General features: G+C 70.6%; 49 protein-coding genes and 6 pseudogenes (1 of these 55 cut by a window edge). 34 read left to right on the top strand and 21 right to left on the bottom strand.

Going from position 1 to position 57272, the window contains the following annotated elements:
- Positions 1-87 carry the 3' end of a TetR/AcrR family transcriptional regulator gene (locus ABEA81_RS20160; RefSeq protein WP_345606763.1) on the top strand. The gene continues 594 nt to the left of window position 1, outside the view, so 87 of the gene's 681 nt are visible here — the last part of the coding sequence; the start codon falls outside the window, past its left edge; the stop codon is at positions 85-87.
- Between the two features lie 487 nt (positions 88-574).
- On the opposite strand, the gene ABEA81_RS20155 is transcribed toward ABEA81_RS20160, so the two are convergent.
- The 3 genes from ABEA81_RS20155 to ABEA81_RS20145 all read right to left on the bottom strand — a co-directional run bounded on the left by ABEA81_RS20155 (position 575) and on the right by ABEA81_RS20145 (position 2487).
- Positions 575-1063: an MFS transporter gene (locus ABEA81_RS20155; RefSeq protein WP_345606762.1), complete on the bottom strand. Its 489-nt coding sequence runs from the start codon at positions 1061-1063 to the stop codon at positions 575-577.
- Between the two features lie 150 nt (positions 1064-1213).
- Positions 1214-1945: a nitroreductase gene (locus tag ABEA81_RS20150; protein WP_345606761.1), complete on the bottom strand. Its 732-nt coding sequence runs from the start codon at positions 1943-1945 to the stop codon at positions 1214-1216.
- A gap of 26 nt (positions 1946-1971) precedes the next feature.
- On the bottom strand, positions 1972-2487 hold the full coding sequence (locus ABEA81_RS20145; protein WP_345606760.1) for a 4-hydroxylaminobenzoate lyase: 516 nt from the start codon (positions 2485-2487) through the stop codon (positions 1972-1974).
- 188 nt (positions 2488-2675) lie between these two features.
- Here ABEA81_RS20145 and ABEA81_RS42710 point away from each other — a divergent pair.
- Positions 2676-3119: pseudogene (locus ABEA81_RS42710) on the top strand (transketolase C-terminal domain-containing protein); the annotation flags it as partial.
- Positions 3120-3296: 177 nt separating this feature from the next.
- On the opposite strand, the gene ABEA81_RS20140 reads toward ABEA81_RS42710, so the two are convergent.
- On the bottom strand, positions 3297-5453 hold the full coding sequence (locus ABEA81_RS20140) for an FAD-binding and (Fe-S)-binding domain-containing protein (RefSeq protein ID WP_345606759.1): 2157 nt from the start codon (positions 5451-5453) through the stop codon (positions 3297-3299).
- 92 nt (positions 5454-5545) lie between these two features.
- On the opposite strand from ABEA81_RS20140, the gene ABEA81_RS20135 reads away from it, so the two are divergent.
- Positions 5546-5809, top strand: a complete 264-nt coding sequence (locus tag ABEA81_RS20135) for a hypothetical protein (RefSeq protein ID WP_345606758.1) — start codon at positions 5546-5548, stop codon at positions 5807-5809.
- Between the two features lie 402 nt (positions 5810-6211).
- Here ABEA81_RS20135 and ABEA81_RS20130 read toward each other — a convergent pair whose 3' ends face one another.
- Both ABEA81_RS20130 and ABEA81_RS20125 read right to left on the bottom strand, forming a co-directional pair.
- A complete protein-coding gene (locus ABEA81_RS20130; protein ID WP_345606757.1) occupies positions 6212-7081 on the bottom strand; it encodes a hypothetical protein in 870 nt (289 codons plus the stop codon).
- Positions 7082-7513: 432 nt separating this feature from the next.
- A pseudogene (locus ABEA81_RS20125) lies at positions 7514-7585 on the bottom strand (hypothetical protein); the annotation flags it as partial.
- Between the two features lie 1222 nt (positions 7586-8807).
- On the opposite strand from ABEA81_RS20125, the gene ABEA81_RS20120 reads away from it, so the two are divergent.
- From ABEA81_RS20120 to ABEA81_RS20105, 4 genes are all read left to right on the top strand, one after another.
- Positions 8808-10199, top strand: a complete 1392-nt coding sequence (locus ABEA81_RS20120) for a right-handed parallel beta-helix repeat-containing protein (RefSeq protein WP_345606756.1) — start codon at positions 8808-8810, stop codon at positions 10197-10199.
- Positions 10200-10543: 344 nt separating this feature from the next.
- Positions 10544-11230 carry a response regulator transcription factor gene (locus tag ABEA81_RS20115; protein WP_345606754.1) on the top strand — a complete coding sequence of 229 codons (687 nt, stop codon included), beginning with the start codon at positions 10544-10546 and terminating at the stop codon, positions 11228-11230.
- Between the two features lie 4 nt (positions 11231-11234).
- Positions 11235-12620 (top strand): sensor histidine kinase, encoded by a 1386-nt coding sequence (locus tag ABEA81_RS20110; RefSeq protein WP_345606753.1) that lies wholly within the window; start codon positions 11235-11237, stop codon positions 12618-12620.
- Between the two features lie 225 nt (positions 12621-12845).
- Entirely contained in the window at positions 12846-13088 is a 243-nt protein-coding gene (locus ABEA81_RS20105; protein ID WP_345606752.1) for a DsbA family protein, read from the top strand.
- Positions 13089-13097: 9 nt separating this feature from the next.
- On the opposite strand, the gene ABEA81_RS20100 is transcribed toward ABEA81_RS20105, so the two are convergent.
- Both ABEA81_RS20100 and ABEA81_RS20095 read right to left on the bottom strand, forming a co-directional pair.
- Positions 13098-13523, bottom strand: a complete 426-nt coding sequence (locus ABEA81_RS20100) for a nitroreductase family deazaflavin-dependent oxidoreductase (protein WP_345606751.1) — start codon at positions 13521-13523, stop codon at positions 13098-13100.
- 71 nt (positions 13524-13594) lie between these two features.
- Positions 13595-14434 carry a chloride channel protein gene (locus ABEA81_RS20095; protein WP_345606750.1) on the bottom strand — a complete coding sequence of 280 codons (840 nt, stop codon included), beginning with the start codon at positions 14432-14434 and terminating at the stop codon, positions 13595-13597.
- Positions 14435-14514: 80 nt separating this feature from the next.
- On the opposite strand from ABEA81_RS20095, the gene ABEA81_RS20090 reads away from it, so the two are divergent.
- The 6 genes and pseudogenes from ABEA81_RS20090 to ABEA81_RS20070 all read left to right on the top strand — a co-directional run bounded on the left by ABEA81_RS20090 (position 14515) and on the right by ABEA81_RS20070 (position 20748).
- On the top strand, positions 14515-14688 hold the full coding sequence (locus ABEA81_RS20090) for a hypothetical protein (protein ID WP_345606749.1): 174 nt from the start codon (positions 14515-14517) through the stop codon (positions 14686-14688).
- A gap of 669 nt (positions 14689-15357) precedes the next feature.
- Complete coding sequence (locus ABEA81_RS20085) at positions 15358-16851, top strand: molybdopterin-dependent oxidoreductase (protein WP_345606748.1); 1494 nt, start codon at positions 15358-15360, stop codon at positions 16849-16851.
- A 391-nt stretch (positions 16852-17242) separates the two neighbouring features.
- On the top strand, positions 17243-18772 hold the full coding sequence (locus ABEA81_RS20080) for a GDSL-type esterase/lipase family protein (RefSeq protein WP_345606747.1): 1530 nt from the start codon (positions 17243-17245) through the stop codon (positions 18770-18772).
- Positions 18729-19169 (top strand): annotated as a pseudogene (locus ABEA81_RS42705) (PPC domain-containing DNA-binding protein); the annotation flags it as partial. The gene ABEA81_RS20080 and the pseudogene ABEA81_RS42705, both read left to right, overlap by 44 nt.
- A gap of 28 nt (positions 19170-19197) precedes the next feature.
- A pseudogene (locus tag ABEA81_RS42700) lies at positions 19198-19350 on the top strand (hypothetical protein); the annotation flags it as partial.
- A gap of 156 nt (positions 19351-19506) precedes the next feature.
- Positions 19507-20748, top strand: coding sequence for a cation:proton antiporter (locus ABEA81_RS20070; protein ID WP_345606746.1), 1242 nt, complete (start codon positions 19507-19509; stop codon positions 20746-20748).
- A gap of 3 nt (positions 20749-20751) precedes the next feature.
- Here ABEA81_RS20070 and ABEA81_RS20065 read toward each other — a convergent pair whose 3' ends face one another.
- Both ABEA81_RS20065 and ABEA81_RS20060 read right to left on the bottom strand, forming a co-directional pair.
- A complete protein-coding gene (locus tag ABEA81_RS20065; RefSeq protein WP_345606745.1) occupies positions 20752-21813 on the bottom strand; it encodes a glucose 1-dehydrogenase in 1062 nt (353 codons plus the stop codon).
- Complete coding sequence (locus ABEA81_RS20060; protein ID WP_345606744.1) at positions 21813-23636, bottom strand: glycoside hydrolase family 15 protein; 1824 nt, start codon at positions 23634-23636, stop codon at positions 21813-21815. The genes ABEA81_RS20065 and ABEA81_RS20060 overlap by 1 nt, the downstream gene beginning before the upstream one ends.
- Before the next feature lie 138 nt (positions 23637-23774).
- Here ABEA81_RS20060 and ABEA81_RS20055 point away from each other — a divergent pair, with 138 nt between their 5' ends.
- Positions 23775-24560: a calcium:cation antiporter gene (locus tag ABEA81_RS20055; RefSeq protein ID WP_345606743.1), complete on the top strand. Its 786-nt coding sequence runs from the start codon at positions 23775-23777 to the stop codon at positions 24558-24560.
- Here ABEA81_RS20055 and ABEA81_RS20050 read toward each other — a convergent pair.
- Positions 24470-25675 carry a MarP family serine protease gene (locus ABEA81_RS20050; protein WP_345606741.1) on the bottom strand — a complete coding sequence of 402 codons (1206 nt, stop codon included), beginning with the start codon at positions 25673-25675 and terminating at the stop codon, positions 24470-24472. The two genes, ABEA81_RS20055 and ABEA81_RS20050, sit on opposite strands and share 91 nt — an antisense overlap.
- 158 nt (positions 25676-25833) lie before the next feature.
- Here ABEA81_RS20050 and ABEA81_RS20045 point away from each other — a divergent pair, with 158 nt between their 5' ends.
- Positions 25834-26166 (top strand): LapA family protein, encoded by a 333-nt coding sequence (locus tag ABEA81_RS20045; protein WP_345606739.1) that lies wholly within the window; start codon positions 25834-25836, stop codon positions 26164-26166.
- 901 nt (positions 26167-27067) lie between these two features.
- Here the strand turns inward: ABEA81_RS20045 and ABEA81_RS20040 are convergent.
- The 5 genes from ABEA81_RS20040 to ABEA81_RS20020 form a co-directional block, all read right to left on the bottom strand.
- On the bottom strand, positions 27068-27607 hold the full coding sequence (locus tag ABEA81_RS20040; protein WP_345606737.1) for a DUF421 domain-containing protein: 540 nt from the start codon (positions 27605-27607) through the stop codon (positions 27068-27070).
- A gap of 469 nt (positions 27608-28076) precedes the next feature.
- Positions 28077-28367 carry a hypothetical protein gene (locus ABEA81_RS20035; RefSeq protein WP_345606736.1) on the bottom strand — a complete coding sequence of 97 codons (291 nt, stop codon included), beginning with the start codon at positions 28365-28367 and terminating at the stop codon, positions 28077-28079.
- Between the two features lie 1080 nt (positions 28368-29447).
- On the bottom strand, positions 29448-29945 hold the full coding sequence (locus ABEA81_RS20030; RefSeq protein WP_345606735.1) for an MFS transporter: 498 nt from the start codon (positions 29943-29945) through the stop codon (positions 29448-29450).
- A 14-nt stretch (positions 29946-29959) separates the two neighbouring features.
- A complete protein-coding gene (locus ABEA81_RS20025) occupies positions 29960-30130 on the bottom strand; it encodes a hypothetical protein (RefSeq protein WP_345606734.1) in 171 nt (56 codons plus the stop codon).
- A gap of 133 nt (positions 30131-30263) precedes the next feature.
- Entirely contained in the window at positions 30264-30875 is a 612-nt protein-coding gene (locus ABEA81_RS20020) for a cupin domain-containing protein (protein ID WP_345606733.1), read from the bottom strand.
- A gap of 301 nt (positions 30876-31176) precedes the next feature.
- Between ABEA81_RS20020 and ABEA81_RS20015 the strand changes: the two are divergent.
- Positions 31177-31776: pseudogene (locus ABEA81_RS20015) on the top strand (transposase); the annotation flags it as partial.
- Positions 31777-32075: 299 nt separating this feature from the next.
- Here ABEA81_RS20015 and ABEA81_RS20010 read toward each other — a convergent pair.
- Together ABEA81_RS20010 and ABEA81_RS20005 are read right to left on the bottom strand one after the other, a co-directional pair.
- Entirely contained in the window at positions 32076-32927 is an 852-nt protein-coding gene (locus ABEA81_RS20010; protein ID WP_345606732.1) for a DMT family transporter, read from the bottom strand.
- 765 nt (positions 32928-33692) lie between these two features.
- A complete protein-coding gene (locus tag ABEA81_RS20005) occupies positions 33693-34718 on the bottom strand; it encodes a VIT1/CCC1 transporter family protein (RefSeq protein ID WP_345606731.1) in 1026 nt (341 codons plus the stop codon).
- A gap of 230 nt (positions 34719-34948) precedes the next feature.
- Between ABEA81_RS20005 and ABEA81_RS20000 the strand changes: the two genes are divergently transcribed.
- The 9 genes from ABEA81_RS20000 (at position 34949) to ABEA81_RS19960 (ending at position 44429) form a co-directional block, all read left to right on the top strand.
- Entirely contained in the window at positions 34949-35194 is a 246-nt protein-coding gene (locus ABEA81_RS20000; RefSeq protein WP_345606730.1) for a hypothetical protein, read from the top strand.
- Positions 35195-35536: 342 nt separating this feature from the next.
- Positions 35537-36778, top strand: a complete 1242-nt coding sequence (locus ABEA81_RS19995) for an amino acid permease (protein WP_345606729.1) — start codon at positions 35537-35539, stop codon at positions 36776-36778.
- 1 nt (position 36779) lies between these two features.
- The gene (locus tag ABEA81_RS19990) at positions 36780-37712 is read left to right on the top strand and encodes an acetamidase/formamidase family protein (protein WP_345606728.1); all 933 of its coding nucleotides are present in this window, start codon (positions 36780-36782) and stop codon (positions 37710-37712) included.
- A complete protein-coding gene (locus ABEA81_RS19985; protein ID WP_345606727.1) occupies positions 37709-38674 on the top strand; it encodes a LysR family transcriptional regulator in 966 nt (321 codons plus the stop codon). Before ABEA81_RS19990 ends, ABEA81_RS19985 begins: the two co-directional genes overlap by 4 nt.
- Positions 38675-38797: 123 nt before the next feature.
- Positions 38798-39967 carry a Glu/Leu/Phe/Val family dehydrogenase gene (locus ABEA81_RS19980; protein WP_345606726.1) on the top strand — a complete coding sequence of 390 codons (1170 nt, stop codon included), beginning with the start codon at positions 38798-38800 and terminating at the stop codon, positions 39965-39967.
- Between the two features lie 167 nt (positions 39968-40134).
- On the top strand, positions 40135-41721 hold the full coding sequence (locus ABEA81_RS19975) for an amidohydrolase (protein WP_345606725.1): 1587 nt from the start codon (positions 40135-40137) through the stop codon (positions 41719-41721).
- 39 nt (positions 41722-41760) lie between these two features.
- Complete coding sequence (locus ABEA81_RS19970; RefSeq protein WP_345606724.1) at positions 41761-42720, top strand: ABC transporter substrate-binding protein; 960 nt, start codon at positions 41761-41763, stop codon at positions 42718-42720.
- A gap of 6 nt (positions 42721-42726) precedes the next feature.
- Entirely contained in the window at positions 42727-43665 is a 939-nt protein-coding gene (locus ABEA81_RS19965; protein ID WP_345606723.1) for an amino acid ABC transporter permease, read from the top strand.
- 35 nt (positions 43666-43700) lie between these two features.
- A complete protein-coding gene (locus tag ABEA81_RS19960) occupies positions 43701-44429 on the top strand; it encodes an amino acid ABC transporter ATP-binding protein (RefSeq protein ID WP_345606832.1) in 729 nt (242 codons plus the stop codon).
- An 85-nt stretch (positions 44430-44514) separates the two neighbouring features.
- Here ABEA81_RS19960 and ABEA81_RS19955 read toward each other — a convergent pair.
- Positions 44515-44697 (bottom strand): annotated as a pseudogene (locus tag ABEA81_RS19955) (D-glutamate cyclase family protein); the annotation flags it as partial.
- A 262-nt stretch (positions 44698-44959) separates the two neighbouring features.
- On the opposite strand from ABEA81_RS19955, the gene ABEA81_RS19950 reads away from it, so the two are divergent.
- On the top strand, positions 44960-45187 hold the full coding sequence (locus tag ABEA81_RS19950) for a hypothetical protein (protein ID WP_345606722.1): 228 nt from the start codon (positions 44960-44962) through the stop codon (positions 45185-45187).
- 181 nt (positions 45188-45368) lie between these two features.
- Here the strand turns inward: ABEA81_RS19950 and ABEA81_RS19945 are convergent, their stop codons facing one another.
- Positions 45369-46100 carry an HAD family hydrolase gene (locus tag ABEA81_RS19945; RefSeq protein WP_345606721.1) on the bottom strand — a complete coding sequence of 244 codons (732 nt, stop codon included), beginning with the start codon at positions 46098-46100 and terminating at the stop codon, positions 45369-45371.
- A gap of 303 nt (positions 46101-46403) precedes the next feature.
- On the opposite strand from ABEA81_RS19945, the gene ABEA81_RS42695 reads away from it, so the two are divergent.
- The 4 genes from ABEA81_RS42695 to ABEA81_RS19930 all read left to right on the top strand — a co-directional run bounded on the left by ABEA81_RS42695 (position 46404) and on the right by ABEA81_RS19930 (position 51623).
- Positions 46404-47024: a trypsin-like peptidase domain-containing protein gene (locus ABEA81_RS42695; RefSeq protein ID WP_425570616.1), complete on the top strand. Its 621-nt coding sequence runs from the start codon at positions 46404-46406 to the stop codon at positions 47022-47024.
- A 693-nt stretch (positions 47025-47717) separates the two neighbouring features.
- Positions 47718-48743, top strand: a complete 1026-nt coding sequence (locus tag ABEA81_RS19940) for a methyltransferase (protein ID WP_345606720.1) — start codon at positions 47718-47720, stop codon at positions 48741-48743.
- Positions 48740-50350, top strand: coding sequence for an AMP-binding protein (locus ABEA81_RS19935; RefSeq protein WP_345606719.1), 1611 nt, complete (start codon positions 48740-48742; stop codon positions 50348-50350). Before ABEA81_RS19940 ends, ABEA81_RS19935 begins: the two co-directional genes overlap by 4 nt.
- 73 nt (positions 50351-50423) lie before the next feature.
- Positions 50424-51623: a cytochrome P450 gene (locus ABEA81_RS19930; protein WP_345606717.1), complete on the top strand. Its 1200-nt coding sequence runs from the start codon at positions 50424-50426 to the stop codon at positions 51621-51623.
- Here ABEA81_RS19930 and ABEA81_RS19925 read toward each other — a convergent pair.
- Positions 51596-52585 (bottom strand): AraC-like ligand-binding domain-containing protein, encoded by a 990-nt coding sequence (locus ABEA81_RS19925; RefSeq protein ID WP_345606716.1) that lies wholly within the window; start codon positions 52583-52585, stop codon positions 51596-51598. The two genes, ABEA81_RS19930 and ABEA81_RS19925, sit on opposite strands and share 28 nt — an antisense overlap.
- Before the next feature lie 544 nt (positions 52586-53129).
- Between ABEA81_RS19925 and ABEA81_RS19920 the strand changes: the two genes are divergently transcribed.
- From ABEA81_RS19920 to ABEA81_RS19905, 4 genes are all read left to right on the top strand, one after another.
- Complete coding sequence (locus ABEA81_RS19920; protein ID WP_345606715.1) at positions 53130-53642, top strand: helix-turn-helix transcriptional regulator; 513 nt, start codon at positions 53130-53132, stop codon at positions 53640-53642.
- Between the two features lie 196 nt (positions 53643-53838).
- Positions 53839-54327, top strand: coding sequence for a winged helix-turn-helix transcriptional regulator (locus tag ABEA81_RS19915; RefSeq protein ID WP_345606714.1), 489 nt, complete (start codon positions 53839-53841; stop codon positions 54325-54327).
- Positions 54328-54530: 203 nt separating this feature from the next.
- Positions 54531-55412, top strand: coding sequence for an isocitrate lyase/PEP mutase family protein (locus ABEA81_RS19910; protein WP_345606713.1), 882 nt, complete (start codon positions 54531-54533; stop codon positions 55410-55412).
- A 55-nt stretch (positions 55413-55467) separates the two neighbouring features.
- Positions 55468-56832: an amidohydrolase family protein gene (locus ABEA81_RS19905; protein WP_345606712.1), complete on the top strand. Its 1365-nt coding sequence runs from the start codon at positions 55468-55470 to the stop codon at positions 56830-56832.
- Positions 56833-57272: the final 440 nt, after the last annotated feature.

Below are 57272 nucleotides of genomic sequence, written 5' to 3'. Positions count from 1 at the left end.
GTCGTGGCCGTGCTGTGGCCGGCGATCTCGAAGCGGGCGACCCGCCGCTCGCGGCGCACCACCAGCCCAGCCCGGCGCACCGACTGACCCTCACGCGCCGACCGTGCCATCTGCTCGACGACCCGCCCGGAGACCTGCTCACCTCGGGGAAGCCCGCCTGGTCGGGTAGAGCACGTCGTGGGCGTCACGACCGACCCGAGCATCGTCGCCGCCCTTCGCCTTAGGGAGGGCCCGGGCAGATCATGCTCGGTCCTCGGCGAGCGCCGCGCGCGGCGATCTACCCGGAGCCGTGTCGTCGCGACGCGTCGTGCCGCCGACCCGGACCGCGCGTGAGGTCCTCGCCAGGCCGAGGACCGCGGCTGCCGCGACGACGAGCACCAGCTCGGTCGGTGCAGCGCCGGACCTCCGCGGTCGCCCGGGGCCGGGCCCGGGTTCGGCCGGGAGAAGGCGCGTCCCCGGAGGGTGGCGAGAGCGCGTGGACCACCGGGCCCGGCGGCGGCGAGCAGGTAGTTCGGCGAGTCGGGCAGGAAGCGCACCAGGACGACCACGAGGAGCAGCGGCAGGACACCGCCGATCACGAACATCGCCCCGCCAGCCCCAGGCCGGGATCACCACGCCGGAGACCAGGCTGGCGGCGACGAAGCCGAACGCCAACCAGCAGAAGATGCACATGACGAAGGTCGAACGGCGCCTGGTGGGGGCGAACTCGCTCGCGAGCCCAACAGCGCTGGGGATGACGGCACCCAGTCCCACACCGGGCCGTTGACACGATGACGAGCATCCGGTGCCCGATGCGGCCGGCCAGCGGCGACAGCACGAGATAGCCGATCATGAGCCCCACGATCGACGCCGAGAAGATCGGGCCGAGCGTCGCGACGGGTAGCGACCACTCCTTCGCGACGGCGGGCGCGACGAAGCTGATCGCCTGGGTGTCGAGACCGTCGAGGAACATGACCGAACCGGTCAGGGTCAGGACCAGGACGTGGAACCTGCCCACCCGCTGGCGGTCGATGAGGTGGTCAAGCCGTACCGGCGGGCCTGAAGCAGGGGTCTGGGAGGACACGGCGATACCGCCTTTCGCGAGAGAGGTGCCGCCACCGGCAGGCGTGGCAGGACATAGCGGAGCGGCACGGACGCGAGGTGTCCGGTTCTTCCCCTCTCCGGCCCCAGCTGTGACGATGCGTGGCAGGACCGGCGTGCCGCCGTCGCTGGGTCAGCGACGATCGTCGCCGTGCCAGGTTGTGAAGCTGGGGACGGGTTCGCGCGGGGTCCGGAGCCCGTTCAGGCGATGGTGGTTGTCGGCGTGACCGAGTGCGAGCCCGCAGACGACGATCTGGTCGTCCGGTAGGTCCAGGTGCCGCCGCAGAACCGGGTAGAAGTCGATGAACGAGGCTTGCGCGCACGTATCGAGGCCGGCCTGCCGTGCGAGGAGCATGAGCGCCTGCAGGAACAGCCCGGCATCGACGAGCCCGCTGGCGAGCGGGTGCCGGCTGACGGTGAGGATCATCCCCACCGGAGCACCGAAGAAGTCGTAGTTGCGACGGTGGTGCGCGAGGCGCCTCTCGGCATCGAACGCCTCGATGCCGAGGGTCTCGCGGTAGAGGACGCCACCGAAAGCAGCCCGGCGGCCTCCGTACGGCTGCGGCCACGAGTCCGATGCGGGCTGGTACGGGTACTCGCACTCGGCAACCCGGCCGCCCGCGTCCAGCGCCTCCCACAAGGCCACCGTGAGGCGCCGCTTCGGCTCCCCCGTCACCACGTGCACGTGCCACGGCTGGCAGTTGGAGTTGGAGGCCGAGCGGGAGGCGAGCGCCAGCAGTCGCTCGACCTCGTTCCGGGGAACGGGTGTGGGCAGGAACGCCCGCACGCTGCGCCGCGTGAGGAGGGCCTCCTCGACGGTCACGGCCGACGCCGGGGCGTTCGACGCAGCCCTCTGCTCCGTCATGGTGTCCGCCAGCACGTCGCCTCCGGTCACAGCGAGTCCGGGGGCGTGATGTCGTAGGAGATGCGGCCCGCGGGCAGGTAGAACAATGCGATCACCGCTCCGCCCTTGACCTCTGGGTAGTGGTGGCTGCTCGGGTCCGGCGCGGTCCACCCGGCCCGCTGCCACCCGCGCGGTCCGCCGAGAACGGCGCCCGGGTCGAGCGGGACGACCATGTTGATCTCCCCATACGGGTGCTGGTGGTACTGGCCCTGGTACACCGGCACGCTGTTCATGTACACAGCGGTGACGCTGAACCAGTTGAGACGCTCGCTGGGCTCGGCGATTCGGCTGCGCCGGTAGCGCGGCCCGTCGACCTCGATGTTCGCCGCCCAGCCGTCGGCGACGCCCTCGGTGATGATCCGCGCGAGCTCGTCCCACAGCTCCGTGCCGGGACCGTGCGTCTCGTTCAGCCACATCTCGAGCTCCTCGCCCGCGGTGCGGTTCTTGATCAGTTCGAGGAACGGGACGCTGCGATCCAGTAGGTCTTCCGGCCTGGCACCCATGTCTGGCCTCCTTCGTCCGAGGTGCAACGAGGAGACAGCCTCGTCGCACGGAGGACGGTAGAAGGCACTTCCATTACAGTCAAGTTCTGTAACGAAACTGGGCCGGCCGCCGCCCCCTGCGCGCGCTGACCGGCAGCACCGTGCTGCACCCCTCGGACGCCAACCAGGCGGCCGCGTTGGTCTTCGAGATGGCCGACCGGCCCGGCATCTCGTACCTGCGCACGCTGCGGGGCAAGACACCGCTGCGCACCCCACCGGACGAGCAGGTGCGGATCGGCGGAGGTCGGCTCGCGCGGGCCCCCGGCGAGGCCGACGTGACGCTGGTGGCCTGCGGGATCACCGTCGCGGAGGCCGTCGCCGCTGCCGACGCCCTGGAGGCCGACGGGGTGCGGGCGCGGGTGCTGGACTGCTACTCGGTCAAACCGATCGACTCCGACGCACTCACCGATGCGGCGCACGACACGGCCGCGATCGTGACCGTGGAGGACCACTCGCCCGGAAGGCGGGCTCGGCGAGGCGGAGCTCGCCGCGCTGGCCGACACCCGCTCCGCCCACCGGTCCGCATCCTCGCCGTACGGGAGATGCCGGTCTCCGGCTCGCCGGCCGAGCTGATGCACGCCGCCGGGATCGACACCGAAGCCATCAACGACGCGGCGCGCCAGGTCCTCACGCAGGCCCGCGGCGCGGCTGGCCGGCCGCTCGGTCTCCCACGGCGTCATCGGCCACCAGCACCAGCCGGTGCTCGTGATTCCGCGTCCGCGCACCGCGATCTCGCCGGGATGCACTCGCCGCGGTCGGGTGGCCCGCCGCTACCGGCGATCCTCGCGGGCGGCCATGGCGAGGACCTCGGCCAGGTGCATCGCGTGCCGGCTGGTGCCGTGGCGGATCTGGCTGCGGCAGCTGAACCCGTCGGCGACCACCAGCGTGTCCGGCGCGGCGGAGCGCACGGCGGGCAGGATGACGCGCTCCCCCGCGGCGACCGACACGTCGTACTGCTCGCCCGCCTCGTAGCCGAAGCTGCCGGCCATGCCGCAGCACCCGGAGTCGGGCAGCTGCAGGTCGAGGCCCATCACGCGCATCAGCTCGCGGTCGGCGGTGGTGCCGATCGTGGCCGTCTGGTGGCAATGCATCTGCACCAGTGCCCTGCGGTGCAGGGCCGGTGGCGTGTAGCCGTCGGTCCGGTCGAGCAGCTCGGCCAGGGTGACGCTCTGCTTCGCAAGGCGCCGGGCGTCGGCGTCGGCCGGGAACAGGTTGGTCAGCTCGTCGCGGAACACGGCCAGGCAGCTCGGTTCGAGACCGACCACCGGCATGCCGCACGCGATCGGCTCGTGCAGCTCGCGCAGGATCCGCCGCAACCAGCGCTTGGCCGTCGGCAGCATCCCGAAGTCGTAGAGCGGCCGCCCGCAGCACAACACCCTCGCCGGGATCCGCACCACGTAGCCCGCGGACTCGAGCACCTCGACGGCGGCGACCCCGACCTCCGGCGTGAAGTGGTCGGTGAACGTATCGGGCCACAGCAGCACCTCGGGCCCCGTCGGCCGGGGCGTGTGCTCCGCGAACCACGACCGGAACGTCCGCACGGCGAACGGTGGCGCCTCGCGGCGGCGGTCGATACCCGCCGTCCTGCGCATCACCCGACCGACGCCCGGCGCGGCGAGGGCAGCGTTGACCAGCCGCGGTGCCCGGCTCGCCAGCCGGGCCCAGACGGGGATCAACCCCATCGCGTACGCCGCCGCGGGCCGCAGCCTGCGCGCGTAGTAGTGGGAGAGGAACTCGGCCTTGTAGGTGGCCATGTCCACGCCGACCGGGCAGTCGCCCTTGCAGCCCTTGCAGGCCAGGCACAGGTCGAGCGCGTTCTTGACGTGCTCGTCGCGCCACCCGGAACGGCGCCCGTCCCCGGATAGGTGCCCGCCCATCATCTCCAGCAGGAGCCGCGCCCGGCCGCGGGTGCTGTGCTCCTCCTCGTGCGTGACCATATAGCTGGGGCACATCGTCCCGCCGGACTCGTGGCGGCAACGGCCGATCCCGAAGCAGCGGTTCACCGCGTCGGCGAAGCCGAGCTGGTCGTCGGGGAACCGGAAGTGGGTGCGTACCTCCCGCGGCTGGTAGCCGGTGCCCAGCCCGAGGTTCGCCGTCGGCGGGTACGGCTGGACGATCTTGCCGGGGTTCATCCGGCCCTCGGGGTCGAAGATGGCCTTGAACTCGCCGAACACCCCCACCAGTTCCGGTCCGAACATCTTCACCAGCTGGTCGGCCCGCAGCTGCCCGTCGCCGTGCTCCCCGGAGAGTGAGCCCCCGAAGCGCACCACGAGGTCGCCCGCCTCGCCGAGGAACCGCCGGAAGTTGTCGACCTCCGGCGCGGAGTCCAGGTGCAGGTCCAGCCGGTTGTGCACGCAGCCCTGCCCGTAGTGCCCGAACAGCACCGTGTGGTAGCCGTGCCGCTCGACGAGCCGGCAGTACTCCCGCAGGTAGTCCCCGAGCTGCTCGGGTGCCACCGCCGCGTCCTCCCAGCCCGCCAGCCCCGCGTGGTGGCCGGGGATACGGGTGAACTTGATCGTGCTGCGCCGCACCTCCCAGACCTGCTGCTGGCCCATGGCGTCGGCAAAGACCTTCGGCGTCCCCGGCGTGCCGTCCACCCGGCCCTTCGCGTGCTCGACCCGGGCCTCGACCTCGTCGCGGGTGTCGGCGCCGTACTCGACCAGCAGCCAGGCCCTGCCCGGGGGCAGTTCGTCCATGCCGGGGATGTGGGTCCGGTGCGCCTCCAGGTTGTCCAGGACACCCGCGTCGAAGGACTCCAGGGCGATAGCGCCGGTGCCGTCGAAGTCGGGGACGTGGTCGGCCGCGGTGAACGGGTCGGGGTAGCCGACCACCAGCAGCGAGCGGTGCTCCGGGTCGGGCAGCAGCCGGACCGTCGCCTGCAGGACGAGCACGCAGGTGGACTCGCTGCCAACCAGAGCCCGCGCCACGTCGAAGCCCTTCTCGGGCAGCAGGTCGGGGAGAGGTTGTAGCCCGAGACCCGCCGCGGGATCTCGGGGAACCGGTCGCGGATCAGGCCGGCGTGGATGTCGCGCAGCCGGCGCAGGCGGCGGTAGATCTCCGCTCGACGGCCCCCTCCGGCGACGATCCGCTCGTAGGTCGCGTCGTCGGTGGGGCCGACGGTCATCCGCGTGTCACCCCCGACGAGTCGCCGATGGCCGACACGTTCAAGCCCATCCACGCCAAGAAGATGCTCACCGCGTTCGAGCGGGGCGAACCCGCCCGGCAACCGATCGCCAGGAACTTGCTGACCCCCTGGCCGGCGCTCCCGGGCACGCACCGTTGATCGTCACCCTGAGCCGCGTGAGCTTCCTCAACTCGCACCGGGTGACACCGATGGCGAAGGCGCCTCTGCTGCGTCCGCCGCGGGCCGCCGGGGCGGGTTGCGCCCCGTGGCGCGGTGGTCGCTTTAGGCCGCGCGGCGGCCACGGCCAGTAGAAGATCCACCGCACGGTCCACCGACCTGGCCGAGGTAGTCGGTGCCCAGCCAGGAGCGTGCCGAGCCTCATCCAGCGCCCCTGACCGAGCCAGGTGCCCGGACGACGAGATCAGGGCACCGGTTCCCTGCCTAGAGGTGGGCCCACCGGTTCGCCACACTCACTTCTTCGAGCGGCAGCGACCGCGACCAGCAGCATCCGGGATCGACCAGCAGGATCAGTTACCTTGGTCGACACTGCGCGTCGAGCCGCTACAAGGAGCGCCGCGCCTCAGAGGCGCGCTCGATAACGTCAGATAGGGCGCGCTCCAACCGCCCATCGTCGCGACTGTCGCGATAACGCACCACCGAGAAGCCGAGGTCAGCGGTCCTTCTTTCAGATTCAGAAGCATCCTGGAATGCCTGCAGCGCATTATGCACAATGAGACCAGCATCACCAAGGTTGATCATATCCTGCGTAGCGGCCTCAAGGGTATCCGGGCGCAGAACGAGCTTGCTGATGTTTTTGATTGCGACGGGAATGATAAGGTCTTCCCCCGCAATGCGTCGAACCCTGAGAAGTCGGTCTGCACGGGAAACGGATGGTTCGCCGCCCAAAGCCACATCGACTTCCGATTTGAAGAAGTCAGCTTGCACCTCGTAGCCATAAATCGCCCCCCGCTTACGCAACTCAGAGAGCGCTCGCTTCAAACTGCGCTCCACTTCGAAGGGGTAGAGCAGATCGCGCAGATCACGGAAATCTTCCTGGGCACGAACATTCGGATCCAGGCTTTCCGCTGCAACGACAAGCTCGGCCGCAACCTCCGGCTTCTCCTCTTCAATCTTGCCCCTGGCCGATTCGACGAGCTCCTTTGCTGTCGCCGCCCTGAGTCGCCTGCGCGCCAGCTCGACCTTGTCCTTACTCGCGCTGATAATCGGTGTCCCCTGCACAGCCATGAGCAGGAATACGGCACCGAGCAGGAGGATAGTCGTTGTCCCCGCCTGGTTGTCAGACAGGAAAACCCCTGCGCCGCCGGCACCGACACCTGCAAGGCCGAGAAGCGTCGCTGCAATGCGTTCCCAATGGCTCAAACCAACATCAAACTCGTCGTCCCGGCGTGCTTCCTCGGACTCCTCAGCCACCGGCCAAACTTACCGGTCACGCCGACGATGACGCTCACAACGTCGAGCCAGGGCCAGGGCTTCGACCCCCGCGTCCAAGACTAGATCGACCTCGGCGTCCCCGCGCTCGCCGACCAGTCTGTTACGGAGCGCCGTAGCAGGGGTGGCTGATCGGGATCCCGACCGTCCGCCTCCACGAGAGCGAGCGCGACGGTGGCGGCCTGCGGCGCAAGGGAACCGGCCAGCATCAGGCGGCCCTGACGTCGGCCCGCGGTCGCGGCAGCTCGGCGATCCGCGACAGCAACACCTCGCCCTGGCCGTGGATGTTGCCAGCGGTGACCACGGAGCCCGTGCCGTCCCGGCCAATCGCGACCGCGTCGAGGAACGCGTTTCGCCGGTGCCGCGCATGACGCTGACGATCACCATCATGCCGAGCAGCAGGAAGATGACGTTCCAGTCGATCCCCGTGTCCTCGGAGAAGAACGCCGAATGCGCGTCGCTGATCCCGAGAGCTAGCACGAGCATGGCGGCGCCCAGCGCAGCGGCGGAGCCGGTGACCCACTTCTCGGTCGCGATGAGGACGTAGGCCCACAGGAAGATTGCGCAAGCTGCGACAGCGTGGAAGTCGGGCAGCTCGAGCCTCTCGTCCGGACCGTCGCACACCAACACAGTGCCGACCGGACTTCCCGGCTCACCCCGGAGAACCCTACGTGTCGCCGGCGCATCGTCGTCGACCGGCCGGTGGGCGCAGAGGACCCCGCCCGACGGCGACGGCGGCCGCGGGGCGTCCCCGCCCGACCTCGCGGCCTGCCCCCTCAGAACATGCCGTTGGGCACGAGCCCAGTCTCCGGGATGGGTTGCACCAAGTCCGGCACTCCCCTGTCATGTTGGGGTCATGCGCGCTGCGCACCGCCCCCTTGCTGACAGCCCGGTGATGGTCGGCGTGTACGACCCGGCCACCGGCGCGGCCGGCACTGACGGTCGCGTTCACCGATGCACAGCGCCACGCCGGCCAGGTCGTGGTGTTGCGCGCCGGGCACCGTGACCGGTTCGGTACCCACGGGCAGCACTCCGATGCGCTCACCCGTGGATCGCGCACTTCCCGGACGTACCGGGTGGAGCTCACCGTCGTGCGCGAGGCGTCGGTCCCCGCACTCCTGGCGCCGGACGTCAGTGCCTCGGGTCGTCGTCCTCGCCAATCGAGCGCGCTGGGCCTCCGCCGCGTCGTCTTCGGCTCGATCAGCGGCGCCGTACTGCGCCGCTCTCCCGCCTCACCCGCCTGATCGCATAGTCCGATCCCCGGTTCACCATGCTCCCCCGGCGCTCCCGCGTGAGCATGAGGCCCATCTGAAATCAACCGACGCCGACGCCGACGTGCCGGCAAGTCCCGTGACGAGGCACCCGAACCTCCGGTGGACGGCCGGCGCCCTGTTCCGATCGACTCTCCACGACGGGTTCCCGCGAACGCCGACGCTCCCGGAATGAGCGGCCAGCCGCGCGGTTCGGGAGCTTCTCGCAGTTTGTCAGATGATCGTCAGGTTCGCCCACGCACGCTGCTCGCCGGCCCGAACTCCCCGCGATCACGACACCCGGGCCGATCCGAATCGGGGATCGCTGCTGGTCAGACGGCACGACGGCGAGAACATCGGGGTTCGGTCCGCCACGTGGGAAGGCACACGCATCCGCACCTCGCCGCTCAGTACCGTGCCACCTGGAATGCGGCACGGACCGAGGGAGCTCACCGGGCGTGAACACGACGACAGCGATTTTCATCGACTCGGGAACACTCGGTAGGGCCTCCGGTGAAATTCCCCGGACGAGCAGGTCCCGACACCTGCTGGTGTTCCTCGTGAGCGTGTTGGCGCTCCTGATCGGCGCCTGCGCGACACCGCCGGATCCGCTGCCACGCCGCGACGTGCCCGCCGACGCTCCGGTCGACCCGGCCAAGCCCTGTTCTCGTGAAGTGACGAGCACATCACCGAGCGCCCCCGCGGACTCATCAGCGATCGATGTCCAGTTCGACCGAGCCTCGAACACGATAACGCTGACGCGCGGCGAGAACGTCTCGATACCCATGCTGAGCGACGCGGTGAACGACTCCCTCGTACGCGAGGTCGAGCCGGGAACCTGGCTTCTCAACGCCAATATCAGCGTACTCGGCGGGGCGTCACTGCACATCAGCTCGCCGGACGTGCGCTGGCTCAGGATGGCGAGCGGCGGCGGCCGGTTCACGGCGATCACGGCGATCGGCGGCGGCATCGACGTCGAGGGATCGTGCATCACATCCTGGAACGAGGACGCCGACCAGGTCGACGACGACTACAAGGACGGCCGGAGCTACCTGCTCGCCCGCGACGGCGCCACGATGACGATCGACGACTCCGAGCTCCGCTACCTCGGCTCCGGTGACGTCGAGTCCTACGGATTGTCGTGGCGAACCGCGGGAACCACCGGACACATCGCCCACAGCGTCGTCTCCCACCTCTACTACGGCCTCTACTCCTATGAGATCGACGGCCTCCAGGTGACCGACAACGAGTTCCACGACAACGTCCTCTACGGGGTGGACCCGCATACCCACTCACGCAATCTCCTGATCGAGCGCAACGTGGTGCACCACAACGGCAAGCACGGAATCATCCTGGCCGAGGACTGCGCGGATAGCGTCATCCGGAACAACATCGTCTACGCCAACAAACACCACGGAATCGTGATGTACCTCCACTCCGACCACAACCTCATCGAGGGCAACGAGTCGTTCCGCAATGCCGCCCAAGGCGTCAACATCAACGAGTCCAGCGACAACACAATCCGCAACAACAAGGTCTACGACAACACCGATTCCGGTATCAGCATCACCCAGACCGCCCGAGACAACTCGGTGGAGGGAAACGAGGTGCGCGGCAACAAGAAGGACGGCATCCGGCTGGTCAGCGAATCCGCCCACACCACCGTCCGCCACAACACCATCGGCCGAAACGGTCGGTACGGGATCTACATCGACACCGTCAGCGGATTCGACCTCGCAAAGAACGTCATCTTCGGCAACCGCATCGGCATCACCGCACGGGGAGAGAAAGCCGACGAGGACGACAACCAGGTGTTCGACAACACACAGGGAGCCACGATGAGCCAGTGACCGCTCACGAGTCCGTCTCCGGGAGCGCGACGACGAAACGAGCTCCCCCCGCCCGGTCGGTACTCGATCCAGACCGAGCCGCCGTGGTGGCGAACGTGCTGCGCGAGCAGTGAGAGCCCGAGGCCGCTCCCCCGGTCCTGCCCCCGCTGTCCTGCCTGGGCGCCACGCGCGAGCGTTCGAACACCCGCCCCGCGTTCCGCTGCTCGGAGGACGGCCGCCCGAGACCACCTGACGGTCGTCTTGCGGATGTGCGGAACCGGGCCGGTGAGGTGGGCGAGAAGCCGGACGAGCGGCCAGGATCCTCTCCAGGCGCTGATCGCCGCGAGGAGATGGAGGAGGTCGGGATGGACGCTCGGTTGCTGTTGGTCGAGGACGACGAGCGGATCCGGCTGGCTCTCGGGCTCGCCCTCGCCGATGAGGGGTGTCAGGTGATCGAAGCGGCCTCCGGGGAGGAGGCGCTGCGACTGATGGCCACAACCGATGTCGACGTGGTGCTGCTCGACCTCATGCTGCCGGGCGTGGACGGGCTGGAGGTCTGCCGGATCCTGCGTTCCCAGGGCGACGTCCCGATCATCATCGTGACCGCGCGAACCGACACCGCCGACGTGATCAGCGGTTTGGAAGCCGGTGCGGACGACTACGTCTCCAAACCGTTGATCGCCAGCGAGCTCGCCGCGCGGATCCGGGCGCTGCTGCGCCGTCACCAGCAGGCCGACGGGCGCGGCCACCGCGTCCTGCAGATCGGGGAGGTGGAGATCCGCCCCGACGAGGACGTCGTGTGCCGTGCCGGCGTCGCGGTGCACCTCACTCGCACCGAGTTCCGGTTGCTGGTCGAGCTCGCCAGGGCAGCGGGGCACGTGGTCAGCAGGGAGGAGTTGCTGAAGAGGGTGTGGGGGTACGACTACTTCGGTGACACCCGGTTGCTCGACGTCCACATCCGGCGGCTGCGTCGCAAGATCGAGCGCGATCCGGACGACCCGGAGTGCGTGGTGACGGTGCGAGGGCGGGGGTACAAGGCCGGCGTCTGGTGAGCGGATGAGTTCGGGGGCAAGGATGCGGGTGCGGCGGCTCACGCTGCGGTGGCGGGTGGCCGCCGCGTTCGGGTTCGGCGCACTCCTGCTCACCGCGACCCTGGCTGCGGTCACCTGGAACCTCGCGGCCGGCTATATGCTGCGCCAGCGGGAGGAGGGCGCCACCCGGCAGGCCGAGGTGAACGTGCGCCTCGTGGACCGTGAGCTGCGGTCGGGCGGCGAGGGCCTGGAAGACCTGCTCACCGGTCTGGCTACGAGCAACGAATCGAGCGTGCTGATTCGGCGACCCCAGGGATGGGTGACCAGCGGTCGTGCGGTGTCCCCGGCAGAGTTCCCGAAGCCGCTCCTGGCCCTCGCCGAAGACGGGGTGCCGGCACGGCAGCGCCTGATGGCTGCCGGCGGCCCGGTCATTGCCATCGCACTCCCGGTGTCCACGCAGGACGGGGTGTACGTCGAGCTCTTCCCGCTCTCGGAGCTGGACCGAAACTTCCGGTTCCTCAGCGGCGTCCTGGTGACCGGCGTGGTGACGAGCGGCGTCCTCGGCGTCATGGTCGGCTCCTGGGCGAGCCGGCGCGCGCTGCGTCCGTTGAAGGAGCTGACCGACGCCGCGTCCCGCGTGGCCGGTGGCCAGCTGCAGGCCCGCCTCCCCGACCAGGACGACCCCGAGCTGGCTCAGCTCGCCGCCGTCTTCAACAGCACCGCAGACGCGCTCGAGGCCCGGGTCCGCCGCGACGCCCGCTTCGCCAGCGACGTGAGCCACGAACTGCGCTCCCCCCTGACCACGATGGCCAACGCCGGCGCCGTGCTGCAACGCCGCCGTGGGGAGCTGTCCGGCACGGCCGACCGGGCCCTCGAGCTGCTGCTGTCCGAGGTGGAGCGGTTACAGCGGACTGTTGTGGACCTGCTGGAGATCTCGCGCGACGACCAGCAGCCCGACGCGGGCAACGACGAGACCGTGGACCTCGGCGGGTTGCTGCGCAACGTCGTCGAACCGCGCCCCGGGACCAAGCCGGTGATCGAGGTCGACGTCCCGGCCCCGATGGTGCAGGGCGACCGGCGGCGACTCGACCGGATCGTCGCCAACCTACTGGACAACGCCGACAAGTACGGCGGCGGCGCGGTGCGGGTCGCCGTGCGCCGGTGCGACGGATGGGCCCGCCTCGTGGTTGAAGATGCCGGTCCCGGGGTTCCCGAGGAGCTGAAGGAGCTGGTGTTCGAGAGGTTCTCCCGCGGCGCCCACGCGGGTCGTCGTGGCCACGGCGTGGGCAGCGGGCTCGGGCTGGCGCTCGTCGCGCAGCACGTCCAGCGCATGGGTGGCCGCGTGTGGGTCGAGGACCGGCAGGGCGGAGGGGCCCGTTTCGTCGTCGAGATCCCGGAGGTGCCGCTATGAACCGTGTCGGACGCGCCGCCGCCTCGGTAGCGATCGTCCTGGCCACGTCCGCGTGCGGGGTGGCCGTCCAATCCGCGCCCGTCCCTCTGACCGAACCGTCGACTCCGGCCAGCCAGCAGGACGAGCCCCCCGCCTCACCGAACGCGCCAAATCGGGCAGGGCACCCTGCGCCACCCGCATGCCCGCCGACCCCCGGACCGCCGTGACCACCAAACCAGATAGGTGATGATGGCCGACCTGACCAACGGGAACGGCCTGCCTGAGGAGCAGCTGACCGCGCTCGGCACGCAGGCGGGCGCCGGTGACGGTCTCGCCGAGTGCGTGTCGTCGGACCGGTACACCGTGGCGGCACTCACTGACGAGGCCTCCCGGGCGGGGGTCAACGCGTCGCCGACCGTCCTTGTGAACGGCCAGGAGGTCGAGCACAGCGTCGAGGCACTGCGCGCGGCGGTCGTGGCCGCACCCTGAACGAACGCGTCAGGTCGGGGTGTCGAGCTGCAGTTCGACCATCGGCAGTGCGGTGTTCGTGTCATCGATGGGGTGTCCCAGTGTTTCCTCGACGACGGGTTTGAACCGCTGCCACGCTCGGGGATGTCTGCGCCGGTAGGCGGCGAGGGCCTGGTCGGCCTCCTCCTGGCCGAGCACTCGCGCGGTTGCGGGAGTCGGTCCGCGTCCCGCGGTGTGCACGTGGACGCGAGGGTTCGCCCGCACGTTGCGGAACCACTGGGCGCGGTCGCCGAATCCGGACGGAACGATGTACGTGTTCGGAGCGGGGCGGCCGAAGACCTCCAGGACGACCTGACGGGGCCGGCCGGTCTTGCGGCCGATGTGTTCGAGCATCAGCATCCGGGAGCCGAACAGGAACCCGAGGTGGGCGCGGTAGATCCAGATCGGTGCACGCATGAGGTGGTGAGAGCGGAGTAGCCGCGCGCCGCCTGCGGCGATCACGCGAGACAGGACCCGGGACACGGACATCATGGCCTCCTCGTGGTGGGTGGATCGAATCTGCACCGCGACATCGCCGCGTCGGACGGACCGCGCCGCGCACCGTAGGCGGCCAGTACGTCGCGGGGGTCAAGCCAGCCGACCGGTGCTCCGCCGGGCTCGCTCACCACCGGCAAGCCGCTCGCCTCGTGGTCGGCAAGAGCTGCCAGCGCGTGGTGCAGGGAGAGGTCGGGACGCAGCTCGGGCAACTTCCGGGCGAGGTCGCGGGCGAGACGCGGAGCATCTACGTCGCCGTTCTCGCCCGGTTCGAGCTCCTGCGCCAGTACGGCACCGAGGTAGGCCCGTCGTCGGTCACCGGTGCGGCACCGTAGTGCGACCGCCCGAGCCGGCTCGTCGAGTTCTGCGCCCGCGCCGATCGGTTCCGGGGCCGGCTGCATCGCGTCGCACACGCGCAACCGGTCGAGCGTGGCGTCGGTGCGGGCGTCGACGTCGATGCCGCGGCGCAGCAGCTTGAGGGTGTAGATGTTGTCGCGCGAGAGCAGGTGACTCAACCCGGTGGAGAGCGCGACGGCGGCCATCAGCGGCAGGATGATCGCATACTCGCCGGTCAGCTCGAAGACGATCAGCAGCGCCGCGATCGGCGCGTGGCTCGCTCCGGCGAACACCGCCGCCATCCCGACCAGCCCGAACGCTCCGGGGGACAGGTCCAGGCCGGGAAACGCGGCCTGCGCGACCACGCCGAACGCGGTGCCGAGCATGCCGCCGATGAACAGCGAGGGGGCGAACACCCCGCCCGAGCCGCCGATGCCGATCGTCAGGCTCGTCGCGAGCAGTTTGCCGTCCAGCAGGACGAGCAGGAACCCAAGCACATAGCCCCCGGCGACTCGGGCTGTGGGATCGGCTCCCCGTGTGGCGTCGCCGGGTCGCCGACGCGCCCGAGGCGAGGGCCGTGACGAGCTCCGAGGGCGTGGGCGAACGCGGCCCGGCGCTGCTGACGGCCGGACTGGCCGCCGGGGCAGATCCCGTGATGGGGCTGACCCCGCATTCCACCGTGGCAGTGCGCCTCACGCTCGGGGTGATGGCTGCCGGCATGGCCGCCATGCTGGCCCTGATGTCCGTGTAGAGATGCCGGTGACTGGCGCGAGGCGGACGACGCCGACCTGGGTGTTCGTCGCGGCCGCACTGACCGCGGGCGTTCTCGTGGCGCTCACCCTGCTCGCCGGCGCACAGCCCTACCGAGCGGTGGGCAGCGCCGATCCCGGGGCCTGGATCCGGGTCGGCACCCCGCTGCTGCGGTTCATCACGGATCTGGCGGCCGTCGTGTGCATCGGCTCCCTGGCCATTCGCCGCCAACCCGTTCGTCCGGGACAGGCGCTGCTCAGACGAGGGTTCGACGTATTCGATGTACGGTCGCTCTCACCCGCCGGATGTCGACTCCCCGGGCGGCCGCGGTCTGCAGCTCGACGATGGCGCGCTCGGTCGCGGGAGGCAGCGCCCCGAGCGATTCCCGATCCCGTTGGTGCGCCGCAAGCTCCTCCTCGGACGCCCCCGGCCCTCGCCCGCCGAGCACGCCGGCCCGTAACCGCGCGACCTGCCGCTGAACGGCCTCGGCGCTCACCCGCCGCGCCGACCCGAGATCCGCCATGGTGCAGCAGTACCCACATCGGCGACCGGGCCCTGCAGGGGCGAGGCTGATCGTCGGTGGTTTGCAAGGTGTCGGCGGTGTCGGTGGCGCCAGCCCGGCTACCCCGGTCGGGACCCGTAACCCTGCACCAACCGACCGGAGCCGTCCATGCCGCAGCACTACCCCCCGTTGGTGATCATCACCCACCTGCTGAACATCCTGTTCATGGTGCTGTTGGGCCGGTCCGGCCTCGAGGTGCTCGCGGCGCACCCGAAGCTGTACTGGAGCGACCATTGCCCGCCCGGCCGCCAGTGGCTGCGGCTGTCTCGCAAGGAGTTCGGCTCAGACTCGAGGAGGCCGTGGACCTCACAGGACGAAGAGGAGTCGTGGAACCCGGTGCTCGCGCTGCCCGGTCGCAAGAACCTGGGGCTGGGCCGGCACTGGCACTTCCTGACGCTGCAGTTCTGGATCGCCACAGGAGTCGTCTACATCGCGTTCGCCGTGGCGAGCGGCTACTGGCGCTACCTCGTGCCCACCTCATGGTCGGTGTTCCCCCAGGCGGTGCGGGACGTCGGGACGTACCTGACGTTCCGGTTTCCCGCGCAGCTGCCCGGGGAGCCGTTCAACGCGGCGCAGAAGCTCGCCTACTTCGCGGTGGTGTTCCTGCTGGCCCCGCTTCAGATCGCCACCGGCGCCGCCATGTCGCCCGCCGTGATCGGGCGCTTCCCGTGGTACGCGAAGCTGTTCGGCGGCAAGCAGGGCGCCCGCAGCCTGCACTTCCTCGGGCTGGTCGCCTTCGCGGCCTTCACCGTCCTGCACACCGCGATGGTGATCCTCCATGGGCTGCCGGAGGGCCTGGCGAAGATCCTGCTCGGCAGCGCGGAGGCCGACCACGCGCTCGCCGTCGGGATCGGCCTGCTCGCCCTGGCGTTGATCATCATCGTGCAGGTACTGGCCACCGTCGCATCGCTGCGCTCCCCGCGCACCGCCGAGCGACTGACCGGCGCGATCGCCGGACCGATGCAGCGCGGGCTCTCCCGGCTGCTGCCGTCCTGCCAGCGCTACCGGCGCAGTGACATCTCGCCCTATCACCGCGTCAACGGCTACCCGCCGACGGGCGAGGAGTACGAGCGCGCCGCCCGGCGAGGATCCGCGGGCTATCGGCTGGTCGTCGGCGGGCTGGTCGAGCAGCCTGCCGCATTCTCGCTCGACGAACTGCGTGCGCTCGGTACGCAGCACCAGATCGTGAACCACAACTGCATCCAGGGGTGGAACGCAATCGCCGCGTGGGCGGGGGTGCCCGTCGCCCGCCTGCTCGACGTGGTGCGTCCCCTCCCGCAGGCCCGGTACGCGGTGTTCTACGCGATGGACGACAAGGGCCTCACCGACGGGCGGGAGGGGCGATACGGCTACTACTACGAGGCGGTCGCGCTGCACCTGCTCCGGCACGATCAGTCGCTGCTCGCGATGGACATGAATGGCGGCCCGCTGCCCGTCGAGCACGGCGCGCCACTGCGGCTGCGCGTGGAGAACCAGCTCGGCTTCAAGATGGTCAAGTGGGTGCGAGGGATCGAGCTGGTCGAGCGCGTGGACCACATCGGACGCGGACGCGGCGGGTTCCGCGAGGACCAGCAGTACTACGCGAACCCCGTCGGGATCTGACAAGGTTTTCACCATCCCGATCCGCACCCGCAGACGTGAACGGGCCTGAGCGCGACGGCGCGCACAGTGCGACAGCTCCCCCTGACATGCTCACGCCTCCCGAGCCTGAGAGCGAGCCGTTGTCGCGCGAGGCGGGCCCGTGGCGGTGGCGATGAGCGGCGGGGCTGGGGACGGCACGTCCTCGCAGGCCACCCCAGCGGGGATCCCGGCGGAATGCTGCACCCGGTGGCACTCGGCCCGGGCACGGGTCGGCAGTGCGGGACACCGGCCTCGAGCGCCACCGGGTCCAGCACTGAAGCCCGGCTTCGTGATCATGTACGGGGTCGGCGCATGCGTCCGATCGAACGGCGGGCTCGGTAGCAAGCCCGACACGACCGGGTATCACCCGATCATGCACCGGTCGTCGCGCCCCGAACGCCATTCCCTCGTCCGGGAGCTGCGGTCCCTCCCCACGATCCTGCTCCTGCTGGGCCTGCTTCTCGGCGGCATCCCGCTGGTCGTGTTCCTCACCCCGGACCAGCACGTCACGATCCTGGGCCAGCGCGTCGCCGTCGGCGCCCGCGACCCGGAGCCGACCCTGTCCGGGCCCGCGCAGCTGGTCCAGATCGGCAACACAGCGTTCGACCTGCGGGACGTGCAGGTCATCGGCCCGTTACGGCCCCGCATCTCGATCGGGCCCATCGCCCCCGAAGCGGTCCCCGACCGCGCCCTCGCGCCCTCCGCTCTCCCCGCGATCGAGGCGACTGCCCGCGACACCCTGGTCCAGGCCTTCGTCCGGTGGTACTCGTGGGGCGGCGTCGGCCTCGTCCTCGTCGCACTCGCCGGCAGCGGACTGGTCGGCTGCCTGCGCATCCTGATGGCCCTGCGCGGTGCGAGCCGCGCCGCCGCCGGCGACAGCGTTCCCGAGCTCGCCGTCCGTCCGTCGGGAGCGATCGCACGCATGACGCTGCTTGCGGTCATCGTGTCCGGGCTGGCATGGGCCGCATGCGGCGCCGCCGCCTACCGCGGCACGGTAGAAGGGCTGCGGAAGGTCGATTCGCTGTCGGACCTGGTCGGGGCGTCCACCGTGACACCGTCCCCGGTCGGTCCGGTGATCACCGGTCACTCGGGCGCGGTGATCGGCGACTCGCGGGTCGCGCGTCTTGGCGGCCCGCCGCTCCCCGAACCGGCTCCAGACGACGCCACCTGCCGACGCAGCACCGACTCGGCGGCGGCCGAGCTCGCGCTGCTGCGCACCACCCCCGTGCTCAACCTCGCCTGCGCGGGTGCCGGCATCCAGAACGGACTTCGCGGGGCGCAGCAGGTCGACGACGACAAGGTGCCGTCGCAAATCGGACGGCTCAAGCAGGTCGTGGGGCTCGACTGGGTGGTCGTGGCGATCGGGCCGAACGACCTCGCGTGGTCGGACCTGCTCATGTACTGCTACGGCCTATCCACCTGTGACGACCGGTTGGCGGGCGGCGAGTTCCAGGGCCGCCTCGCGGCGTTCGACCGCGACTACGCCGGCCTGCTCGCCGACCTCGCCACGCTGCCGGGCAGTCCGGACGTCGTCGTCATGACCTCGTACGACGTCTTCCCGCCCGACCCCGACCCGTCCTGCCCGGACCTGCACGGTCCGCCCCACGCCGCGGGGCTGGACCAGCACAAGGTCGACCTGCTGCGCCAGCGCAACGCCGCTCTCAACGACGTGCTCGCCACCGGCGCCGCCGCGTACGGGTTCACCGTGGCCCGCCCCGCGGTCACGCCCTTGTGCTCGAGCAGCGGTGACGGGATGGGGCCGGACTTGCAGGGCCTGCGAGACCAGCATCCGTTCCACCCCACCGCGACCGGGTCGCTGCGCCTCGCCGCCGGGGTCGCCCAGGCACTGGCGAGGGTCGATGGCAAGGCCGAGGCCCGACCGGGCCCGCACGAGCCAGGCTAGTGGTTCCGACCGGACCGATCGGCCGATCGCCGGATCGTCAGGTCGCCGGCCGTCATCGGGGCCGACACCGCGGGTACGCCAACCGCACCGGCGATCCAACTGCCGGGCAGACGAGAGGAGCACCATGAGAAGCACACTGCTGCACGAGGCCGACGGACTGCGCACCTTCGCCGTCGTCCTCGACAAGGACGACGAGGCGGTCACCGAGCTGGTCGCGTTCGCCCGCGAGAATCACGTCACGGGCGCCGGACTCACCGCGATCGGCGCGTGCCGGGAGGCGACGCTCGCCTACTTCGCTCCGCAGGCCAAGCAGTACCACGACATCCCGGTCACAACGCAGGCGGAGGTGCTCTCGCTCGCCGGGGACGTCGCGACGAAGGACGGCGAACCGGCGCTGCACGCGCACGCACGCGGTCCTCGGCCACCACGACGGGTCCACCGTCGGGGGTCACGTCAAGCGGACCGTCGTGTGGCCGACGCTGGAGGTCATCGTCACCGAGACACCCGTACACCTGCGCAAGCGCATCGACGACGAGACCGGCCTCGCACTCGTCGCACTTGACGCGTCCACCGCCTGACGAGGGGGACCGACGCCCCGACGGTTCCGACGGGAGGCGGCCTCACAGCGGTTACCAATAGGGCGATCCGACTTCGGGTGTGACACGGTTCCCCACCACGGGGACGGGGAGCCGAAGGGTTGGCGGAGTTGTGCGTGCTCTTGGAGGGGGCGGCGGGTGATCCTGGTCCTGACGTTCGGTGTGGTTCTCCTCGTGACGGTCGCCGTGTCGGGGCTGGCGGCGCGGTCGGTGTTGTCCACCGCGCTCGTGTTCCTCGTGGCCGGCTCGCTGGTGGGCCCCGGCGGGCTCGGGTTGATCGACGTCACGCCGCAGGGCCCGGCCGTCCAGGCGCTCGCCGACCTTGCACTGTTCACCGTGCTGTTCGTCGACGGCGGGCGGCTGCCATTGCGGCAGCTGCGCACGGGGTGGCGGCTGTCGGGCCGGGCGCTCGGGCTCGGGATGCCCCTCACCCTGGTGCTTGTCGCGCTGGCCACGCACTACCTCGTCGGGCTGGACTGGACCACCTCGCTGCTCGTCGGGGCGATCCTCTCCCCCACCGACCCGGTGTTCGCTTCGACGATCGTCAGCCGCAGCGAGGTGCCTCTGCGGCTGCGCAAGCTGCTCAACATCGAGTCTGGCCTCAACGACGGCCTCGCGCTGCCGTTCGTGCTGGTCTTCCTCGCGATCGCCACCGGCGCCGACGCGGGGATCGGCACCGTCGCGCTCGAGCTCGTGCTCGGGCTGGTCCTCGGCGTGGTCCTGCCGCTCGTGATCACCGCGATGTTCCGGCTGCCGGTGCTCGGCGCCGAGCCCCGGCTGCAGCCGCTGGGCCCGCTCGCGCTCGCGATCATCCTGTACGGCCTGTGCCACCTGACCCACGCGAACCCCTACCTGGCTGCCTTCGCCGCCGGGATCACCCTCGCCACTGTCGCGCCGCGTGCCACGCACGCGTTCGAGGGGTTCGGCGAGCTCATCTCCGAGCTCACGAAGTTCGGCGCCGTGCTCGTGTTCGGCGCCCTGCTCACCCCGACGTTCTTCCTCGACCTCACGGCGGGCGAATGGGTGGTCGCGCTGCTGGCGCTGCTGGTCGTGCGTCCCGCCTCAGTGCTCGTCTCGCTCTGGGGAGCCGACCTCCATCGGCGCGAGCGCTACGCGGCGGCCTGGTTCGGCCCCAAGGGCTTCGCCTCGGTCGTGTACGGCCTGCTCGTCGTCCAGTCCGGCATCGCCACCGCGCAGACCGTGTTCGAGCTCGTCGCCCTCAACATCGCGGTCTCGATCGTGGCACACAGCATGTCGGACGTCCCGGTCGCGAAGGCGTTCGACGTCGAGGACTTCGCCGGGCTCCCCGCCGACGCCGACGAACGCGAACCGGGCCAGCGGGCAGGCGCGGAACAGGACCGTCCCGAGCGATCCGGTTGAGGGTCAGGGCGCGTTCCCGTCAAGCGTGATGACGACCTTGACGTCCTCGAAGCCGGCGGTGAAGGCGTCGGCGAACGACCCGAGCGGCACCCGGCGGGTGATGAGGCGGGCCAGCCAGGCGAGGTCGGCCTTGGCGAGGGCGTGGGCTGCGGCGGCGTAGTGGTCGAGGTTGGCGTTGACGGAGCCGATGACGACGTCGTTCTCCAGCACGATCTCGCGGTTGAGGTCGCCTGCGTCCACCGCGAGGCGGTGCCCGGCGGACGAGACGCCGGTGAGGCACACGATGCCGTACGGCGGGGTGTTCGCGATCGCGCCGGAGACCACGGGTCCAGCACCGGTGGCCTCGATGACGATGTCCGGACACAGCGCCGAGGCCACCTCGTCGATGCTCTTCGAGTGGTAGGTGGCGCCGAGGTCGCGCACCAGGTCCGGCTTGGGCCCGTCGGTCACCCGGTCGAGCACGTGCACGTCGAGTCCGCGCTGGACACCGAGGAGGGCGGCGAGCAGGCCGATCGGACCGGCCCCGGTCACGAGCGCAGTCCTCGGCCGGAACCACGCGCGCGCGCCGACCTTCTCCACCTCGTCCCACGCCTTGGCGACTACGCTCGTCGGTTCCATGAGCACCCCGACGCCGGCCAGCCGCGGATCCAGCTTCACCGCGTAGTCGGCCTCGACCACCCATGTCTCGCTCGCGTAGCCGTCGCGTTCCTTGATGCCGCGCTCGGTGTAGCGACCGTTGCGGCACATGTCGAACCGCCCATGGGCACATGCGCCACACGGCTCCGGATCAGGCCGGCGGACCACGCCGACCACCAGGTCACCGCCGGTGAACCCGCTCCCGGCCGGGGCCTGGCGGACCCCGCCGAGCGATTCGTGCCCGATGATCAGTCGATCTCGGCCGGGAGGGGCCCAGCCGTAGAGGCCGGCGGCGATCTCCTTGTCGGTGCCGCACACGCCGACGGCGAGGCCATCGACGAGCAGGTCCCCCGCGCCGGGCCGGGCGTCGGGCTCGTCGGTGACGGCCAGCGAGTCCTTCTGCAGCGGGGTCACGCTGAGGGCGCGCATCAGTGGTCAGCTCCTGGGGCATTGCGATCGGGCGCGCCGTGGGGGTGGCGGGCGGGGCGGCTCCCGGACAGGTGGCGGGCGGTGTTGACCAGCCCGACGTGGCTGAACGCCTGCGGGGTGTTGCCCAGCTGCCGGCCCGTTGTGGGGTCGTACTCCTCGCTGAGCAGGCCGAGGTCGTTGCGCAGCTCCAGGAGGCGTTCGAACGTCTCGCACGCCTCCCGCTCCCGCCCGATGCTGTACAGCGCGTCCGCGAGCCAGAACGTGCACAGGACGAACGCGGCCTCGTCGCCGGGCAGCCCGTCGATGTTCCCGTCCTCCTGCGGGTCGTAGCGCAGCAGGAACCCGTCGTGGCACAGCTCGCGTGCCACGGCGTCGACCGTGCCGACCACGCGGGGGTCGTGCCAGGGCAGGAACCCAACCCGCGGGATGAGCAGGAGCGCGGCGTCCAGCCCTTTCGACCCGTAGAACTGGGTGAACGTGTTCCGGTCAGGGTCGAACCCGCGCTCGCACACGTCGGCGTGGACTCGGTCGCGCATGGCGCGCCAGCGATCCGCGGGACCGTCCAGGCCGAAACGCTCGACGGCCTGCACCGCACGGTCGAACCCGGCCCACGCCATGACCTTCGAGTGAACGAACTGCCGGCGGTCGCCGCGGACCTCCCACAGCCCGTTGTCCGGGTCGTCCCAACGCCCCTCCAGGAAGTCCAGCAGCGCGCGCTGCCGGTCCCACCCCGGTTCCTCCGCCTCGATCCCGGCCATGCGGCCCAGGTGCAGCCCGTCGAGGACCTCACCCCACACGTCGAGCTGGAACTGGTCGGAGGCGGCGTTGCCCACCCGGACGGGCGTCGAGCCCTCGTAGCCGCCGAGCCAACCCAGCGTGTGCTCCGGCAGCCGCCGGGTGCCGTCGATGCCATACATGATTTGCAGGTCGGCCGGGTCCCCTGCCGTGGCTCGCAGCAGCCACTCCCGCCACGCTTTCGCCTCTGCGACGAAGCCGGTGCCCAGCAACGCCTGCAGCGTGAAGGTGGCATCCCGCAGCCAGGAGAACCGGTAGTCCCAGTTGCGTGGGCCGCCCAGTTGCTCCGGGAGCGACGTGGTGGCCGCAGCGACGATTCCCCCGGTGCGCGTGCACGTCAGCGCCTTGAGCACCACGAGCGAGCGGCGCACCGCCTCCTGCCAGCCCCCCTCGTACCGGAAGCGACGCATCCACGCGGCCCAGAACTCCCCCGTGTCGTCGAGCGCCCGTTCGGCGTCCACCCGCGCGGGTCGCGGCTCGTAGGAGAGCCGGTGGGTCAGCACGAACGGCACCCGTTCACCGGCGGACACGGCGAAGTCGGCGTACGTGGTGTAGTCCTCGCCGCGCAGCGGCACCGGTGTGTGCAGCCAGGCCGCATCCGGGCCCGCGACGGCGGCGAGCTCGCCCTGACGGTGCCGGACCCACGGCACGATCCGGCCGTAGTCGAACCGCAGCCGCAGCGCCGACCGCATCGGCACCCGCCCGCTCACGCCCTCCACTACCCGCACGACGTCGGCGGCCTCCCCGCGGGGTGGCATCGCGTCGATCACCCGCACGCACCCGTCCGGCGTGTCCCACTCCGTCTCGAGTACGAGCGAGTCGCCGCGGTACCGGCGCCGGGAGCAGAGACCCACCGCCGCCGGCGCGATGCGCCAGAACCCGTTGCGCTCGTCACCGAGCAGTGCTGCGAAACACGCGGGGGAGTCGAAGCGCGGCAGGCACAGCCAGTCGATCGACCCGTCCCGCCCTACCAGCGCCGCCGTGTGCAGATCGCCCAGGAGCCCGTAGTCCTCGATCCGCAAACCCACGCCGCGCCTCCCCTAACCCCGTCCCGAGCCTCCTCGGCCTACCCCGGCACGAGGGCGGCACTCATACGCCCGCCTTGCGATCACGGCAGCTCGCTTGCGACGACGTTTTTCCCGATGGCTCACGGGTAGCGCGCGGTCATGCAGCGCGAGCAGACCGCAGCTCCGCTGGCCGATGCGTCGCGGCCCGATCCGCAGCGGACCGCAGGAGGACCACACTTCACCCGCTCCGACTTCTGCCTCGTGGCCGTGTGCGGCGCCGCGGTGGTCGTCACCTTCTTCGTCCGGCTGCTCGACATCACCGAGATCGGATCGTTCGTGCTGAGCGCCGTGAGCCTCGCGCTGCTGGCTCGCCTCGTCGGACGCGGGGTGGAGGCGCTCGGCGACACCGTCGGGCCGGCGGTGACCGGCGTCGTGCAGAGCGCCCTGGGCAACCTCCCCGAGCTGTTCGTCGCCCTCTTCGCCTTGAACGCCGGGCTCGTCGCGGTCGTGCAGTCGGCTGTCGTCGGTTCGATCCTGGCCAACGTTCTGCTGGTGCTGGGAATCGCATTCGTCGTCGGGGGCCTTCGGCACGGCACACTCGAGTTCTCGCGTGGAACCGCCCAAACAATCGCCCTGATGCTCATCCTGTCGTGTCGGCGATGCTCATTCCGGCACTCACCGCGGAACTCCACACCCCGGCTCAGGGCCATGAGGGCGCCCTGTCGACAGTGGTGGCCGTCGTCCTTCTCGTGCGGTTCGCCCTGTCGCTCGTCACCCCTGCACCGCGCGAGCCCTGGTCAGGCCCCGAAAGGGAGAAACGACCTGCCGAGTGGGTCGAGTGCCGCAGGCCGTCCTCAGAAGCGACATTCGCCGACCCCGACCTCCTGGTTCCGCCGGATGGCGTCCTCGACGGCGGGGCGGACCTCGTCGACGGCGAGAGCGTAGGCGGTGCCGCCGCTCGGGTCGGCTGCGAAGACCACACCGCCCACGAGCCCATCGCTGGTGACGAACGGCCCGCCGGAGTCCCCGCGCTCGACCGATCCGGAGAGCGCAATGATCTCCCGGTGCACCCGGCCGGTGCCGTAGATGTCGCGACCGATCGCGTCGAGGTCGGCCTTCACCGACGCCGGCTGCACCACCATCTCGGTATGCCCGCCCGGAAATCCGAGGGTCGCCCCCTCGGTGCCGCGGACGACGGGCGTGCCCGCCCACCCGATCGGGGGCGCCCCGACATCCGGCACGGCGAGGACAGCGAGGTCGAGGGCGGGGTTGACGTGTATCGGGACCGCGTCGTGTTCACCGGCGGAGTCCCGCACCGTCAGATGGTCGAAGCCCGCCACGACATGCGCGTTGGTGACGACGAAGCCCGCCTGCGGGACGAAGCCGGATCCGAAGCCGAGGACGCCACCGCAGCCAGACGCGCGGACCTGCACCGTGCTGGGCTGCCCGGCAGCCGCCGCTGCCCGGACCGCCTCGTCCGCGGTCGCGGGAACGCTCGGAGCCACGATCCCACCCCCGCCGGGCTGCGCGAACACCGGCGGGAAACCCTGGTCGTCCAGGTACGCGGAAATGCGGCCGAAGACGTCGGGAGGTGGTGGGAGCACGGCGTCGAGCGCCCGGACCACTTCGGAGCCGCGTACCTGCCGTGCGAGCGCGGGGATCGGTCCCTGCGCCAGCACGGTCGCCAGCAGCCACACCGCGAACACGAGGCCCGCAGCGCCGGCCGCGACCCCCGCCACCCGATCGATCCGGCCGATCCCGGCCGACAGCGCGGCCCGGCGCAGCCGAAGCCCGACTCCCAGCCCGACTCCCTGGCCGATCAGGGCCGCGAACAGGAGCAGGCCGACCGTGACGAGCGCGGTGGTAGGGCCCGGCTCTGAGACGAACAACCCGACCAGCCGCGGTGCACCCCACACGCCGATGATCAGGCCGAGCGCGAGACCACCGAAGGCGCAGATCTGCGCCACCGCCCCACGGCGCCAGCCACGGGCCGCCACGAACACGAGCAGGAGCAGGAGCACCGCATCGAGCACGTTCGGGGCGAGATCCCCACCCTCCATATGACCACCTGGCCTCTCCACCCCGCTCTCACCACGGTGCCCCGCGTGTCCGCGCACCCACCACGGATCGCAGACCGTCGGGAATTCGCAAGGCGACCGGCGTCGCGGAAAACCCGAGCCGGGTACCCCGGGCAGAGCGGTTCAGACAGGAGCAGACGATGGACGACAAATGGATGCCCACCGATGGCGAGAACGACGTGACCCGGGTCGCGGCCGCACCCCGGAGCAGGGTCAGCGGATTGTGGGTCGGGGTGATCCTCTCGGCCGTCGTGCTGGTGTTCCTGCTGGTCTTCATCCTGCAGAACGGCAACCCGGTGCTGATCACCTTCCTCGGCTGGACGCAGACGCTCCCGACGGGGGTCGCGCTGCTCTTCGCCGCGATCGCGGGGGTGCTGCTGGTGGCGATCCCCGGCAGCATCCGCATCCTCCAACTGCGTCGCGCGGCGGCGACGGAGGGGTTTGTCACCGAGAGGCCCTCGCATCGCGGCTGACGAGCCGGTGAACAGAACCGCGCTCGCACACCCCCACGTACGGCGCGTCTGCGCCCCACGTACGGCGAGCCACAGGAACGGCAGGTTCGTGGTGAAGATCTCGCGGTCGCTGCCGCTGACCGTCATCGTGATCTCGAGCCCCCGAACGAACCGGCCGTCAGCGGAATCGGCCACCGCGATCTCCACGTGTCCGTTCGCGTCCTCGGGCGCCTCGCGCCAGACGAGCCGCCCGTTCTCGCGGGTGTACATCCCCTCGGCGTCCTCCTGGACGAGGCAGACGAGGAGGTCGCCCGCGTGCTTCAACACTCCGCCGAATTCCTCCTGCATGGCCTCCAGTGCCTTGCGATAGGCCTCACCCTCTGCCCGGGCGACATCGAGCTGCTTCGGCTCGGCCTCGTTGCTGCCCAGCATCGGGGCGTGTGCTGCGGCGTGCTCATGTCGTTCGTCCTCCGCCTCCGTGTCCGGCAGTCGGTTCTTCCCGACTGCCCGGGGGGAACCGGGACTAACGGTCGGCGAGGTTACGGGGAGATGACGATGCCGTCGGACGCGCGGCGTGCTGTATGCCAGGGACTGCGGAGGATCCGCGACCCTCGGCGAGGCGCTCGGACCGTTCCTCGCTCTCCTTCGCCGGCATCCGTCACCACAAGTGACGATGACCTGACGATGCATCGGGCCGCTGCGTCGGCCGCGGAGTCACGAGCACACGTTCAAGCATGGATGCGAGCAGCGACAGCCGTGCGACGAACTCCAGCCACGGCGACAGGAGAGGCACCGAGCAGGGCTCGTCGTCCCCACACCCACCGCCTCATGGCGCGGGTCACCGTGACTGCCGTCGTCCGGACACGCCGACGGGTGCTGGGTCTGGTGTTCCTGTTCGTGGTGCTGAGCGCCGGCACGCGCGTCACGGGCGGATGTGTTCGGGATCCAGCAACTCGCGTCCACGCACATCGCTGAGCAGCTCCGGCGCGATCTTCTCGCCTCGGCGCAGTACGCTGATCGCGCCGGTCCGTTCGAGGATCACGGCGGCGACGTCGCTGTAGCGATGGATGCCCGCGAGCCGCAGGTTCTGCCTCAGCTCGTCTTCGACGATCTTGGCCGTGCGGAGGTTGTCGTCCAGCACCGCCCCGTTGGCCATGAGCAGCACGGGCAGGTTGCTCAGTAGCTGGTCCAGGCGGCGGTTGCGGCGGAGGATTCTGAATATGCCCTGCAGAGCGAACAGGGCCGTCATCCCGATCAGCCCGGCAGCGAGGGTAGGGGTGTACCCGAGAAGGGCACGGCCCATGACCGCGCCGAGGGCGATCGCTGCTGCGAAGTCGAAACTCGACATCGCCGCAAGCGCCCGCTGCCCGACGATGCGCAGGAGCAGCAGGAACGCCAGGTATATGCCGATCGTCGAGACGACGACGCCGGCCGCGTCGGGCCAGCCGATTCCGAGCCGCATCGTGTTCCCTCCGCCGCTTGTATCCACTAGCACATCGACTTTCGGCGCGCATCCGTCCCGTACCCCCGGCCGTCCAGGTACTCGGTCCGCGGCGGCAGGTCGAGGACCGGGTCGGCGAGCTCGGATCACGGTCGGGGAAGACGTGGTGCGGTCGATCGGCATCCGCCGGTGATCCGATCCGCGCGCACGCGGTTCCCGCGGCGAGCTGATCCACCACCGGTGACCCGGTTCGGACGCGCCTCGCCGGCGCCGGGGACGCGCAGCCGAGATTCAGCAGCGTGCTACGACGGCCACGTTCAGACGGTGGTCAGGCAAGCTGCAGCGCGAAAACGACGGCCAGAAACTGGATCACCCGACCTTCCGCCCGGAGAATCTTGCCGTGGCTTGATTGCACGTAAGCCGATGTACCGGTGGCAGGCCCAGTTCTGGGAGGCGGCCGGGAGTCGTAGGTCGCCAGGCCGGTGCCGGCTCATCGCCGCCGGCCGGGGTCGGCGGTCAGCACGATGGTGGGGCCGGTGTGGTCGATGTCGGCCCAGCGGATGTAGCGCTGGCGGCGGCGCCGGGCGGTGAACAGCGCCGCCAGCAGCCGCGGTGCGTGCACCGTGCGGCCGTAGCCGAGCCGGTCCCCGTCGACGGGAACACCGACGACGAGGCCGTCGATGCGGTACGCCGTCCCAGCCGGTGCGTCGGCTCGAGTGGGGTCGGGGACGAGGACCACGTCGCGGACCCGGCCGACGGAGCGCCCGGCCGGGTCGACCACTCAGCAAGACGCACATGCCCCGAGGGACAGACCCTGCGCGGCGGCACCCCACCTTCCCGGCTACATGATCGCCGATGAGATGGACGTACCACCGATCGGGGCTCTAACCAGGACCCAAAGAGGGGGCCCAACCAGAACCGGGCGCCAGCATGCAGCAGCACCTCGAGCCTTGTGAGGTTGTCGACGAGCTCCCCGGTTCGCTGCGAGGTGTGGCGCCGCAGGAGTTCTCCAGGGTTCGACGCAGCGGCGCTGCTGCGGATCCGCCGACAGGAGATGGTTGCGTGACGAGTCGATGACCACAGCCGCGTTGCGGCACTGGCCGTCCCGGGCTCGTGCCCTCACCCCGCGACAGCAGCGGATCCGCGCACGTGGCACACGGCGACCGCCTCCACCACGGCATCAACCGCGTGCGGCACCCGGCCCCCCGCCTATCCAGCTCCCCTTCGGCCACCCCCGCGCCGCGGGCAGAGCGACGGATCGCCAGGAAATGGCATGGTGGAGCCGCGCTGCGCGAAGCTGACGATCTCCCTACGGGTGCGTTCACCGCGTTTCTGGCCTCCGACCCCGGGTAGAACGGGCCAGACCACTCCGGACCCGACTCGCGGGAGTGCAATGACACCCTCGGCCAGATGCGGGTAGTGCAGCTCGAACGCAGGCACTCCGACCGGATCCGCGGCAGTTCGTAACGAGATCTCGGCGATCAGGACCGACGCGCCGAACGCCGTGGCGGCCAGGTGCGCAGCAACCGACGCTGCGTCAAGCGACATTGCGGCAAGCGACATTGCGGCAAGCGACATTGCGGCAAGCGACATTGCGTCAAGCGACACCTGTCGGCGGGACGCGCGCGAGGTGCCGATCCACCGATGGACGGGCACCCCGCACGGAGTGCGCAACCACTGCCGCCCGACCGATTGGAGGATCGAGCAATGCCGACCCAACCCCCGCATCGGTGCCGCCCTCCTCGGCGGGCGCTGCGCGGCACGGTCTACACGTGCTGGTGCCAGCGCCGTTGGGTGGCATTCGACAGCGTCACGATCCGAAACGGCAACGTCCGTGCCTTGAGCCCCGACTGGAGGGCAGTCACCGAAGCGCCCGAAGGAACTGGTCGAAGACCACCGTCATGAGGGAGCTCGCAGTCTGCTTCATCCTCCTGCTGATCACGGTCGCGTTAGCGGCCCCGGTGGCGGGGTTGCGATGCTCGACGCCGAGCGGTGCCGTGTACGAGTTCGCAGCGCAGCGAGGCCCAGCATCCACCGCCAGTCGCCGGGCACACCGGCGAACAGGAAGTTCACCACGAGGCCAGCAAGATCCCGGTGGTGATCGCGAGCTGGTTGAACGAACGGGCGGCGCGACCTCGGAGATGTACATCGGTGCGACGAGCGACGCCGTTCCCACCGAGAGGCCGAGCAGGAACCGGAACCCGACGAGCATCGGCACGTTGACGGAGAACGCGCACCCGAGGGCGCCGAGGACGTAGATGCAGCCGGAGAACACCTTTGTCCACTTGCGGCTGATGCGATCGTCGAGGTATCCCGACAGCACGGCTCCCGTGATGGCCCCGAGGAGGAGGGTCGACACGATGGCCTCCTGCTCTAAAGCACTCGCGTCCAGGTCTTCCCGGATGAACAGCAGGGCCCGGAGATCACGCCCGTGTCGTAGCCGAACAGAAGGCCGCCGATCGCGGCGATGACGGAGATCCGCACCAGCAGGCCGTTGCCGAGCTGGCGAACCTCGCTGATGAATCCGCCCATTCCTCCGCCCACCGCTCAGCTCCCCCGGTGGGGAAGGAACCCTGGGGAAATAGAGAATCCGCTGCTTGCCGTGGTGCGGTACGACGCAGCTCAGCGCTTCTCGGGTCGGCTTGGCGCGATGCTGTGCTCCACATCTGCTCCATCGCTACGAGTCAATGCCATCGCCGCAAGTCGGGCTCCTCGAGCTGCTCCGCCCCGGCCGTCGACGTCGAGCAGGAAATGGGCGGTTCGGTAGTGGCTGATGTCGGGTGGCGCCAGCCGCCGTGCTCGAATGCGGAGCCGGCGTCGGCGTCGATCTCGTCGGCGCGTGATGGTCAGGCCGGGATTGAGTCGAAGCGGCCTTTGAGGCGGCGCGCAACTCCTGGGTGGGCGTCCCGGCCGCGAGACCGCCGCCGAGCTCGGCGAAGAAACCTTCCAGACCGGCGGGCGTGACGAGGATCAGCGCGCGGGCGTCGGCGCTCGCGGTGAAGCCGTGGCGAGTACCGCGCGGGACGTACACCCAGCTACCGGGCGCCACCTCGACCTCGTCCGTGCCGATGGTGAAGGTGAACAGGCCCTCGAGCACCTGGATGCACTCCTCGCGCTCGCGGTGGATGTGCGGAGGTGGGCAGGCGACGTTGCCGCGGAAGTCGATCAGCTCGAAGGCGCCACCGGTCTGCGCGCCGCTCAGCGCCACCCGTCCGATCAGGGGGAGCTCCCGGCCCTCGTCCGGACCCACCACGAGGGCTTGCGTGGGCCGCATCTGCTGCTCGGTCATCGGAGTCCTTTCGCCTGGATAGTGGCACTCGACCGCACTCCCAGACCCGTTACGCTGTGTCGTCCAGCCCCGGTGATTCACCACGCCAATAGTTGATCTTGCGGGCGTGTCCGAGGGCCGAGTTTCGAGGTGTGGGCTCGACCGAGCGTCCGGCCTGCTGTTGTGCCGGGTGCTCCGCAGTTGGTCGGGACTGGTGCCAGGTTCAGCCAGTGGGAACCGGCAGGGCGTGCAACCGCGTGAAAGCGCGGGCGAGATCGAGCGTCCACGGCCAGGACGGCTGAATCCGGACCCAGGTCCGGCGCTTTGGCTGTTCACCCAGCTGCGGCGGATCGCGCTGGACGCCTACAACCGCATCGTCGGGCTACTGCTGGAAGACGTCGCGGTAGACGGCCGCATCACCACGGGCCCCGGCGGCGGGGAGGTTGGCGGCCCGTCGCCGGTCGACCGGCGCAACAAGGCATGAAACGCTCACTGCTGGTCGAGGGCTACGGCATCCCACTGACCCGGGTGCTGACCGGGCCCCACCGCCACGACTCGCCGCTGCCGGCACCGAGCCTGGACAAGCTCGACACCCTCGGGCCGCTGCCTGCCCGCATCCCCGTGCACCTGGACTCCGGCTACGACTCGGGCAAGACTCGCGACACCCTCGCGCAGCGCGGGCTGCACGGGCAGATCGCGCGCACCGGCACGAAGGCACCGACCCAGGCCACCAGCCGCTGGCACGTGGAGCGCACCCACGCCTGGCACAACGGCTTCAACCGGCGGCAACGCTGCTACGAACACCGCCACACCGTGATCGAGGCATTCCTCGACCTCGCCGACACGATCATCACCGGGGGGTGGCTTGATCTGCCGAGCCTGGACCACCCACCGCTGGGACACCAGACGGACCAGCACACCGCCCGTGACCTACCCGCCTATCCGCGCGACCTCTAAGTTGATCTACTGGAGCCTGGGCTGGCACGAGATCGAAGGGACGTGCCAGCTCCAGGACCATCTCCGGCGCCGCAGGGCATGGTGGGGCCCTGCAGCCGGTCGGGGAGACCGAGGAGAACCTGAGCCCTGGCCTCGCTGCAGGACGGCGATCCGCCTACGCACGTACGCGCTGCCAGCATCGGCGCCTCCCGAGAATGCGGCACCGCCACCGACTGCGGCGGTGACCCGCGTCGACTTACGAGCGAGGCGCCGGGCCTCACGCGGTCAGGGCTCCTCCAGTTCGGCGGCAGGCGCTCGGGCCAGGAGGATCACGCCGAACACGGTCAGCGCGAGGCCACAGGCGGCGGCCACGAGGTGACCGGGACCAGGGGAGAACGTCTCGGCGAACACGCTGAGACTCAGCACGACCGCGCCGAGCAGTGTCACCGAGTTCGTCGAGGCCATCGCCGGTGCCAGCGCTCCGGTGCGCAGGGCGAACTGCCCCATCGTGAAGCCGACCACTCCGAAGCCGGCAAGGACGTACAGCTCCCAACCAGTCACGACCTCGCCCAGCCCGCCGCCGAGGTGACCGATGAGGGACTTCGACACGGCCGAGACCAAGGCGAAGGCCAGACCCGCTGCGGCCCCGAAGAGCATCGCCTGCACCGCTGGCGAACGACCGAAAGCCACGCAAAACAGGATCACCACCAGGCCGGCGCCGGTCAGCCCGGCGGTCCACCAGACGGTAGCGGCCGCGGAGCTGATGCCGATCTGCGGTGCCCCGAGGAGCACGAACAGCATGATCCCGAGAGTGGTGGCGCAGGCGCCCGCCCACACGGACCGGGTGAGTCGTTGGTCGGTCAGCCAGACCCCAAAGGGCAGCGATATGACGAGGCTGAGGGTCGTCAGCGCCTGGACGCCGGCCAACGGCCCGCTGCCCAGGGCGAGGAACTGCCAGATCTCGCCGAGCCCGCCCACAGCGATGCCCAGGAGCCACACCCGCCGGCGGAGCAACCCCGCCAGGAACTGCACGCCGCCGCCTGCCGAGCCCCTTGGATCGTCAAGGGTTCCCCTCTGCTGCAGCACCGTGCCGAGACCGAGCAGGGTCGCAGCCATGAGGGACAGCAGAACCCACATGCGGCCAGCCAAGCGGAGCCGCCAGGCAGCGGTCTACCCACGGTCGGATGATTACCTTCAGCCGCCCCTCAACCGATCGGGGTGTATTCAGCGGCTTGATCACCAGCCCGCTGGCCGTCTACCGCCCGGAACGCCGCGCTGCGGAAACTGGGCGTTGTGGCTGGCCCGCCGGTGCCTCCGGATGTATTTCTGCCAGAAACGATGGCTGAACCTACCTCGATGGAGAATCAGGATCGGGCGCTGCGGGCCACCGGCCGGCGCGGTGACGCTCTGCAACGGATCCGCCCGCTGCCCACATTCATCGACGGCGCCCCAACCGTCACCGCAGTCGTCCTCTGCAGAAGGCCGGTGAGTCTTGACATCCGTCCCTGCAAGACTCATTCCGACCCGCTCACAGCCTCATACCGAGCAGCCAGACAGACATAGGCCGCCACGAACGCTCCTCCCTCGATTCGACTCACCCGTCGGCTGGTGATACGCCACAGGCGGGGCGTCCGGCCCCTGCTCGTGAACGTGTGGCCCCGCGGTCGGCGGCCCGGGATGCTCGATCTTTCGGGCGCCAACTCGCCGACTTGGAACCACGTCACCGCCGCCGGGCGGCGGGGTGCACGTCCAGGTGGACGTCGACGAGAGACGCCCGGCAGCCGGGCGAAGGAACTCGTGGAGAGTGGCGGCCCAAAGCTGATCGTGGCGTGTGCGGGGGAGATGGTCGATACCGACCGCGGCGGCGTCTTCGTCGACACCGCCGATGGGATCACTTCCGGGTCAGCTGATGGCCGCGTCGAACGCCGCTCCCAGCAGGAAGGTCGCCATCGCGGCGGCGGCGCCGATCGCGAGCTGGCGCAGCGCGCGCCGCAGCGGTGGTCCTCCGGAGAGCACCGCGACGGCTCCCCCGGTGAGCATCAGCGCCATCCCGGTGAGCACGGCGGCCACCACCACCGCGGCGGCGCCTTCGACGCCGAACAGGAACGGCAGCACCGGTATCACGGCTCCGACGCTGAAGAACGCGAAGCTCGACGACGCCGCGCCGGTGGCGCTGCCGACCACCTCGGCGCCGTGGGACCGGGGGTTGTCCGACCTCGCGGCGCCGACGGAGCCGCGCCGCAGCACCGCGTCCGCACGGCGTTCGGCATCTTCGGCCGACATCCCCCGAGCCCGGTAGACCAGGGCGAGCTCGTTCGCGTCGACGTCGAGCAGGGGAACGGCGGCTTTCGCCGCCTCGTCCGGTTTCGACGCGGCCAGCAGCTCACGTTGCGAGCTGACCGAGATGAACTCGCCCGCCGCCATCGACAACGCGCCGGCCAGCAGCCCGGACAGCCCGGTCAACAGGATGGTCACGGTGCCGGCGCCACCACCGATCACCCCGAGCACGAGCGCGATGTTGCTCACCAGCCCGTCGTTGATCCCGAAGACCCCGGCCCGCAGCGTCCCGGACATCCGCGCCCGCCCCCGCGCAGCCAGCCCGCGCACCACCTCGCCGTGGATCCGCTCGTCGGCCAGCATCGCCTCCGGCACGTCCGCGTCCGGGTCGGCGAGCGAGCGGCGTTCGGCCTGTTCGATCAGTGCCAGCACGAACACCCAGCCGAACCACCGTGCCAGAACGCCGACCAACCGCGCCCGCGAGGTCGGGCGCCGCGGCCGGCCCACGCGATCGCCCAGCCTGCGCTCCCAGTACGCCGCGTGGCGCTCCTCGGCCTCGGCCAGCCCGAGCAGGATCTCCCGCTCCTCGCCTTCCCGGCGTTGGGCGAGCTGGCGGTAGACCAGCGCCGCCTCCCGCTCATCGGCCAGCATGCGCCGCCACCGCCGCACCCTCGCCGGCATCGGAGCGGCCCCGGAGTGACGGCCCTCGTCCCGCACCGCGCACATCCTCCCAGAACACCGGCGCCGCAGCACCGTGCGACACCGGTGAGAGGCGGGGATGCTCTACAAGTACTGGGCCGGCTGGCGCACGCGCGTGGCGGGTAACACCTCCTTCGGCGCGCGTTCACCCGGTCGGTGTCGGGGCAGCCAGGCGAGGATGTATGACCGCGCTGCCATCGCTGCTACGAGGACAGGAGGCCGAGGCCGCCCGCCTGCGTAGTGCGGAGCTGGTCGCAGAGGGGGTTCCGGAAGGCCTGGCGGCCCGTGCCTCGGTGCTCGCACACGGCTCCGGCCTGCTCGACGTGACCGACGTGGCGGCCCTTGACGAGGGCGAGCGGGAGCGGCTACCGATCGAGGACGTCGCAAGCCTCCACTACGCGCTGCCCAGCCGAGTAACCCAGCGCTGAGCGTCACGATCCTCCGTACTCGCCGTCGATACATCAGCCCGGATCGCGCCCGGCGGGTGCCGCGCGGTCGGCGGCAAACCGTGCGGCACGTCGAGACCCCTGCAGAGCGCAGCCTCGACCGACGCGATCGAGCCCGCCGGCAGGGCGGCGATCTCCTCGGCGATCGTCACGGCGCGCGCGACGGCGGAGCGAGAAGAGCTCCCGGCGGCTGCGCAGCCGAGCTCGCGGCGTCGCTTCGCGCGCTCCGCCCTGCCCCGGATCCCATCCTCGGAGAAATGATCTGCGGCAGCCCGCGCGGCGGTAGCGTCCGCCTACGGCATCGAGAGCATTCGGGAGGCAGACGTGGCCGAGGACGTGGCGGGCGCCGCGGGTACCCGGCGGTTCACCGGGCTGGGGCACGAGCGGATCACCTTCTGGCAGGGGGTGGCGATCATCTTCGGCGCCAACATCGGCGCCGGGATCCTCAGCCTGCCCTACGGGTCGCGGACCGGCGGGTTCCCCGCGCTGGTCATCGCGCTGCTGGTCGCGGGGTTCCTGACGACCGCGTCGATGCTGTACGTCGCCGAGGTGGCGCTGCGCACCGACACCCCGCTGCAGCTCTCCGGCCTGGCCCGCAAGTACCTCGGAGAGGCGGGCTCGTGGCTGATCTTCGCGGGCATCGTCATCAACGGCTTCGGGGCGCTGATCGCCTACGCCAGCGGTGGCGGGCAGGTCCTCGGGGAGCTGCTGGGCATCCCGGAGCTGGCCGGAAGCCTGCTGTTCTACGTGCCGGGAGCTGTCGTCGTCTGGCTCGGTCTCAAGGCCACCGGGCGGTCCGAGCAGGCGATCACGATCGGGATGGTGGCGCTGATCGCGATCCTCGTCGGCTGGTCGGTCCTCGGCCCCGGCATCGACGCCGCGAACCTGACCTACCTGCGCCCGTACTTCATCGTGCCGATCATGAACCTGGCGGTGTTCGCGTTCATCGCCCAGTACACCGTGCCCGAGCTGGCGCGCGGCCTGGCGCAGCACGCGCCCCGGGTGCTGCCGCGGGCCGTGGTCGCCGGCATGGTCGCCACCGGCTTCGTCCTCGCGCTGGTGCCGTTCGCGGCGCTCGGCATGATGGGCCCGGACGGGATCACCCCTGTGGTCACGATCGCCTGGGCGAACGAGCTGGGGCAGGCCGCCTACTACTGCGCGAACGTGTTCGCGGTGCTGGCCATGCTCACCTCGTTCTGGGCGATCGGCCTGACGCTGATGACCAACATCTTCGACCGGTTCTCCTGGCCCGCCGGCGGGTCGCCGCTGCACCGCGCGATGGCCCTCGCGCTGGTGGTCGTACCGCCGTTCCTGATCGCCGCACTCGGGCTCGCCGGCTTCGTCTCGGCGCTCGGCTACGCGGGCGGGTTCGCCGGCGCGATCATGTCGATCATCCCGGTGCTCATGCTGCGCCAGGCGCGCCGCCGCGGCGACCGCGAGCCGGAGTGGAAGGCGGGCTGGGTGGCCCACCCGGTCGTGCAGGTCGCGCTGGTCGTCGTGTTCGGCCTCGCGTTCCTGTACTCGCTGCTGACGATCGCGGGGCTCGTCCCGCAGGGCTGGGCGTAGCGTGCAGCTCTTCTCCGCGGCCGCCGCCGTCACCGCGTTCGGGCCGGTTTTCGAGCCCGTCGGCGCGGTGACGGCGGGCGAGAGCTTCGTGCTGGAGACCGTCGACTGCTACGACGGCCAGTTCACCTCCGCGGACGTGCTGCGCCCCGACATCGACATGGCGCGCTTCAACCGCGCCACCGGCCCGGTGCACGTCGACGGCGTCGCGGCCGGCGACTGGGTGCTGGTCCGCATCGAGGGCATCGACGTGCACGGGCCGGGGGTGATGGCGGTCGCTCCGGGCCTCGGCGTCCTCGGCGCGCAGGTGACGCGGCCGTCCACGAGACTGCTGCCCGTCACGGACGGGCGGGTGTGGCTGACCGAACGGGTCGCCATCCCGCTGCGCCCGATGGTCGGGATCCTCGGAGTCGCGACGGCCGCCGAGACCGTGCCGTCCTCGGTGCCCGGCCCGCACGGCGGCAACCTCGACACCCGCCTGCTCAGGCCGGGGGCGGCACTGGCGCTGCGGGCCAACCGGCCCGGGCTCGGCCTCGCGGCGGGCGACCTGCACGCCGTGATGGGCGACGGCGAGCTCGGCGGCACCGGCGTGGAGATCGGCGGGCGGGTGCAGCTGTCGGTCGGACCGTTCCCCGACCCCGGCGGGAACTGGCCGCTGCTGTTCGCCGACGGGGGGCTGCACGTGCTGGCCAGCGCCACCGACATCGGCGAGGCGGTACGAGCGGGTTTCGCCGAGGCCGTCCGGCTCGTGCGTGAGTGGCACGAGCTGACCTGGCCCGACGCCTACCGGCTCGCCAGTCTGGTCGCCGATCTGCAGATCAGCCAGCTGGTCAACCCGCGCGTCACCGTCCGGGTCCGCCTGCCGGGCGAATGGTGCCCCGGCGAGTGGGTCGAGCTGCTCACGCCCGGCATGTCGGCGCGACCACGACAGGCGTGAGCCGTCGCACGGCGACGACGGGCACCGCCGTCCCGCTACCGTTGCGTGTGCTCAACCCCATCCATCTGCGCACGCTGCAGGAGTGCGTGCGCTCCGGATCCTTCGCCGAGGCCGCCCGGGTGCTGGGCTACACCGCCTCCGCGGTGTCCCAGCACGTGGTGTTGCTGGAACGGGCCGTCGGCGCCCCCCTGTTCGAGCGATCGACGCGCAGCGTCCGGGCCACCCCGGTGGCCGAGATGCTCGCCCTGCGCGCCGTCGGGGTCCTGAGCGCGCTGGCCACGGTGGAGCGCGAAGCGGCGGCCATGATCCGTCCCGACGCCGGCATCCTGCGGCTGGCGTCCTTCGCCACCGCGAGCGTCCGGATCCTGCCCGACGCGCTGGCCGCCGTCGTCGCTCAGCGCCCGAACGCCCTGGTCCAGCTCGACGAGGACGAGCCGGACGAGGTGCTCGACAGGGTCCTCGACGGGTCGCTGGACGCCGCGGTGGTCTTCGAGTACGACCTGGCACCCCGGGCCTGGCCCGCCAGCCTCCGCACGCTGGAGCTGCTCGCCGAGCCCCTCACGCTGATCGTGCCGTCCGGGCACCCGCTCGCCACCGCCGCCGAGGTCAGCTTCGGTGACCTGCACGACGAGCCGTGGATCAGCACCCGGGCCGACACCGCAGGCGCGCACGCCCTCGCGAGCCTCGCCGCGGGGTTCGGGTTCGAGCCCCGCGTGATCTGCCGCAGCAACGACTACCAGGTCATCGGCAACCTGGTGGCCAGGGCGCTCGGGGTGGCCGTGGTGCCCGGGCTGGCGATGCTGCCCACTCCGCGCGACGCCGTGACCCGGCTGCCGGTGCCGGACCTGCACACGCATCGCCGGGTGCTCGTGCTGTACCGGGAGCACAACCAGAACCCGCTCCTGCGGCTGGCGCTGGACTGCCTCACGCGGGTCGCCGCCACGCTGGACCTCGCTCGATAGCCCGCAGCTCACCACCAGCATCGCTGGTGCTGGGGACTCGGACCTGTCGGGGTGAGCCTCCTGGCCTCCGGCCGCGCGGCCGGTGATGCTGGGCGGAGGTGCAACGTCGGAGGGGGAGCCCCGGTGCGAGATACCGCGACCGATGTCTTCTCGCTGATGGACGGGTGGGGGCCGGAGAAGGTGGTCTGCGTCGCGGACCGCCGCACCGGTATGAAGGGCGTGCTGGTCCTCGACAACACCGCGCGCGGGATGGGCAAGGGCGGCACCCGGATGAGCCCGACGCTCACGGTGACCGAGGTGGCGCGGCTCGCCCGCACGATGACCTGGAAGTGGGCGGCGGTCGACCTGTTCCACGGCGGGGCGAAGGCCGGGATCCTCGCCGACCCCACCGCGGAGGACAAGGAGGCGGTGCTGCGGGCGTTCGCCAGGGCGCTGGCCAACGAGGTGCCCCGCGAGTACGTGTTCGGCCTCGACATGGGTCTTTCCGAGCGCGACGCCGCGGTCATGGCCGACGAGCTCGGGGACCGCTCCGCCGCGGTCGGCCTCCCGCGAGCCCTCGGTGGGCTCCCCTACGACGAGCTGGGCGTCACCGGCTACGGGGTCGCCGAGGCGACGGACGCGGCCGCCGCGGACATCGGGATGCGCCTCGCGGGCGCGCGGGTCGTGGTCCAGGGTTCCGGCGCGGTCGGCAGCGCCGCCGTGCGCAGGCTCGACGCGCTCGGCGCGGTCGTCGTCGGGCTCTCGACGGCGCAGGGCGCGGTGCACGACCGTGACGGCCTCGACGTCGCGGCGCTGCTGAAGCTGCACGCGGAGGTCGGCGACGCCTGCGTGCGCGAGTACGGCGTGGCGATGCCGGCCGACGAGCTGCTCCACGTCGACGCCGACATCCTGGTGCCGGCGGCGCGGGAGGATGTGATCGACGAGCACGTGGCCGGTGCCACCACCGCCCGCCTCGTCGTCGAGGGCGCCAACATGCCCACCACGCCCGCCGCCCGTGAGCTGCTCGCCGCACGCGGGATCGCGGTCGTGCCCGACTTCATCGCCAACGCAGGCGGCGTCGTGGCCGCCGCGCACTCCATGACGGCGCGGAGCTCGCCGTTCACCCCGGACCCCGCGCGGATCTTCGCCATGATCTCGGAGAAGCTGCGGGCGAACACGACCGCGGTGCTGGACGAGAGCCGCAGGCGCGGCACGACGACGCACGACGCGGCACTGGCCATGGCCCAGGCACGCGTGCGCGCGGCCATGGAGCTGCGCGGGCAGCCCGCACCCCACCCTGCCGGAGCCGGCTGATGGGCCCATCGACTCCCGCGCCGGTGCGCGGGGGGAGCACCAGGATCGCTTGCCCTGAGGAACACGAATCGTCGTGATCCGTTCGGTGCTGCACCTGCTCGGATCTCCTTACAGTGCTCCAGGTCACCCTCGCGGAGAGTGACCGCGGGCCGCAACGAGGAGGTCGGGTGAGCGTTCGCGTCTTCCGCAACGCCCGCATCCGTCCCGCGGCGCGCAGCGCGTCCGTCGTCGAGGCGCTGGCGGTCGAGGCGGGCGTCGTGCTCGCGGCGGGCACCGAGTCGCAGGTGCGCGCGGCCGTCGGACGCCGCGCGGACCTGATCGACCTCGAGGGCGCCGCCGTCATCCCGGGCCTGTACGACGCGCACATCCACACCGCGAGCTACGCGCGCCAGCTCTCCGCCGTCGAGCTGCGCGGAGCCCGCTCGCTGGAGGAGGCGCTGGCGCGGATCACCGAGCACGCCGCCCGCCTCGCCGCGGGGGCGTGGGTGGTCGGCGGCCGCTGGAACAGCAACATCTGGGAGCGGCCGGTGCAGCCGGACCGGCACGCGCTGGACGCGGTGTGCCCGGACCGGCCGGTGGCGCTGTCCAGCGTCGACGGGCACACGATGTGGACGAACTCGCGGGGCCTTGCGCTCGTCGGGATCGACCGCGACACCCCCGACCCGGTGGGCGGGCAGATCGTGCGCGACGAGGCGGGCGAGCCGACCGGGATCCTGCGGGAGTCGGCGATGTACCCGCTCAGGGCGCAGGTGGACCGCGCCGGTCCAGCGGACCTGCGCGAGCAGCTGCGGGCGGCGCAGGAGCGGCTGCTCGCCGTCGGGCTCACCAGCGTCCACGACATCGACGGCGAGGACTGCCGCGCCGCCTACCTCGACCTCCACCGGACCGGTGAGCTGAAGCTGCGGGTGCACAAGGCGATCCCGGTCGCACATCTGGACGCGGCCATCGCCGAAGGGCGCCGCACCGGGCAGGGCGACGACTGGTTCCGGACGGGGCCGGTCAAGCTGTTCAGCGACGGCGCACTCGGCTCGCACACCTGCCACATGAACGAGCCCTTCGCCGGGCAGGACGGGAACGCCGGCATCGCGGTCACCCCGTACGAGGACCTCGTCCGTCTCGTGCGCACCGCCAACACCGCCGGCATCGCGGTGGCGACGCACGCGATCGGCGACCGCGCCAACCAGCTGGTCCTCGACGCCTACGCGGCCGTCGGTGCGCCGGGCGGCCTCCGGAACCGGATCGAGCACGCCCAGCACGTCCGGCCCCGGGACGTCGCCCGCTTCGCGCGGCTCGGTGTGGTCGCCTCGATGCAGCCGACGCACTGCACCACCGACATCGATCTCGCGTCGACGATGCTCGCGGGCCGCGACCTCGCGTCGTACGCGTGGCGGGACGTGCTGAGCCGCGGGGCGGGTCTCGCGTTCGGTTCCGACGCACCGGTGGAGGATCCGAACCCCTTCCACGGCCTGTTCGCGGCCGTGACCCGCACCCGCGCGGACGGCACCCCCGACGGCGGCTGGACGCCGGAGCAGTGCCTGGGCATCGGCGAGGCGCTGACCGCTTACACGACCGGGTCGGCCTTCGCCGCCGGGGAGGAGGGCCGCAAGGGCGTCCTCGCGCCCGGCCGGCTCGCCGACTTCGTCGCGCTGGACACCGACCCGTTCACCGAGCCGCCGGACGCGGTGCGGCGAACCCGGGTGCTGACGACGGTCGTCGGCGGCGAGGTCCGCTGGCAGGAGTCCTCCCGGCAGTGAGGAAGAGCGGCACCCCGTCCCCGTGAGAAGGAACAGAACATGCGCCTGCGCACCACCGCTCCGGCCGTCGTGGCCACCGTACTGGCGCTCCTCGCCGCGAGCGCGTGCGGCGCCCAGAGCCTCGGCGACGACGACCCGGCGCCCGCCGGGCCGGCGGACGTCCAGCTCGACACCGCGCCCGCGGAGGACCGCGCGGCCGAAGTGATCAACTCGATCGTCCCGGACGAGGGGCTCGCGGCCACGGTGCCCGCCGAGATCCGGGCCAACGGGCTGAAGATGACGACCTCCCCCGGCTACCCGCCGATGGAGATGTTCGGCTCCGACGGGACGACGATCATCGGTCTCGACCCTTCCCTCGGCAGGGCGATCGCCCGGAAGCTCGGCGTGCGGATCACCATCAGCGACGAGGACTTCAACGCGCAGATCCCCGGGATCGTCACCGGGCGCTACGACATCCTCATGTCATCGATGACCGACAACGCCGAGCGGCGGACCACCGTGAAGTTCGTCGACTACCTCCAGGCGGGCGCCGGCATCATCACCCAGCGCGGCAACCCGGCCGGCATCGCGACCCCGGCCGACCTGTGCGGCAAGACCGTCTCCGTGGTCGACAACGGGTCGTCGCTGGAGCTCGCCGAGACCTACCACGCCGACTGCACCGCGAGCGGGAAGCCGGGCCTGGACATCCTCAAGTTCCCGGGGGACCAGGAGGCCCTGCTGCAGGTGACCGGCGGCCGCGCCCAGGCCAACATCACCGACTACGTGGTCGCCACCTACAAGGCGGCGGACCCGCAGCTGAACGTCGAGGCGATCGCGATCGACGGCACCGAGACGCTGTGGGGCATCGCGCTGAACCCGCAGAACGAGGAGCTCGTACAGGCGGTGAAGGGGGCCGTCGACGCGCTCATGGCCGACGGCGAGTACCCGCGGATCCTGCAGGCCTGGGGCCTCGAGGAGATCGCCCTGCAGGGCGGCGCGGTCGTCAACGGCGGCGAGTAGGGCGCGATGGCGAAGCGAGCAGAGCCGTTCGTCGACGCGGCGGGCACGCGGATACCGATCGGGCGCACGTGGCACTGGGGGCGCTGGCTGGCCGGCGCCGCCGCGCTCGCGGTGTTCGCGTGGCTGGTCGGCCTCCTCGTCACGAACCCCTACCTCGACTGGCCGACCGTCGCGCGCTACCTGCTGGACCCCAAGATCCTCGACGGGGTCCTGGTCACGATCCAGATCTCGGTACTGGCCACGGTCATCGGCCTGACGCTCGGTGTGCTGCTCGCCGTCATGAAGCTGGCGCACAACCCGGTGCTGCGCTGGCTCTCCACGCTCTACATCTGGTTCTTCCGCGGCACGCCGGTGCTCGTGCAGCTCATCTTCTGGTACAACCTTGCCTTCCTGTTCCCGGAGCTCGTGCTGCGGGTCCCGTTCACCGACGTCGGTCTCAAGTGGGACACCAACGAGCTGATCACCGGGTTCACCGCCGCGATGCTCGGCCTCGGGCTGAACCTGGCGGCCTACTTCGCCGAGGTCGTGCGGGCCGGGATCGAGGCGGTCGACCGGGGCCAGACCGAAGCGGCCTACGCACTCGGCATGACACCGGGGAAGCGGATGCGCGTGATCGTGCTCCCGCAGGCGCTGCGCATCATCATCCCGCCCACGGGCAACGAGTTCATCTCCATGCTGAAGACCACCTCGCTCGTCTACGTGGTGGCCGGGAGCGACCTGATGACGAACGCGAGCGAGATCTACAAGGGCAACAACCGGATCATGGAGCTGCTCATCGTCGCCAGCCTCTGGTACATGCTGATGACGGCGTTCGCCACCGTGCTGCAGGGCCGGCTGGAGCGCCGTTTCGGTTCCGACGCCGTGCGCCTCGTGCGTGCGGGCGGCCTGAACGCGCGGGTGCTGCCCCAGCAGCCCGCTCCGGCCGCGAGGGAGACGGTCCCGTGAGCGCCGAACCGGTGATCGTCGCGCGCGACGTCCGGATGAGCTACGGGCACGTCCAGGTGCTCAACGGCGTGGACCTCACCGTCGCGCCGGGAGAGGTCAGCTGCATCGTCGGCCCGTCCGGATCGGGGAAGTCCACGTTCCTGCGCTGCGTCAACGGCCTCGAACCGGTGCTCGGCGGCACCTTGCGCGTCCTGGGTGAGGAGGTCGGTTACGAGCTGCGGGACGGCACGTACCACGAGTGGAGCCCGCGGCGGTTCGCCACCTTCCGGGCGGACATCGGCATGGTGTTCCAGCGCTTCAACCTGTTCGCCCACCTCACCGCACTGGAGAACGTCGCCTGCGCGCCGGTGCACGTGACCGGGCTCCCCGCCGCCGAGGCCCGCACGCTGGCGATGGAGCACCTGGAGCGGGTCGGGCTCGCCGACCACGCGCACAAGCGCCCCCACCAGCTCTCCGGCGGGCAGCAGCAGCGGGTGGGCATCGCGCGGGCGCTGGCCATGCGTCCGAAGCTCATCCTCTTCGACGAGCCGACCTCCGCGCTCGACCCGGAGCTGGTCGACGAGGTGCTGGAGGTGATGAAGGAGCTCGCGCTCGGCGGGATGACGATGGTGGTGGTGACCCATGAGATCGGGTTCGCCCGCGAGGTCGGCGACACGCTGTTCTTCTTCGCCGACGGTGTGGTCGTCGAGCAGGGCGACCCCCGCACCATGATCGCGAACCCGCAGCACGCCCGGACCAAGGCGTTCCTGTCCAGCGTGCTGTGACGGTCGGGGCCCATACCGGGTCGGCGAGGTCGGTGAGGTCGGTGATGCCGATCGCCGCGGGATCAGCGATGTGCACCGGCGCACCGTGGGCGAGCGGCAGCCGGGCCGTCACCTCGACGGCCCGGTCGACCTGGTCGGCGGCGATGGGCCGCACCGACACGACGACCGGCCCGTGGAACCGCCCGGCCGGGGCGCACCGGAGCGAGGTGACGAACATCGGCACGCCCTGCCCGAGCTCGAGGTGCCTCAGCCGGACGCCTGCCCGCATCAGCTGGTTCTCGGCCGAGAAGCTGCACCCGAGCAGGAAGGCGACGAAGTCGTCCCGCCACACCTCCTCCAGCGAGTCGACCTCGGCGTCGAGCTCCCCGTGGCGCAGCACGTGGTAGCGCGGGAGGTCGGTGCGCAGGTCCGCGCCGGGGGCGACCCGCAGCCCGGCGGGGTCACCGGGTGCCGTGCGCTCCGGAAGCGGGAGCGGTTGCGGGCCGCTCGGTCATCGCCGGGCGCATCCGGACCAGGACCCGGCGCCGGCCGTGGCGGCCCACGTCGGCTACGGCCGCGCGGAAGAGCACCCCGTCGAGGCCGTGCTGTCGGACGTGGTCAACGGCTACATCACGCTCGAGGCCGCGCGCACGACGTACGGCGTGGCGATCGACTACATCGGGCCCGAGGACGCGCTCGTGCGACCCCCCGACGCCTACCGGGTCGATCAAGCCCGCACGGTGGCCTTGCGGCGGGCACGCGGGTGCCCGACGTCCTGATCTCTTTCGGCCGGGCGAGCTGTTCTTCCGCCTGGCCGCGGTCGCCCCCGGCGGTCACCGGTCGACCGGCACGCTCGGTACTTCCGACGGCGACGACCTGTGGGCGGTGACGCTCACCCGGGGCACCGCGCGCGTGGTGCGACATCGAGGGCGCGATCCGCGCCGCCGACCGGACCTTCGACTACCCGTTCCTGATCCGCGTGCTGTCCTGACCGCCGCGCTCGAGCTGGGCGAAAGCGGCGGGGAGCTCCCGGGCGTCGGTGACCTCGACAGTCGGGGCCGGACCTTCCGGATCCAACCGGTGCCCCGGGCGGACGAGCCGGATCGTCGGGATTCCGGCCTCCAACGCCCCACGGACGTCGCGAGCCGAGGCGGCCACGTGCACCAGCCCGGGCGCGGCCCGCAGCGCCCGCAGGTAGATCGCCGGCGCCGGCTTGAAGGCCTCGAGCCGCTCCGACGTCAACACCCACCGCGGATCGACCAACGGATAGGCGCGGGTGGTGACGACCAGCGCATCGTCCACGTTGGACAGGATCCCGACCGCGGCGCGCGCCGCGACCGCCGAGATCCCGTCCTCGACGTCCCCCCACAGCGGCCACCGCGCCACGCTCCGCCACAGGAGATCGAGATCGGCCTCCGGGCACCCGTCCAGACCGAGCTGGTCGTAGGCGAGGCGGAGGGCGGCGCGGGACAGCGCGCGGAACGACGTCGAAGGACCGAAAGCGGCACGGCGCTGCTGCTCCTTGTTGTGCCGGTCCCAGACGTCGTAGAGCTCCTCCCCCGCCACCGACCAGCCACGCACCGCGGCGATCTCGGTGAAGGCGGCTGCGGCGCCGCGGCGGGAGTCGGTCATGGCGCTGAACAGGTCGAAGGTGACTACGCGAGGAAAGTCGCCGGCGTTCCCCTGCTGCACCCCGGAACGGTATCGACGGCACCGCCCAGGCACAACGAGGTCGCCGGCCGCCGGACCGACGTCCTCACCGATCTCCCACCGCGTGTTGCCCAGCGGGTGGCCCACGAGCTCTTGCGGAGCTACCTTCCGCGACCGCATCCCCGGTCACGTCCCCGGTCAGGTCCGAGTGTGGCAGGCGGACAAGCGCCGCGCTCAGAGCGTCGACGTGGCGAAGGTACCCGACGTCTTCGTGTTGCTCATGCTCGTGGAGACGATACGGGCGGCGATGCAGCGGACCTGACCGCTGCGTGGCGTCGCGTGCGGATGCACGGACCCGCCGTCATGACGTTCGCGACAAGCCGATGGGCGATGATCCCTGCAGGCCGATTGCCGTGTCGAACGAACGGGGGCGAGGTGAAAACCAGCGCGGACGCGCCCGTCAGCGCGCATGCCGTTGCCCGGATCCGAAACGAGGACGGCATCGTCGGAGGCGGCTTCCTCGTGGGTCCCGACCTGGTCGCGACGTGTGCGCACGTGGTCGCCGATGCGCTCGGCGCGAACCCGTACTCCCCCTCCGCACCGGACGCGCCGGTGCAGCTCGACTTCCCCCTGCCTGAGCACGCTACGCACCCGACGCGGCCAGGCGACGCGGTCGTCGAGCGGTGGGTACCCATCGCCGAGGATGGCGGTGGGGATCTGGCACTGCTGCGGCTCGACGCGCCGCCGCCGGGGGTGCGCGTGCCTCCGCTGCGACGCATCGAGCGGTTGTGGGACCACGAGTTCACCGTGCTGGGCTTTCCGGCTGTGGCTCGGTCTGGAGGACCACGTCCTGACCTACGCCGACGCCAACAACATCAAGCTGAGCGTCCTTCACCGCCCCCGTCCTGGCCGACGACGACCCCGTGTATCGGAGAGTGGGGATTCCCCGGTTGTTCTGGAAGGTAGCCGCCTGGACTACGCCCGGCCCCGACGGAGAACCGCGCTCGTCGGCGGCGACCGGATACGTGTTGAACCAGACCCCACACACAGCTTGACGACGTCGACCTGTCCACCCAACGTGCGCTGGAAGCAGGGGACCCGCCACCGCTGGGCCCCTACCGCACCTATCAGGTGCCTGTGTCGGACATCGCCGCCCTCGCCGGGTTGGAGCTTGGTCCGCTCATCGCCGCCGACCGCATGTCGGCACCTGTTCCGGCGGATGCGCGTCCGCGTCGGCGGTGGGTCCTCCTCGACAGCCCGTCGATGATCCAACTGTGAGCACGCCACTGAGCACTACGGGGTGGCAGCCGACGGCCGCAGAGATCCTGGCCAACCACTGAGGTCAGGACGGCGTCGCCGGCCTGCGGCAGCGTCGAGCAACATCTCAGCGCGCAGAGATCGTCAGGTCAGCGCGTGCTCGAATCTCCAACCGCGGACTGTCAGGGTCGGTGCTGGTTGGAGCCCTCCTGTGGATGCAGGTGTATGCGCAGACGGTCAAACTCCGTGCGGAACTTGTCAAGATCGACCCGCATCCGGTTCTTACACTTCTCGTGGTGCTGCTCTTGCGCGCGTATCAGCACGTCTGTCGGTCTGGCTGTGAAGCGAGGTCGGTCGACGGTCCCCCTGCGGTACCTGGAATTCGAATCAGAAGGCGAAGGCATGCTCGAGGACACTCAACACAACCGCACGGCCGAAGACTTTTCCGTCGTGCTCAGGATGATTTCGGGACACTTCGTTGCGCAGATCGTCGCGACGTTCGCCGAGTTGGGCTTCGCCGAGCACCTGGCCGCGGGACCACAGACGTCGGACGCTCTGGCCGAGCGCGGCCGGACCGACCCCGCGGCCACCTACCGTCTGCTCCGCGCCGGCGTGATGCTCGGCCTCGTCAGCCACACCGACGGCGTGTTCGCCGCGACCCGGCTGTTGCACACGCTGCGACCGGGCACCCCGAACTCGCTGGGCCACCTCGCCCGCGCGTGGACAGCGCCGGGCCACTGGCTGCCCTGGGGGCGCCTGCCGGAGGTCGTGCGTACCGGTTCGTCCCAGGCCGATGCCGCATTGGGCGGCAGCATCTTCGAGTACTTCGCCACGAACAGCGAAGAAGGCGCGCTGTTCACCCGCGCCGTCAGCGAGCTGTCGACTCCGGTGATCAACGAAGCGGTGCCGGTGCTCGAGCTCGGCGCGACGAAGACGGTCGCCGACATCGGCGGAGCGAACGGTGCGTTCGTGCTCTCCCTGTTGGCCGCCAACCCGCACCTGCACGGGTCGGTCCTGGAGCTGCCGCACGCGGTCCCCGACGCCCGGGCCGAAGCGCACCGCCGTGGTCTGACGGACCGCTTCGACGTGCAGGTGGGTGACTTCTTCGAGTCCGTTCCGGCCGCCGATCTCTACTTGCTCAAGTTCATCCTCCACGACTGGAGCGACGAGGAGAATGTGCGGATCCTGCGCAACTGTCGAGAATCGTTGAACCCGGGAGGTCGCCTCGTCATCGTCGAAATCGTTCTCGGCGAGACGAGCGACCCCGGGATCGGCGCCCTGATGGACATGAACATGCAGGTCATGCTCCCCGGCCGGGAACGTTCGCTGGCGGAGTTCGACGCGTTGCTGGCCGCTGCCGGCTTCCGGCGCACCGGGCTGACCCGGCTCCAGGTGCCGTACGCGATGATCGAAGCCGAACTGGCGTGAGCTCGGAGAATGTTCGCGAGCACATCAGGAGAAGAAATGCGCCACCGCGGCCTCCTGTCGACCTCAATCCGGCGTCGGCGCTGCGTCGGCACGCGAGCTACCGGGCGGCCTTCCCGGTGCTGCGGTACGCCGGCGGCAACCTCACCTACGGTGAACTGAACGACCGCGCGGCCCGGTGCGCTGCGAGCCTGGCCGCGAGCGGCACCGGCCGGGGCGACCGGATCGCCTATCTGGGGATGAACAGCACGTCCTTCGTCGTCACCATGTTCGCGGCGTTCCGGCTCGGCGCGGTGTTCGTCCCGGTGAACTTCCGGCTCGCGGAGCCGGAGCTGCAGCAGGTGCTGCGCCTGTCCGGGGCGACGACGATCGTGGCTGAAGAGGACCACCGAGGTCCGATCGAGGCAGTGCGCGGCAACACCGTGCTCCAGCGGTTCCTGCTCGTCGACGACGACTCGGAGGCACCGGCACATCCCGCGGCTACACCGTGGGAGCCGTGGAGCAGCCTGCTCGCGACCGCCACCCCGCAGGAAGAGGTGGTCCCGCAGGGTTTCGACGACCTGGCAACGCTCATGTTCACCTCCGGCACCACCGGTCTGCCCAAGGGCGTGATGCTGACGCACGGCAACCTGTGGTGGAGCGCGGTCAACGCCGACAGCGTGCTGGACACACGCCCAGGGGAGGTGACGCACGTGGCTGCGCCACTGTTCCACGCAGGTGCGTTCAACAGCTTCTTCCTCCGCACGATCACCCGTGGCGGCACCGTGGTGGTGCGTCGGGCGTTCGACCCGCGCGCGTTCCTCGACGATCTGGTCGCCCACGACGTCAACTCGTTCTTCGCGGTACCGGTCATGCTCGCCGCGCTCGCCCAGGTCCCCGGCATCGCGGCGACCGAGTTCGGCACGGTCCGGTCGATCGTGGTGGCAGGCGCTCCGGTACCGCCCGCCTTGATCGCGCAGTTCGCCACGTGGGACGTACCGCTGCAGCAGGCGTGGGGACTCACCGAGACCGCGCCGTTCGCCACCCATCTGCCGGTGGAACGGGCCGTGGACAAAGCCGGTTCGGCGGGCGTGCCGATGCCCTACACCGAAGTCCGCGTCGTCGACCCGGCGACCAACCAGCCGGTCGCGGCGCAGGTGCGCGGGGAGATCGTGGTCCGCGGCCCGAACGTCACGCCCGGTTACTGGGACAACACCGAAGCCACCGCGGCGGCGTTCGACGACGCCGGGTGGTTCCACTCCGGCGACATCGGCTACTTCGACGCGGACGGCTACCTCTACATCGTGGACCGACTCAAGGACATGATCATCAGCGGCGGCGAGAACGTCTACCCCGCCGAGGTCGAGCAGGCCCTGTGGGACCTGTCGACGCTCGCCGACGTAGCCGTGGTCGGCCGACCCGACGAGCGGTGGGGCGAGGCGGTGGTCGCCGTCGTCGCCCCGCACGACGGCGCAGACGTGACGCTCGAGCAGATCCGCGGCCACGCCGCGGCGAAGCTGGCGCGCTACAAGCTCCCTCGGGATCTGCGGATCATGTCGCCGTTGCCGCGCAACGCCAGCGGCAAGCTCGACAAGCGCGAGATCAGCAGGCGCGTCCGTGGTGAGGACTGATGCAGGTTTCACCCGGCACACGTGGTGACACCGAACCGACCGACCGACACACCGCCACTGGAGGAGCATCAGCATGACCGCCCACTCGGAGACCTTCCCGTTCGATCTCACGGGGAGCTCCGTCCACGAGGACGCCCAGCGCTTGCGCCAGCAGGGACCGGCCGCGCGTGTCGACCTGTCCGGCGGGATCACCGCGTGGTCGGTCACCCGCTACGACGTGCTGAGGCGGCTCGCTGCCGACAACCGCGTCTCCCGCGACGCGCACCAGCACTGGCCGGGGCTGAGCGCGGTGCCCGCCGACTGGCCCTTGGCGCCGTTCCTCCTGTCCCCGACGGTCCTCAACGCCTACGGCACCGACCACACCCGACTGCGCACGATCATGGAGGCGGCGTTCACGCCGGCGCGGCTGCGTCCACTGGAGTCGCGGCTCACCGAGCGCGTGCAGCGGCTGCTCGCAGAGCTCGGGCCGGGTGACGTGGTCGAGGTGCGGGAGCAGTACGCCTATGTGATCGCCGGGGAGACGCTGAGCGACTTGTTCGGAGTCCCGGAGGAGAGCTATGCGGAGATGTTCGCGGTGATCGGATTCCTGCTCGCGCCTGCCGACGATCCGACCGAAGCGGCTGCCGGGGTCGAGCGGGCGATGCAGTTCCTCGGTGCTCTCGTCGCGAGCAAACGCGACGCCCCTGGTGCCGACCTGGCGACCACCGTGGCCACCGCCCCGGACCTGACGGTGGAGGAACGAGTGCTCGCCCTCGCGATCACCGTCGCCGGGGGTGTCCCGTCGACCACCGGGCTCATCACGAACGCAGCGTTCGCCCTACTCAACCATCCCGACCAGCGAACCGCCGTGCTCAACGGCGAAATCCCGTGGTCCGCCGTGGTCGACGAGACGCTCCGGTTCGACCCACCGGTGCAGCACATGCCCCTGCGCTACGCCGTCGAGGACCTCGACCTCGGCGACGGCGTCACCATCCGTCGCGGCGACGCCATCCTGCTGGGCTTCGGTGCCGTCGGCCGCGATCCCGGCCGGCACGGCGACACCGCCGCCACGTTCGACCTTCGCCGCCTCGACAAGGAACACCTGGCGTTCGGCCACGGCGTCCACTACTGCATCGGCATGTCGTTGGGACGCCTGGAGGTGACCACCGCGTTGTCCGCGCTGTTCGAGGCCTTCCCGCTGGTGGAGCTCGCTCAGCCGGCGGACACCCTGCCATCCCTGCCCGGCATCGTGTTCTCCGGGAAGGCTCAGCTGCCAGTACGGCTGCGTCCCTGAGACCGCCCGACGGTCGGCGGGCGCAACGTTGAACTGCGGTGCTCCCGAGGGGAGCAGCCGTACGTTCCACGGAAGAGGCGAGAAAAGTGAGCCGGGTCGTTGAAGCCCCACCGCCGGGCAATGCTCGCGATCGGAACGTCCCGGTACCGAGGAGCCACCAAGTCGCTCCGGCAGCGCTCCAGGCGCAGGTTGCGAATCGTCGCAGACACGGAAGTGCCCTGCATTTCGAACACCTTCTGCAGGTGTCGAACCGAGACGAAGTGGGCGGCCGCAACAGTCTTCGGAGACAGTTGCGGGTCCTGCAGGCTTTCCTTGATGAACCTGATCGCCTGCGCGAGCAGCAGCTTGTGAGAGTCGTACGGGTCTTCCCCGAACGACTTTTCCATCAGTTGACCGAATGCCGCGGTGGTCAGGCTGACGATGGCATCGCCGACATGTGTTGACGGAAGTAGGTGATCGGAGCGATCCTCGCGCGGCAGCTCTTTCAGCAGTGGCGCGATGAGTGGAAATATTCCAGATTTCCGAGGAAGTCTGACAGCCATGGACGTGGCCATGTCATCCTTGGGGATGCGCACGAGACTGCGCGGGAAGATGGCTACCGTCATCCGAAAATTGTTGCTGAACGAAATTCTGTATGGCCGGGACGTGTCGTAGATCGCAAGGTCACCGGGGGCGAGCAGGGCCTGATGCCCATCTTGTTCGATGATGCAAGTTCCGCCGACCTGCAACCCGAACTTGTAGACGTCGACATCGTCCGAACGGATCAGACGAGGGGTTCGTTCGACGAACCCCCGTGATGCAGACACCGTGGTAAGCAACACCGAACCGAGCGTCATCGAACTCAGCGTGCCCGCGAAATGAGCGTCGGTTTCCGTGGGCCCGGCCAACAGCGGCACCAGTTCACACACCTGGTGCCGCCAATCTTCGAATCCCAAGGGCGACGCAGCCGTTGCCGTGTCCACATGTCCTCCCGCCATAAACACGCTGGTGCCGACACGCTACATGTCGAGCGATCAGGAACTTCGACGGTACAGCCCAAGCGGCGTTCCACCCGGGTCAATGTCGTGTTCCTCAGCCAGTGGGTGCTGATCTACCGAGTGGCCACCCAGGGGTGTTCACCGCCATTGAGGATGACGGGGGTGGCGACGGTCATCCAGCTGGTGGACAACGCCGCGGTGGCTGACCAGTTCGACCTGCCCGCCGCCGAGGACCTCGCGTTGACACTGGCCACCGGCGGGAGGACGACCATCGAGTCGCGACAGGGTGCGCACTGGCGGCGCGCCGACTACTTCCCGGGCCGGATCGGGGTGACCGCGCCCGGTCGGCCGACCCGGCTGCGTTGGCGAGGCGAGGACCGGCACCTGACCACCCACGTGTCTCTTCCCGCGGGCCTGCTCGACCGCACCGCGGTCGAGGTGTCCGGCTCGGCCGCGGCGCAGGTGAGCTGGCCGGACGCACTGGCGATGGAGGACCCGGTGTTGGCCGCGGTGGTCGGCGGGCTCGGCGATGCGGCAGCGACCGGTGCCGACCCGCTACGCGGAGACCGCCGCCACCTACCTGGCCGCGCACCTGCTGACGCGGCACGCCGCACTTCCCGCTCCGCGCCCGGTCAGCGCCGAAGACCTGCGGGTGCGCCGGGCCATCTCGTTCACCAACGACAACCACCACCGGCCGCTCGCGCTCACCGACATCGCGGCGGTGGCCAACCTGAGCCCGTTCCACTTCCTGCGGGTGTTCAAACTCGCGACCGGACTGACCCCACACCGCTTCCTGACCGCCGTCCGGGTGAACCGGGCGCGCCACTACCTCGAACGCGGCGAGCTCTCCGTCACCGAGATCGCACGGCTGTGCGGCTTCGCCTCCTCCTCACAGCTGGCCACCGCGTTCCGGCGGGCGACCGGGACGTCACCCAGCGCCTACCGAACGGACCGCAAGAAACCCGACGAAGCACCGCAAGCAGCGGAACGCACGGACGGATCCTGCCTCCTATCGTCGCCGCTGTGTCCCCAAACGACGTGACAGTGGCTGGCGGCGTCGCGCCTGACGCCCGCCGCGCGGGTCACGTGTGGCAGCGGTGGCCGGTACAGCCCCTCCGATGATCACCCGAGGGGCCGCCGAAGCGGACAGGAGCTGCGTCGGCGCCTGCGGGTTCCCGCCGCATCGTGCCGGGGGCCACGCTCGGTAGCATTTCGCAACTTAGGCGTATCATGGATGGATGCCCAAGGCTATGAGCGAGGACTCCACGTGCTCGGTGGCGCGGAGTCTGGGGGTCGTCGGCGACCGCTGGGCGCTGCTGATCATCCGCGATGCTCTGATCATCGGGTCGACGCGGTTCCAGGAGTTCCGGGACGGCCTGGGAATCGCCTCGAACATCCTGGCCAAGCGGTTGGCGTTGCTGGTCGAGGAGGGATTGATGGAGCGCCGCACATACCAGGAATCCGGCGTGCGGTCGCACGACGAGTACGTCCTGACCGAGGCCGGGCGCAGCCTGAGCCTGGTCATCGGAGCCCTGGCGGTGTGGGGCCGCACCCATCGGCCGAAGTCCGACGGGACCTCGCCACGGTTCACCGTGGACGAGTCCGGGCTCACGGCGCGACTGGCTTTCGTCACGTCGGACGGCCAGGAGGTCGCGCCGGAGCGGCTGTCGGCAGTGCGCACGGCGGACGCGATCGATCATCGTCCAGACGACCGGCGGGTCGGCTGAGAGCTGCGGGGGCGACCCCGAACCTGTCGTCGCCGGATGTCGAACGACGGCACCTCCTGACACGCCCGTGGGTTGCAGAGAGAAATCCAGACTGCTAAGTTTCGATTCGAAATCCAGGAGGTCGTCCCTCGGCCTGCCAGGGGACGACAGCCCCGCCACCTCGATCCAGGAGTCCGGCAGGGGCCCGGACCAAGGAGTCGGATGTGCCTTCGAACCCGGCGCAGCGCCGCACGACATTCTTCGACCTGGTCCGGTCCAGTGACCCGTTGATCCTGCCCGGCGCCTACGACGCGTTCAGCGCCAAGCTCGTCCAGCGGGCGGGGTTCCGGGCGACCTATCTGGGCAGCTTCGCGGCGGCGGCGAGCACGTTCGGGCTGCCCGACGTCGGTCTGATCACCCTGACGGAGATGGCAGACGCGTCGCGTCGGATGGTCGAGGCAACGGACCTGCCAGTGCTCGTCGACGGGGAGAACGGGTTCTACGACTCGGCGAACATCTGGCGGACCGTGCAAGCGTTCGAGTCCGCGGGCGTGGTCGGCATCCACATCGAGGACAACCTCGGCGGCAAGCACACCTCGCGGCCGGCCGGCCTCATGACCGCCGAGACGATGGGCCGACGGATCCGGGCCGCCCTGGACGCGCGGACCGACCCGAACTTCATGATCGTGGCCAGGACGGACGCGGCCTGGGTCGAACACGACGTCGACGAGGCGGTCAACCGGTTGCGAAGCTACGCGCAGGCGGGGGCCGACATGGTGTTCGCCCCGGCGCTGACGGCGGCCACGCTGAAGAAGGTCCGGTCCGACATCGAGGCGCCGATCATGGTGACGGCCGACCTCTACGACGCGCCGGGCGGGAACCGTCCGGGCAGCACACTGGCCGAGTACAGCGACGCCGGTGTCGACGTCCTGCTCCTGTGGTACAGCCTCATCGGTGCCGCGGCCCGCGGTGTCCTCGCGACGCTCGACGGTGTGGCGGCCGGCTCCGAGATCGCAGACCTCGCTCAGCTGATCCACGGTCAGCGCGACTTCGAGTCCCTCATGGACTACGCGGCTTACGAGAGCCGCGCTGCGCGCTACCAGTGAGCCTCTCCGGTTCACCCATCCCGGCCCAGCCATCTCGAGGAGAGGCGAACGAGTGATGAGCAACGATCCACAGCCTCAGATCCGGCCCACCGCCTCGGGCGCTGGAACGACGGTGTTCACCGGGGCCCGGCTGATCGTCGGCGATGGGACCACGGTGATCGACGATGCGATCGTCACCGTGCGCGACGGGATCATCGTCGGTGTCAGCCGGCGATCGGGAGCACCGGATGAACCCGATCAGGCCGACGACGCGACGGTGATCCCCTGCGCGGGAAAGACGATCATGCCCGCTCTGGTCAACCCGCACGGGCACATCGGCTACATGCGGGGGACCGTCTGCGACCCCCGATTCTTCTCCCGCGACAACGTCATCGATCACCTGCGCCGGTTCGTCTACCACGGCATCAGCACGTTCCAGTCGCTGGGCACCGATGCGAATCACGTCGAGCTGGGCGTACGCAACGACCAACGGTCCGGCGTGCTGGAAGATCGGGACCTGGCCACCCTGTTCAGCGCCGGATCGGGCATCGTGGCGGCACCGACCGCAGGCCGGTCCAGCGGCGCCCCGTTCTTCGCCGTCGAAGCCGTCCACCAGGCCACCGATCCCGATGACGCCGCGGACTTCGTGCGCCGGTTGGCCGAGCGCCGGGTCGACGCGGTCAAGTTCTGGATCGACGACCGCGGCGGTCAGGCAGCGAAGCTGTCGCCGCAGTCCAGCCGCGCGATCGTCGAGGAGGCCCACCGCAACGGGCTGGTCGCCGCCGCGCACATCTACTCCGTCGAGGACGCCGAGACCGCGCTGGACGCCGGCGCGGACATCCTCGCCCACATGCCCCGCAACCCGGAGCCCGGTCCGGCGCTGATCGACCGACTCCTCGATCGCGACACCGCGGTCTTCACGTCGATGAGCGTGCAGGGCCCGACCAACACCGACTGGCTCGACGACCCGATCGTGGCCGAGACCCTGCCTCCGTCGGCGATCGACGACCTCCGGGAGCGGATGACCGCACGATCCCTGGAACCGCTGTTCGACACCAGCGAAACCTTCCGGCGCCTGCAACGCAACTTCGCCACCCTGCACGAGGCCGGCGTCCGGCTGGTCTTCTCACCGGACACCGGAGTCTTCGCCCAGCTGCCCGGCCTCGCCGAGCACCGCGAGCTCGAAGCGCTGGTCAACGCCGGCCTCCCGCCACTGGCCGCTATCGAGCTCGCCACGAAGCGGTCCTCGAACCTGCTCGGGCTCACCGACCGCGGCCTCATCGAACCCGGTCGACGAGCCGACCTGCTGGTGCTCGACGCCGACCCCACCCAGGACATCACCCACACCCGCCGCATCGCCGCAGTGATCCTCGCCGGCCGGGTCGTCGACCGAGACCGGCTGCGGCGCCAGCTCCAGGACCACGCCCACGGCGCACGCTGACCGGAACACCCCTCGCCAGAAGGCCCACGCGGACCCAACCGAGGCTCACGAGTCGCCTTCAATCGAATCCGCGGCGAAACCCGACTCGGCAGGGCCAAGCATCGCAGCGCACGCCGAGCCCGACGAGCGCGACAAGGGTTTCCGCCGTGGGCTGGCCTGGCTGCGCGGCGCCCGCTCCGCTCCAGCAGGGGTGCTGGCTGCACGACCGATACCCCCGGTTCGCGGTCGAGGAACTCGCGGAGCATCTGAATCACGGAGGTGCGGGACGTGGCAGGAAAGTTCGAGGTGTAGGAGAACCGGGGCAGGTCACTCATCAACCCGGTCACCTACCTTCCCGGTCTGGGCGAACAGCTGCTTGCACGCGAAGCACGGCCGCAACCGCCCCTTGCAACCCGGCCAGATTGATGTTCACGAGTTCGACGCGCGTGCGCCAGCGCCGG

Source organism: Pseudonocardia adelaidensis (genome assembly GCF_039543345.1).
GTDB classification, from domain to species: domain Bacteria; phylum Actinomycetota; class Actinomycetes; order Mycobacteriales; family Pseudonocardiaceae; genus Pseudonocardia; species Pseudonocardia adelaidensis.
The sequence above is the reverse complement of the archived record's forward strand: the minus strand, read 5'-3'. Positions and strand labels throughout refer to the sequence as shown.

What these genes read in the sequence shown, in the direction of transcription:
- ABEA81_RS20105 (WP_345606752.1), top strand. Translation starts at nt 12,846, where the DNA reads ATGATGGCCGACCTGACCAACGGGAACGGCCTGCCTGAGGAGCAGCTG.
- ABEA81_RS20040 (WP_345606737.1), bottom strand. Translation starts at nt 27,607, where the DNA reads ATGCGGCTCGGAATCGGCTGGCCCGACGCGGCCGGCGTCGTCGTCTCG.
- ABEA81_RS20100 (WP_345606751.1), bottom strand. Translation starts at nt 13,523, where the DNA reads ATGCGTGCACCGATCTGGATCTACCGCGCCCACCTCGGGTTCCTGTTC.
- ABEA81_RS20045 (WP_345606739.1), top strand. Translation starts at nt 25,834, where the DNA reads ATGGACGACAAATGGATGCCCACCGATGGCGAGAACGACGTGACCCGG.
- ABEA81_RS20145 (WP_345606760.1), bottom strand. Translation starts at nt 2,487, where the DNA reads ATGGGTGCCAGGCCGGAAGACCTACTGGATCGCAGCGTCCCGTTCCTC.
- ABEA81_RS20005 (WP_345606731.1), bottom strand. Translation starts at nt 34,718, where the DNA reads ATGCTGGCCGATGAGCGGGAGGCGGCGCTGGTCTACCGCCAGCTCGCC.
- ABEA81_RS20010 (WP_345606732.1), bottom strand. Translation starts at nt 32,927, where the DNA reads ATGTGGGTTCTGCTGTCCCTCATGGCTGCGACCCTGCTCGGTCTCGGC.
- ABEA81_RS20055 (WP_345606743.1), top strand. Translation starts at nt 23,775, where the DNA reads ATGCAGCGCGAGCAGACCGCAGCTCCGCTGGCCGATGCGTCGCGGCCC.
- ABEA81_RS20065 (WP_345606745.1), bottom strand. Translation starts at nt 21,813, where the DNA reads ATGCGCGCCCTCAGCGTGACCCCGCTGCAGAAGGACTCGCTGGCCGTC.
- ABEA81_RS20110 (WP_345606753.1), top strand. Translation starts at nt 11,235, where the DNA reads ATGAGTTCGGGGGCAAGGATGCGGGTGCGGCGGCTCACGCTGCGGTGG.
- ABEA81_RS20150 (WP_345606761.1), bottom strand. Translation starts at nt 1,945, where the DNA reads ATGACGGAGCAGAGGGCTGCGTCGAACGCCCCGGCGTCGGCCGTGACC.
- ABEA81_RS20085 (WP_345606748.1), top strand. Translation starts at nt 15,358, where the DNA reads ATGCCGCAGCACTACCCCCCGTTGGTGATCATCACCCACCTGCTGAAC.
- ABEA81_RS20080 (WP_345606747.1), top strand. Translation starts at nt 17,243, where the DNA reads ATGCACCGGTCGTCGCGCCCCGAACGCCATTCCCTCGTCCGGGAGCTG.
- ABEA81_RS20050 (WP_345606741.1), bottom strand. Translation starts at nt 25,675, where the DNA reads ATGGAGGGTGGGGATCTCGCCCCGAACGTGCTCGATGCGGTGCTCCTG.
- ABEA81_RS20020 (WP_345606733.1), bottom strand. Translation starts at nt 30,875, where the DNA reads ATGACCGAGCAGCAGATGCGGCCCACGCAAGCCCTCGTGGTGGGTCCG.
- ABEA81_RS20115 (WP_345606754.1), top strand. Translation starts at nt 10,544, where the DNA reads ATGGACGCTCGGTTGCTGTTGGTCGAGGACGACGAGCGGATCCGGCTG.
- ABEA81_RS19915 (WP_345606714.1), top strand. Translation starts at nt 53,839, where the DNA reads ATGCCCAAGGCTATGAGCGAGGACTCCACGTGCTCGGTGGCGCGGAGT.
- ABEA81_RS19930 (WP_345606717.1), top strand. Translation starts at nt 50,424, where the DNA reads ATGACCGCCCACTCGGAGACCTTCCCGTTCGATCTCACGGGGAGCTCC.
- ABEA81_RS19920 (WP_345606715.1), top strand. Translation starts at nt 53,130, where the DNA reads ATGCGGCAGCGACCGGTGCCGACCCGCTACGCGGAGACCGCCGCCACC.
- ABEA81_RS19970 (WP_345606724.1), top strand. Translation starts at nt 41,761, where the DNA reads ATGCGCCTGCGCACCACCGCTCCGGCCGTCGTGGCCACCGTACTGGCG.
- ABEA81_RS19940 (WP_345606720.1), top strand. Translation starts at nt 47,718, where the DNA reads ATGCTCGAGGACACTCAACACAACCGCACGGCCGAAGACTTTTCCGTC.
- ABEA81_RS20000 (WP_345606730.1), top strand. Translation starts at nt 34,949, where the DNA reads ATGACCGCGCTGCCATCGCTGCTACGAGGACAGGAGGCCGAGGCCGCC.
- ABEA81_RS19960 (WP_345606832.1), top strand. Translation starts at nt 43,701, where the DNA reads ATGAGCTACGGGCACGTCCAGGTGCTCAACGGCGTGGACCTCACCGTC.
- ABEA81_RS19965 (WP_345606723.1), top strand. Translation starts at nt 42,727, where the DNA reads ATGGCGAAGCGAGCAGAGCCGTTCGTCGACGCGGCGGGCACGCGGATA.
- ABEA81_RS19905 (WP_345606712.1), top strand. Translation starts at nt 55,468, where the DNA reads ATGAGCAACGATCCACAGCCTCAGATCCGGCCCACCGCCTCGGGCGCT.
- ABEA81_RS42695 (WP_425570616.1), top strand. Translation starts at nt 46,404, where the DNA reads ATGCACGGACCCGCCGTCATGACGTTCGCGACAAGCCGATGGGCGATG.